Source organism: Streptomyces coelicoflavus (assembly GCF_003112555.1).
Taxonomy (GTDB): domain Bacteria; phylum Actinomycetota; class Actinomycetes; order Streptomycetales; family Streptomycetaceae; genus Streptomyces; species Streptomyces coelicoflavus.
Genome location: NZ_BEWB01000005.1, coordinates 54,393 through 110,494, shown reverse-complemented (window position 1 = coordinate 110,494; position 56,102 = coordinate 54,393). Strand labels below are relative to the sequence as shown.

At 74.2% G+C, this 56,102-nt stretch carries 50 protein-coding genes and 1 pseudogene (2 of these 51 cut by a window edge); 21 read left to right on the top strand and 30 right to left on the bottom strand.

What is annotated here, in order from left to right:
• Together Sco07f_RS12300 and Sco07f_RS12295 are read left to right on the top strand one after the other, a co-directional pair.
• Positions 1-624 carry the 3' portion of a response regulator transcription factor gene (locus Sco07f_RS12300; protein WP_007447146.1) on the top strand. It extends 39 nt beyond the left edge of the window, so the window shows 624 of its 663 coding nt (coding positions 40-663); its start codon lies beyond the left edge, outside the window; it ends in the stop codon at positions 622-624.
• Positions 625-733: 109 nt separating this feature from the next.
• Entirely contained in the window at positions 734-1,888 is a 1,155-nt protein-coding gene (locus tag Sco07f_RS12295; protein WP_007447115.1) for an ROK family transcriptional regulator, read from the top strand.
• Between the two features lie 307 nt (positions 1,889-2,195).
• Here Sco07f_RS12295 and Sco07f_RS12290 read toward each other — a convergent pair whose 3' ends face one another.
• Both Sco07f_RS12290 and Sco07f_RS12285 read right to left on the bottom strand, forming a co-directional pair.
• Positions 2,196-2,957, bottom strand: coding sequence for a GntR family transcriptional regulator (locus tag Sco07f_RS12290; RefSeq protein ID WP_007447101.1), 762 nt, complete (start codon positions 2,955-2,957; stop codon positions 2,196-2,198).
• Positions 2,958-3,145: 188 nt separating this feature from the next.
• Positions 3,146-4,033 carry an RNA polymerase sigma-70 factor gene (locus Sco07f_RS12285; RefSeq protein WP_108987866.1) on the bottom strand — a complete coding sequence of 296 codons (888 nt, stop codon included), beginning with the start codon at positions 4,031-4,033 and terminating at the stop codon, positions 3,146-3,148.
• Positions 4,034-4,173: 140 nt separating this feature from the next.
• Here Sco07f_RS12285 and Sco07f_RS12280 point away from each other — a divergent pair, with 140 nt between their 5' ends.
• Positions 4,174-5,052, top strand: coding sequence for an alpha/beta fold hydrolase (locus tag Sco07f_RS12280; RefSeq protein WP_108987865.1), 879 nt, complete (start codon positions 4,174-4,176; stop codon positions 5,050-5,052).
• Here the strand turns inward: Sco07f_RS12280 and Sco07f_RS12275 are convergent.
• A complete protein-coding gene (locus tag Sco07f_RS12275; RefSeq protein ID WP_108987864.1) occupies positions 5,004-5,873 on the bottom strand; it encodes an alpha/beta fold hydrolase in 870 nt (289 codons plus the stop codon). The genes Sco07f_RS12280 and Sco07f_RS12275 overlap by 49 nt on opposite strands.
• Before the next feature lie 322 nt (positions 5,874-6,195).
• Between Sco07f_RS12275 and Sco07f_RS12270 the strand changes: the two genes are divergently transcribed.
• The 6 genes from Sco07f_RS12270 (at position 6,196) to Sco07f_RS12245 (ending at position 12,667) form a co-directional block, all read left to right on the top strand.
• Positions 6,196-6,810: an HD domain-containing protein gene (locus Sco07f_RS12270; RefSeq protein ID WP_108987863.1), complete on the top strand. Its 615-nt coding sequence runs from the start codon at positions 6,196-6,198 to the stop codon at positions 6,808-6,810.
• 49 nt (positions 6,811-6,859) lie between these two features.
• Positions 6,860-8,617 carry an NAD(P)/FAD-dependent oxidoreductase gene (locus Sco07f_RS12265; protein WP_108987862.1) on the top strand — a complete coding sequence of 586 codons (1,758 nt, stop codon included), beginning with the start codon at positions 6,860-6,862 and terminating at the stop codon, positions 8,615-8,617.
• Between the two features lie 150 nt (positions 8,618-8,767).
• Positions 8,768-9,292 (top strand): RNA polymerase sigma factor, encoded by a 525-nt coding sequence (locus Sco07f_RS12260; RefSeq protein ID WP_228126245.1) that lies wholly within the window; start codon positions 8,768-8,770, stop codon positions 9,290-9,292.
• A 53-nt stretch (positions 9,293-9,345) separates the two neighbouring features.
• Positions 9,346-10,023: a hypothetical protein gene (locus Sco07f_RS12255; RefSeq protein WP_108987861.1), complete on the top strand. Its 678-nt coding sequence runs from the start codon at positions 9,346-9,348 to the stop codon at positions 10,021-10,023.
• A gap of 89 nt (positions 10,024-10,112) precedes the next feature.
• Positions 10,113-11,666: an ABC1 kinase family protein gene (locus Sco07f_RS12250; protein ID WP_108987860.1), complete on the top strand. Its 1,554-nt coding sequence runs from the start codon at positions 10,113-10,115 to the stop codon at positions 11,664-11,666.
• Positions 11,667-11,770: 104 nt separating this feature from the next.
• Positions 11,771-12,667 carry an SAM-dependent methyltransferase gene (locus Sco07f_RS12245; RefSeq protein ID WP_108987859.1) on the top strand — a complete coding sequence of 299 codons (897 nt, stop codon included), beginning with the start codon at positions 11,771-11,773 and terminating at the stop codon, positions 12,665-12,667.
• 101 nt (positions 12,668-12,768) lie between these two features.
• Here Sco07f_RS12245 and Sco07f_RS12240 read toward each other — a convergent pair whose 3' ends face one another.
• From Sco07f_RS12240 to Sco07f_RS12200, 9 genes are all read right to left on the bottom strand, one after another.
• Positions 12,769-14,013: a wax ester/triacylglycerol synthase domain-containing protein gene (locus tag Sco07f_RS12240; protein WP_174855345.1), complete on the bottom strand. Its 1,245-nt coding sequence runs from the start codon at positions 14,011-14,013 to the stop codon at positions 12,769-12,771.
• Between the two features lie 56 nt (positions 14,014-14,069).
• Positions 14,070-15,392, bottom strand: coding sequence for an NAD(P)/FAD-dependent oxidoreductase (locus Sco07f_RS12235; protein WP_108987858.1), 1,323 nt, complete (start codon positions 15,390-15,392; stop codon positions 14,070-14,072).
• Positions 15,389-15,991: a flavin reductase family protein gene (locus Sco07f_RS12230; RefSeq protein WP_174855344.1), complete on the bottom strand. Its 603-nt coding sequence runs from the start codon at positions 15,989-15,991 to the stop codon at positions 15,389-15,391. The genes Sco07f_RS12235 and Sco07f_RS12230 overlap by 4 nt, the downstream gene beginning before the upstream one ends.
• Positions 15,963-16,430, bottom strand: a complete 468-nt coding sequence (locus Sco07f_RS12225; protein WP_007447162.1) for an aromatase/cyclase — start codon at positions 16,428-16,430, stop codon at positions 15,963-15,965. The genes Sco07f_RS12230 and Sco07f_RS12225 overlap by 29 nt, the downstream gene beginning before the upstream one ends.
• Before the next feature lie 126 nt (positions 16,431-16,556).
• On the bottom strand, positions 16,557-17,918 hold the full coding sequence (locus Sco07f_RS12220; protein WP_108987857.1) for an aspartate aminotransferase family protein: 1,362 nt from the start codon (positions 17,916-17,918) through the stop codon (positions 16,557-16,559).
• Complete coding sequence (locus Sco07f_RS12215) at positions 17,918-19,042, bottom strand: SDR family oxidoreductase (protein ID WP_007447165.1); 1,125 nt, start codon at positions 19,040-19,042, stop codon at positions 17,918-17,920. Before Sco07f_RS12215 ends, Sco07f_RS12220 begins: the two co-directional genes overlap by 1 nt.
• A gap of 88 nt (positions 19,043-19,130) precedes the next feature.
• Positions 19,131-20,264: an acyl-CoA dehydrogenase family protein gene (locus Sco07f_RS12210; RefSeq protein ID WP_007447166.1), complete on the bottom strand. Its 1,134-nt coding sequence runs from the start codon at positions 20,262-20,264 to the stop codon at positions 19,131-19,133.
• 199 nt (positions 20,265-20,463) lie between these two features.
• Positions 20,464-21,426, bottom strand: coding sequence for a bifunctional lysylphosphatidylglycerol flippase/synthetase MprF (locus Sco07f_RS12205; protein WP_108987856.1), 963 nt, complete (start codon positions 21,424-21,426; stop codon positions 20,464-20,466).
• Positions 21,410-21,934 (bottom strand): hypothetical protein, encoded by a 525-nt coding sequence (locus Sco07f_RS12200; protein WP_007447168.1) that lies wholly within the window; start codon positions 21,932-21,934, stop codon positions 21,410-21,412. The genes Sco07f_RS12205 and Sco07f_RS12200 overlap by 17 nt, the downstream gene beginning before the upstream one ends.
• Positions 21,935-22,081: 147 nt before the next feature.
• Between Sco07f_RS12200 and pdxR the strand changes: the two genes are divergently transcribed.
• The 5 genes from pdxR (at position 22,082) to Sco07f_RS12175 (ending at position 31,252) form a co-directional block, all read left to right on the top strand.
• Positions 22,082-23,500 carry a MocR-like pyridoxine biosynthesis transcription factor PdxR gene (gene pdxR, locus Sco07f_RS12195; RefSeq protein ID WP_108987855.1) on the top strand — a complete coding sequence of 473 codons (1,419 nt, stop codon included), beginning with the start codon at positions 22,082-22,084 and terminating at the stop codon, positions 23,498-23,500.
• Between the two features lie 393 nt (positions 23,501-23,893).
• Positions 23,894-25,480: an alkaline phosphatase D family protein gene (locus Sco07f_RS12190; RefSeq protein WP_108987854.1), complete on the top strand. Its 1,587-nt coding sequence runs from the start codon at positions 23,894-23,896 to the stop codon at positions 25,478-25,480.
• Between the two features lie 153 nt (positions 25,481-25,633).
• Positions 25,634-27,049 (top strand): SWIM zinc finger family protein, encoded by a 1,416-nt coding sequence (locus Sco07f_RS12185; protein ID WP_108987853.1) that lies wholly within the window; start codon positions 25,634-25,636, stop codon positions 27,047-27,049.
• On the top strand, positions 27,046-29,775 hold the full coding sequence (locus tag Sco07f_RS12180) for a DUF7825 domain-containing protein (RefSeq protein WP_108987852.1): 2,730 nt from the start codon (positions 27,046-27,048) through the stop codon (positions 29,773-29,775). Before Sco07f_RS12185 ends, Sco07f_RS12180 begins: the two co-directional genes overlap by 4 nt.
• 115 nt (positions 29,776-29,890) lie before the next feature.
• The gene (locus Sco07f_RS12175) at positions 29,891-31,252 is read left to right on the top strand and encodes a GNAT family N-acetyltransferase (protein ID WP_108987851.1); all 1,362 of its coding nucleotides are present in this window, start codon (positions 29,891-29,893) and stop codon (positions 31,250-31,252) included.
• A gap of 123 nt (positions 31,253-31,375) precedes the next feature.
• Here Sco07f_RS12175 and Sco07f_RS12170 read toward each other — a convergent pair whose 3' ends face one another.
• Positions 31,376-32,599 (bottom strand): trans-sulfuration enzyme family protein, encoded by a 1,224-nt coding sequence (locus tag Sco07f_RS12170; RefSeq protein ID WP_054102708.1) that lies wholly within the window; start codon positions 32,597-32,599, stop codon positions 31,376-31,378.
• Positions 32,600-32,658: 59 nt separating this feature from the next.
• Here Sco07f_RS12170 and Sco07f_RS12165 point away from each other — a divergent pair, with 59 nt between their 5' ends.
• Together Sco07f_RS12165 and Sco07f_RS12160 are read left to right on the top strand one after the other, a co-directional pair.
• The gene (locus Sco07f_RS12165) at positions 32,659-33,174 is read left to right on the top strand and encodes an Lrp/AsnC family transcriptional regulator (RefSeq protein WP_108987850.1); all 516 of its coding nucleotides are present in this window, start codon (positions 32,659-32,661) and stop codon (positions 33,172-33,174) included.
• A gap of 78 nt (positions 33,175-33,252) precedes the next feature.
• Entirely contained in the window at positions 33,253-34,941 is a 1,689-nt protein-coding gene (locus Sco07f_RS12160; RefSeq protein ID WP_108987849.1) for a DUF885 domain-containing protein, read from the top strand.
• Positions 34,942-34,960: 19 nt separating this feature from the next.
• On the opposite strand, the pseudogene Sco07f_RS12155 reads toward Sco07f_RS12160, so the two are convergent.
• From Sco07f_RS12155 to Sco07f_RS12145, 3 genes and pseudogenes are all read right to left on the bottom strand, one after another.
• A pseudogene (locus Sco07f_RS12155) lies at positions 34,961-35,844 on the bottom strand (SDR family oxidoreductase).
• A 54-nt stretch (positions 35,845-35,898) separates the two neighbouring features.
• Positions 35,899-36,417 carry an immunity 21 family protein gene (locus Sco07f_RS12150; protein ID WP_007447218.1) on the bottom strand — a complete coding sequence of 173 codons (519 nt, stop codon included), beginning with the start codon at positions 36,415-36,417 and terminating at the stop codon, positions 35,899-35,901.
• Positions 36,418-36,438: 21 nt separating this feature from the next.
• A complete protein-coding gene (locus tag Sco07f_RS12145) occupies positions 36,439-36,957 on the bottom strand; it encodes a rhodanese-like domain-containing protein (RefSeq protein WP_108987847.1) in 519 nt (172 codons plus the stop codon).
• 121 nt (positions 36,958-37,078) lie between these two features.
• Here Sco07f_RS12145 and Sco07f_RS12140 point away from each other — a divergent pair, with 121 nt between their 5' ends.
• The gene (locus Sco07f_RS12140; protein ID WP_007447234.1) at positions 37,079-37,525 is read left to right on the top strand and encodes an Lrp/AsnC family transcriptional regulator; all 447 of its coding nucleotides are present in this window, start codon (positions 37,079-37,081) and stop codon (positions 37,523-37,525) included.
• Positions 37,526-37,561: 36 nt separating this feature from the next.
• Here the strand turns inward: Sco07f_RS12140 and Sco07f_RS12135 are convergent, their stop codons facing one another.
• The 4 genes from Sco07f_RS12135 to Sco07f_RS12120 form a co-directional block, all read right to left on the bottom strand.
• Positions 37,562-40,561 carry an AAA family ATPase gene (locus tag Sco07f_RS12135; RefSeq protein WP_108987846.1) on the bottom strand — a complete coding sequence of 1,000 codons (3,000 nt, stop codon included), beginning with the start codon at positions 40,559-40,561 and terminating at the stop codon, positions 37,562-37,564.
• Positions 40,558-41,721 carry an exonuclease SbcCD subunit D gene (locus Sco07f_RS12130; RefSeq protein ID WP_108987845.1) on the bottom strand — a complete coding sequence of 388 codons (1,164 nt, stop codon included), beginning with the start codon at positions 41,719-41,721 and terminating at the stop codon, positions 40,558-40,560. The genes Sco07f_RS12135 and Sco07f_RS12130 overlap by 4 nt, the downstream gene beginning before the upstream one ends.
• 105 nt (positions 41,722-41,826) lie before the next feature.
• Complete coding sequence (locus Sco07f_RS12125) at positions 41,827-42,453, bottom strand: YigZ family protein (RefSeq protein WP_007447181.1); 627 nt, start codon at positions 42,451-42,453, stop codon at positions 41,827-41,829.
• Positions 42,454-42,527: 74 nt separating this feature from the next.
• Positions 42,528-43,286: a hypothetical protein gene (locus tag Sco07f_RS12120; protein ID WP_164140156.1), complete on the bottom strand. Its 759-nt coding sequence runs from the start codon at positions 43,284-43,286 to the stop codon at positions 42,528-42,530.
• Between the two features lie 165 nt (positions 43,287-43,451).
• Here Sco07f_RS12120 and Sco07f_RS12115 point away from each other — a divergent pair, with 165 nt between their 5' ends.
• A complete protein-coding gene (locus Sco07f_RS12115) occupies positions 43,452-43,859 on the top strand; it encodes a CoA-binding protein (RefSeq protein ID WP_007447183.1) in 408 nt (135 codons plus the stop codon).
• A gap of 12 nt (positions 43,860-43,871) precedes the next feature.
• Here Sco07f_RS12115 and Sco07f_RS12110 read toward each other — a convergent pair whose 3' ends face one another.
• The 6 genes from Sco07f_RS12110 to Sco07f_RS12085 form a co-directional block, all read right to left on the bottom strand.
• A complete protein-coding gene (locus tag Sco07f_RS12110; RefSeq protein ID WP_244942040.1) occupies positions 43,872-45,428 on the bottom strand; it encodes a vWA domain-containing protein in 1,557 nt (518 codons plus the stop codon).
• Complete coding sequence (locus tag Sco07f_RS12105) at positions 45,425-46,669, bottom strand: AAA family ATPase (RefSeq protein WP_108987843.1); 1,245 nt, start codon at positions 46,667-46,669, stop codon at positions 45,425-45,427. Before Sco07f_RS12105 ends, Sco07f_RS12110 begins: the two co-directional genes overlap by 4 nt.
• Before the next feature lie 94 nt (positions 46,670-46,763).
• Positions 46,764-48,173, bottom strand: coding sequence for a hypothetical protein (locus Sco07f_RS12100; protein WP_108987842.1), 1,410 nt, complete (start codon positions 48,171-48,173; stop codon positions 46,764-46,766).
• Between the two features lie 169 nt (positions 48,174-48,342).
• A complete protein-coding gene (locus Sco07f_RS12095; protein ID WP_007447194.1) occupies positions 48,343-48,900 on the bottom strand; it encodes a YbaK/EbsC family protein in 558 nt (185 codons plus the stop codon).
• 43 nt (positions 48,901-48,943) lie between these two features.
• The gene (locus Sco07f_RS12090) at positions 48,944-49,516 is read right to left on the bottom strand and encodes a helix-turn-helix domain-containing protein (RefSeq protein WP_108987841.1); all 573 of its coding nucleotides are present in this window, start codon (positions 49,514-49,516) and stop codon (positions 48,944-48,946) included.
• Positions 49,517-49,664: 148 nt separating this feature from the next.
• The gene (locus Sco07f_RS12085) at positions 49,665-50,468 is read right to left on the bottom strand and encodes an acyltransferase (protein ID WP_108987840.1); all 804 of its coding nucleotides are present in this window, start codon (positions 50,466-50,468) and stop codon (positions 49,665-49,667) included.
• Positions 50,469-50,575: 107 nt separating this feature from the next.
• Here Sco07f_RS12085 and Sco07f_RS12080 point away from each other — a divergent pair, with 107 nt between their 5' ends.
• Complete coding sequence (locus tag Sco07f_RS12080) at positions 50,576-51,103, top strand: gamma carbonic anhydrase family protein (protein ID WP_007447206.1); 528 nt, start codon at positions 50,576-50,578, stop codon at positions 51,101-51,103.
• 82 nt (positions 51,104-51,185) lie between these two features.
• Here the strand turns inward: Sco07f_RS12080 and Sco07f_RS12075 are convergent, their stop codons facing one another.
• Both Sco07f_RS12075 and Sco07f_RS12070 read right to left on the bottom strand, forming a co-directional pair.
• Positions 51,186-51,821 carry a DedA family protein gene (locus Sco07f_RS12075; protein WP_007447200.1) on the bottom strand — a complete coding sequence of 212 codons (636 nt, stop codon included), beginning with the start codon at positions 51,819-51,821 and terminating at the stop codon, positions 51,186-51,188.
• 81 nt (positions 51,822-51,902) lie between these two features.
• Positions 51,903-52,340, bottom strand: a complete 438-nt coding sequence (locus tag Sco07f_RS12070; protein ID WP_007447202.1) for a DUF4442 domain-containing protein — start codon at positions 52,338-52,340, stop codon at positions 51,903-51,905.
• Positions 52,341-52,424: 84 nt separating this feature from the next.
• On the opposite strand from Sco07f_RS12070, the gene Sco07f_RS12065 reads away from it, so the two are divergent.
• Together Sco07f_RS12065 and Sco07f_RS12060 are read left to right on the top strand one after the other, a co-directional pair.
• Complete coding sequence (locus Sco07f_RS12065) at positions 52,425-53,387, top strand: DUF8017 domain-containing protein (protein WP_108987839.1); 963 nt, start codon at positions 52,425-52,427, stop codon at positions 53,385-53,387.
• Between the two features lie 107 nt (positions 53,388-53,494).
• Entirely contained in the window at positions 53,495-54,523 is a 1,029-nt protein-coding gene (locus tag Sco07f_RS12060; RefSeq protein WP_087792050.1) for a DUF8017 domain-containing protein, read from the top strand.
• A gap of 26 nt (positions 54,524-54,549) precedes the next feature.
• Here Sco07f_RS12060 and Sco07f_RS12055 read toward each other — a convergent pair whose 3' ends face one another.
• Both Sco07f_RS12055 and tuf read right to left on the bottom strand, forming a co-directional pair.
• Positions 54,550-55,395 (bottom strand): spermidine synthase, encoded by an 846-nt coding sequence (locus tag Sco07f_RS12055; protein WP_087792049.1) that lies wholly within the window; start codon positions 55,393-55,395, stop codon positions 54,550-54,552.
• A 55-nt stretch (positions 55,396-55,450) separates the two neighbouring features.
• Positions 55,451-56,102 carry the 3' portion of an elongation factor Tu gene (gene tuf, locus Sco07f_RS12050; RefSeq protein WP_108987838.1) on the bottom strand. The gene runs 527 nt beyond the window's last position, so the window shows 652 of its 1,179 coding nt (coding positions 528-1,179); its start codon lies beyond the right edge, outside the window; it ends in the stop codon at positions 55,451-55,453.

Genomic DNA, 56,102 nt, shown 5'->3' with positions numbered 1-56,102 from the left:
GTACGTGCCGGTCTGCGGGCCGTGCTGGAGGCGCAGCCCGACATCGAGGTGGTCGGGGAGGCGGCCGACGGGGCGGCGGTCATTCCGCTGGTGCGGCAGGTGCGGCCGGACGTGGTCGCCATGGACGTCCGGATGCCGCTCCTCGACGGCATCGAGGCCACGCGCGCGCTGCTGCGCACGGTGGCCGACCCGCCGAGGATCCTGGTGGTGACGACCTTCGAGAACGACGAGTACGTGTACGAGGCGCTGCGCGCCGGCGCGGACGGGTTCCTGCTCAAGCGCGCACGCCCGGCCGAGATCGTGCACGCGGTACGGCTGATCGCCGAGGGCGAGTCCCTGCTGTTCCCCGCCTCGGTGCGGCAGCTGGCCGCCGAGTACGGCGACGGCGGCGGCAACCGGGCGGCCCGCGCCCTGTTGGAGCGGGCCCGGCTGACCGAGCGGGAGGGCGAGGTGCTGCGGCTGATGGCGCGGGGGTTGTCGAACGCGGAGATCGCCGCGCGGCTGGTCGTCGGCACGGAGACGGTGAAGTCGCACGTGAGCGCCGTACTGGCGAAGCTGGGGGCGCGGGACCGCACCCAGGCGGTGATCACGGCGTACGAGTCGGGGTTCGTGGCACCCGGGTGAAGCGACGGCCGCACGCCGGACGGGGGGGCGGGGGCGGGCCGGAGCTCGCCGGGGGTCGGCGGGCCGAGTACCATCCGGCCAACACGCGCACTAGCTGGGAGGACGGACCTTGGCAGGCCTGACCGGCGGGGATCCGTCGCTGCTGCGGAGGATCAACTCCGCCGTGGTGCTGCACGCGTTGCGTGCGACGGACTCCGCGACGCTGACCGAGATCACCCGGGTGACGGGGCTGTCCCGGCCCACCGTCGAAGGCGTCGTGGAGGGGCTGATCGAGGCCGGTCTGGTCGTCGAGGCGGCCGCCGACGGAGCCGCCGCCCGGCGGCAGGGACGGCCCGCGCGGAGGTTCCGGTTCCGTGCGGAGGCCGGGCACCTGCTGGGCCTGGAGATCGGCCCGCACCGCGTCGCCGCGCTCCTGTCCGACCTGGACGGCCGGGTGATCGGTGCCCAGGCCAAGGACGTGGACGAGAACGCGTCGGCCGACGAGCGGCTGGAGCGGCTGCGCACGGCCGTCGCCGAGCTGCTGCGCCGGGCCGGTGTGGCGCGCGGCTCGCTGCGGGCGGTCGGCGCCGCCACGCCCGGCATCGTCGAGGCGGACGGCACGGTCCGGCTGGGCACGGCGCTGCCGGGGTGGACGGGGCTGGGTCTCGGCGAGCGGCTCAGCCGTTCCTTCAAGTGCCCGGTGCTGGTGGAGAACGACGCGAACGCGGCGGCGGTCGCCGAGCACTGGAAGGGCTCCGCCACCGAGTGCGAGGACATCGTGTTCGTGCTGGCCGGGCTCAGTCCCGGGGCCGGGGCGCTGATCGGCGGACGGCTGCACCGTGGGTACGGCGGGGCGGCCGGGGAGATCGGGGCGCTGCATCTGCTGGGCCGGGACGTGACGCCGGAGACGCTCCTGTCGACCACGGACCAGCCGCTGCACCCGCTGGACGAGCAGGCCGTCGCCAAGGTCTTCGCCGAGGCCCGGGGCGGCGACGAGCGGGCTCGCGCGGCCGTCGAGCGTTTCATCCAGCGGCTGGTGCACGACGTGGCGGCGCTGGCGCTGGCGCTCGATCCGGAGATGGTCGTCATCGGCGGCTGGGCGGCCGGCCTCGACGGCGTACTGGACCCGTTGCGGCGGGAGCTGGCCCGCTACTGCCTGCGCCCGCCGCGGGTGGCCCTGTCGCTGCTCGGGGAGGCCGCCGTGGCCACGGGCGCGCTGCGGCTGGCCCTCGACCATGTGGAGGAGCAGTTGTTCGCGGTCGAGGGCGCGACGGCCCGCCGCTGACCCCGGCGCACGTCGCGCCGGCGGCGGTTCCGGCCCGCCGGGGTCCGCCCGGCCGCGTCCCGGCACACACCCGCGCCGGGACGCCGGTGTCCCGGCCGCCGGGTGAGACCCGGCCTGGAGCGTTCCCCGGACCGGTCGGGTTGCGGGTGCAGGTGCAGGTGCGGCAGCAGACCGCCGGGCCCCCGGTGGCGGCGGGGGCGACGCGTGGGGCTGGGACCGACCGGGCAGGCTCGGCGGCGGACGGTGGGTCGGACCGGGTCGGGTCGGGTCGGGTCGGGTCGGGTCGGGTCGGGTCGGGTCGGGTCGGTCAGGATGCCTGGGTCTGGGGGCCGTGGTGGATCTCCACGTCGCCGGAGTCGCCGAATGTCAGCCGGCAGGTGTCCGCGCGGTAGGTGGCGACGGAGAGCGCGGCGGTGCGGCCCTCGGCGAGGTAGCGGGTGGTGACCACGAGGACGGGCGCGCCGGGCAGACGGTCCAGTTCCTTCGCGTCGTCCGCGCCGGCCGAGCCCAGCTCGACGGCGCTCTCCCGCCGCTCCAGTGCCCCGCGCTGAAGTTCGCGCAGCACGGCACGCGCGCGTGCCGTGCCCGAGGGCGCGTCGATGGCGGGGAGGCCGGGCACCGAGGACGCCGGCACGTACAGCAGTTCCGCGGCGACGGGCTGGCCGTGGCTCACCCGGGAGCGGCGGACGGTGTGGACGGGCTCGTCGCGTTCCGTCCCCAGGGCGTCGGCCACGGCCGCGGGAGGTGCGGCGAGGACGCAGTCGGCCGGTTGCCAGGCGTCGTCGGCCGTGCCGGGCCAGGCGTGCTCCCTGGTGTCGACGGCCACGCCGACGCGCGGCGGGGCTACGGTCGTACCGACGCCGCGACGGCGTTGCAGCCGGCCCTCCAGCTCCAGCTGCTCCAGGGCCTGCCGGAGGGTCGCGCGGGCGACGCCGAAGCGGGCGGCCAGGTCGCGTTCGTTGGGCAGGATCTCGCCCACCTCGAACTCCGAGTCCAGGGCCTCGGTGAGCACGGTCCTGAGGTGCCAGTACTTCGGCTCCGGCACCGATTCCAACTGCGTGGTCCCCACCCTGTCCTCCGCAATCGCCGTGGTCCGGCGGCGTTTTGACGCCCTTGTTTATTAAAGGTTGTTGCAGTTCTCTGCGACCATAAAACGCCCCATCCCCTTGGTCAAGACCAATCCCGCGACAGGACGGCCCCGGCCCCCGTCGCGGAACGGGGGCCGGGGCCGTGGGGCGGGCTGAGGAGCGGCGGGCCCTAGGGCGCGTCGGCCAGAGCGGTCAGCTTGTCCGGGTTCCGCACGATGTAGACCGCCTGGATACGCCCGTCGGCGACGTCCACCTGGACGACGGAGTCGGGCTTGCCTCCGGAGCGGACCAGCACGGCCGGGCCGCCGTTGAGTTCCAGGAAGTGGAAGGTGACGTCGGGAATGCCCTGCCGGGCGACGCCGAGCAGGAAGCGCCCGACCTTCTCGGAGCTCTCCAGCACGCGCAGCGGCGCCTTGGAACGGCCTCCGCTGTCGCCCACGAGCCGGACGTCCGGCGCGAGCGTGGCCAGCAGGCCGGCCAGGTCGCCCTCGACCGCGGCGGCGAGGAAGCGCTCGGTGAGGTCGCGGCGCTGCGCCGGGTCGACGTCGTAGCGGGGCCGCCGCTCCTCGACGTGCTTGCGGGCGCGTCCGGCGAGCTGGCGCACCGCGGCCTCGCCGCGCTCCAGCATGGCGGCGATCTCCGCGTAGGGGTAGCCGAACGCCTCCCTGAGGACGAACACCGCCCGCTCCAGTGGGGAGAGCGACTCCAGGACGACGAGGACGGCGAGGGAGACCGAGTCGGCGAGGACGGCCCGCTCGGCGGTGTCCGGCACGGCGTCCCCGAAGTCGGTGACACAGGGCTCGGGCAGCCACGGACCGACATACGTCTCGCCGCGGGCCTTGACCTGGCGCAGCCGGTCGACGGCGAGGCGGGTGGTGACGCGCACCAGGTAGGCCCGGGGCTCGCGCACGGCGGCCCGGTCGGCGCGGGACCAGCGCAGCCACGCCGCCTGGACGACGTCCTCCGCGTCGGCCAGGCGGCCCAGCATGCGATAGGCGACGCCCAGGAGGACGGGCCGGTGCTCTTCGAAGACGTCGGTCGCGGTGTCGGTGGTCACCGCTCCATCCCACCGGACGCGTCCGGTGGTGTCCAGGCGGCGCCGCCCCGGCCCGGCACCGGGGGCTACCCGTCGGTAGCTCCTACTGACAAGCTGTCTACCCGACGTCGCCCCATTACGTGTTCCCGACAAGGAGTCCCATGTCCGCGACACTCACCTTCACGGCCCCCACCGGCCACGGCCCGCAGGACATCGCCCTGGCCTACGACCGGGTGGGCACCGGCGAGCCGTTGCTCCTGCTGCACGGCATCGGTCACCACCGGCAGGCCTGGGACCCGGTGGTCGACATCCTCGCCACCGAGCGCGAGGTGATCGCCGTGGACCTGCCGGGCTTCGGGGAGTCGTCCGCGCTGCCGCACGGGCTGCCGCACGACCTGTCGACGACGAACGCGGTGCTCGGCGCCTTCTGCGCGGCGCTGGGTCTCGACCGTCCGCACGTGGCGGGCAACTCACTGGGCGGCCTGCTGGCGCTGGAGCTGGGCCGGCGGAACCTGGTGCGCTCGGTGACGGCACTGTCCCCCGCCGGCTTCTGGACGCAGGCCGAGCGCCGCTACGCCTTCGGTCTCCTGACGGGCATGCGCCGCACCGCACGCGCCCTGCCGCTCCCCCTGGTCCAGCGGCTGTCCCGCACGGCCGCCGGCCGCACCGCCCTGACCAGCACGATCTACGCCCGCCCCGGCCGGCGCTCCCCCGAGGCCGTGGTCGCCGAGACCCTTGCCCTCGCGCACGCCGAGGGGTTCACCGAGACGCTGCGGGCCGGCCGGAGCGTGCTGTTCACCGATGACGTGCCGGGCATCCCGGTCACCGTGGCGTGGGGCGGCCGGGACCGGCTGCTCCTGCCCCGCCAGGGCATACGCGCCAAGCGCACCGTCCCGCACGCCCGGCTGGTGCGGCTCCCCGGCTGCGGCCACGTCCCCATGAACGACGACCCGGCACTGGTGGCCCGCGTCGTCCTGGACGGCAGCCGCGCTCAGGAGGCGAGCGCGGCGAGGACCTCCTTCAGCACGGTCGCGTTGTAGGGCATGCTCACGTGCGGGGTGTGGTCGTCCGGGTCGATGTCCTGGAGGACGATGTTGTTGACGTAGCGCCCCGCCGTCTGCTCCAGGGCGCACGAGGTGTACGGGGTGACCACGTCGTCGTACCGGGTGGCGATGACGGTGTGGCGGACGCCCTCGGTCGTCTCGCCGAGATCGGCCAGTTCCCGCTGGAAGGGGTGGTCGTGCTGGAGCTGCGGCCAGGCCGGCACGATCTCCCCGACGGCGCCCTGTTCGAGCAGTTCCACGGCGCCCGGGATCTGGCGGGCCAGGTTCATCAGGCCCTGGGCGGTGACGCCGTGGTTGCTGGGTGAGATGCCGACGAAGTTGTGCACCTTGGGCCCGCCGCCCAGCGCGTTGAGGAAGTAGCGGGGCATCATGCCGCCCTGCGAGAAACCGACGAGGTCGACCTTCTGGGCGCCGGTGCGGCGGAGTACCTCGTCGACGAACTCGGCGAGCTGCCGCGCGGAGTGCTTGATGTCGCCGAGTCCGAAGATCACCGGGTTGCCGTGCTGTCCGTAGTCGAGCCGGAAGACCCGGTGCCCGTGTTCGCGCAGCAGGGGCGTCGCGGTGTTCCAGGTGTAGCCGCGATTGCCGAAGGTGCCGTGCACCAGCACCACCGGACGCGGATGTTCCTCGCTCGGCGGCGCGTTCCAGTCGTCCTCTCCCGCCTGTACGTCGACGGTGGCGATGACCTGCGCACCGCCGGCCTCGGCGATCGCGCCAAGGCGGTGCGGGGATTCGACGACGTCCGTGACGACGTCGTCCGAATTGATGCCGGGAAGGCGGGGGTTGAGGAAACTCACGATGTTCTCCCTTGCGTCGGGAAATGCGGCCGAGGTGGAACGGACTTCTCAGTCTCACGTCCATCGAATTCCGCAACGATCCCTCGACCGGGGGAAAGAATTCATTCCATGGAGTAAATAGGGTTCATGTTTTCGAATCGTGCGCATCGAGGGTCCGGAACGTGCGCCGCGGCGTGCGTCGCGCTCACCGCGCGCCGTCGGCCCCTCGTCAACACGCGGACAGGGACGAACCGTTGTGAAGCGGGGGTCGGGGTGTGGCCCGAGCGTAAAGACAGGTGAGACGGACACCGCCAATGAGGTCGCAGGGCAAGGGGGTTGGGTCATGGCCGCAGGTCCCGATGTTCCACAGGTGCCGGAGGTGCCGGACGCGTGGCAGCCCCTGCTCGGGCGGCCGGCCCTGGCGGAACTGCTCGGACATCCGCTCGCGGGCGCCGCTCTGACGGAGATGCGCCGGCTGCTGCCTCCGCACGTCGCCCTGCACTCCCTGCGGACGTTCCTGCTGGCCGACGCCTTGGCGCGCACCAACGGGACGGCCTACGACCGGGTGGGGCTGCTGGCCGCCGCGGCGTTCCACGATGCCGGGCTGGTGGGGCGCTCACGGCTGGGCCGCGGTGGCTTCCCGTGCCGCTCCGCCCAGTTGCTCGACGCGTTCCTGGCCGGGCACGAAGTCGGCATGGGGCGTCGCACGGCTCTGACGCGTGCGGTGCGCGACCACATGCGGCCGTTTCCCGCGCGCGACGCCGGGCCCGAGGCGCGGCTGCTGCACTTCGGTGCGTGGCTGGACGTCACGGGGCGCGGGGAGCGTCATGTCCCGGGGGACCGCCGGCGGTTGGCCGCTCTGGCGCCCACTCCCTGGTTCGCCGTGTCCTTCTCCGCCCGGGTGGTGGCCTGCGGGCTGCGCCGGGTGCTGCCGGGGCCTCCCGTCACCCGTCGGTGACCGGGCGGGCCGGCAACTCGTCCTTCCCGTTGCGAAAGGAACCGCCAACATGCAAGAAGACCAGCGTGTTTTCGATGTCGCCATCGTCGGAGGCGGCATCGGCGGGACGATTCTGGGGACCGTCCTCGCCCGCCACGGCGTGCGCGTGCTGCTGCTGGAGGGCAGCGGTCATCCCCGGTTCGCCATCGGAGAGTCCACCGTCCCCGAGACCACGTTCGGCCTGAGGGTCCTGGCCCGCCGCTACGACGTGCCCGAGCTCGAGCACCTGGCGACCAACGCGGCACTGCGCCGCCACGTGTCGTCCAGCTGCGGGGTCAAGCGGAACTTCAGTTTCGTCTACCACCGGGAGGGCGAGCCGACCCGGCCCGACGAGTGCACGCAGTACCCCACCTGGGGCCCGCCGCTCGGTCCCGACTCGCACTACTTCCGGCAGGACGTGGACGCGTACATGTTCCACGTCGCCGTGTCCTACGGCGTCACCGCGTACACCCACACCATGGTCGACGACGTGAAGTTCGAGGAGGACGGGGCCACCCTCGTCACCCGGGACCGCGGCAGCTTCCGGGCGTCGTACGTGGTCGACGCCGGCGGGATGCGGGCCATGCTGCCCGAGCGGCTCGGGCTGCGGCAGGAGCCGCCGTACCGGACCCGCTCGCGCACCATCTTCACGCACATGGTGGACGTGCGCCCCTTCGACGCCGTGTCGCCGCCGCGCGAACAGCACCGCATGCCCAGCCCGTTCAGCCAGGGCACGCTCCACCACATGTTCCAGGGCGGCTGGCTCTGGGTGATCCCCTTCGACAACCAGTCGACCAGCACGAACGAGTTGTGCAGCGTCGGCCTCAACCTCGACCTCGACCGGTACCCCCGCCCGGACGACGTGTCGGCGGAGGACGAGTTCTGGCAGCACCTGCGCCGGTTCCCCAGCGTGGCGCGGCAGTTCGAGCGGGCGCGGGCGGTCCGGCCGTACGTGTCCACCGACCGCACCCAGTTCGCCTCGCAGAAGGTCGTCGGCGACCGGTGGTGCCTGCTGCCGCACGCCAGTGACTTCATCGACCCGCTCTTCTCCAGCGGGCTGGCGGTCACGGTGATGGCGCTCAACGCCCTGGGCCACCGGCTCATCGACGCCGTGCGCCAGGACGACTTCGACACCGCCCGGTTCGCGTACCTGGACCACTGGACCAAGCGCATGTTCCGGTTCTACGACGACCTGGTGTCGTGCAGCTACGTCGCGTTCGACGACTTCGACCTGTGGAACGCGTGGAACCGGGTGTGGACCCTCACCACGCTCTACGGCACCAACGCGCAGAACCAGGCCGCCGTGGCCTACGAGAAAACGCACGACCCGGCCTGCTTCGACGTCCTGGAGATGCCGCCGTACCGGGGGCTCCAGGGTATGGACAATCCCTGGGTGGAGCGGATGTTCGACCAGTCGCGCGACGCGGTACTCGCCTACCGGGCCGGTGAGTCGACGAAGGAGCAGACGATCGCCCGGATCTACGAGGTGCTGGGCGAGAGCGGCCTCGTCCCGTCCGTCTGGGGGACCCTGGACCCCGAGAACCGCTGCCCGGCCGGGGTGTTCACGCTCTGGCCGCTGATGAAGATCCTGCTGTGGGGCAAGTACCGCTCCCCCCGGCACGTGCGGGGTACCTACTTCACCGGCGGCGCGCGGCTGGTGGGCAAGGAGGCGGTCCAGGCGTACACCGGCGAACTGCGCGCCGGCAGCTCGCTGGTCCACCAGACCGTACGGGACATGTGGGTCAACTGGAACCGCGACTGGGCACGTCGGCCCGCCCCTCGGAAATGAGCGCGAAAAAACATTTCCGCCGACTCGCGGAACCATACATTCCGGTTTGCCCCAGGAGAGGCTCGGGTAGGAAAACCACATGGCCGACAAATAGAAAGTCGGCCGCGGTTCCCCCTGCCCAATCCGAGAGACAACGGGCTGCAATCCACCATGGTGCGACATTCCACCTGCCAATCGCCCGCTGAATGCTCCTGGGAAGACATCTTCCAGCACCAGGACCGCCTCATGCGATTGGTTCGACGAAGACTGCCGAGTTTTCAGGACGCCGAGGACTGCGTCCAGGAAACCATGGCCCGCGCAGCCGCTCACGCCGCGTTGGACAGGAATCGGCTCGGTTCCTTTCTGACGTCCGTGGCGCTCCGCCTCTGCATCGACTTCTACCGGGACATGGAGCGCCGCAGCAGGCTTCTGCAGCGCGCAGCGTTCGTGGACACCTTCGGCACCACCGAGGACGACGTCTGCGACCAGGACTTCGGCCGTTGGCTGCTGAGCCAGGTGCAACACCTGCGCGGACGGGAACAGGAGGTCATACTCGCCCGGGCCAAAGGAATTTCCACCGCGGAATTCGCTCGCATGCACAACATTTCCGTCAAGGCGGCCGAAGCCGCTTTCACCAGGGGACGCGCCCGCTTGAAAAGCGCGTGCGCGAAATCCCTGGAAGGCTGCCCCGGGTAACAGCCGGCACCCTCACCTCTCCCCTCACAGAGAAACGGAAAGGGACCACACTCATGGGCAACAGCAAGAACATCCAGGACATCATCAAAGACCTGATCGGCGATATGACCGACAGCTGGAAGGAAGCCTTCGACGACCTCCTGAACCGAGACGACACGGACTCGTCGAGCGGCTCCGGCAGCGCCGTCAACACGCTGGCCGGGCTTCCCCCGAACGCCCTCGCCGCGCTGGCCGGGGCCGTCAACCCGGCCACCGCGCTCGCGGGTGTCGCCAACCCGCTGGCCGCCCTCGGCGGAGTCGGCGGGATCGGTGCCGCCAACCCGCTCGCCGGCCTCACCGGTGCCGTGGGCGCCGCCAACCCGCTCGCGGCCGCACTGGGCGGGGCGGGCAACCCCCTGGCCGCGATGGGCGGCGCCGCCAATCCGCTCGCCGCGGTCGGCGGCGCGGCCGGTGCGCTCGGCGGGCTCGGTCAGCTGGCCGGAGGCCTCGGACACGCGGCGAGCGGGGCGGGCGACCTGATGTCGCTCCCGACCCAGCTGACCCAGCTGACCCAGGTGCTCCCCAAGCTCCTCGACGCGGTCCAAGGCCTCCAGAACGCGGCCAACCTGCCGGCCCAGGCCGGACAGCAGGGCCTCGCCGCGCTGCAGGGCCTCGCCGGGCCGCTCCAGGGCCTGGCGGGGCAGCAGGGGGGCGACAAGCCCCACGGCGGTCAGTCCTCGTCCTCGAGCTGACCGGTCGTACCACCACCGCGCCGGCCGGCTCCGCGCGCCGCGCCGGCCGACGTTCGTACGCGCGTCGCACCTGAGGAGGATCACACACGATGACGTCTGTCGTCGGCGACCGGCTACGTCTCGTGGTCAAGGTCCTTGGCAGCCTCGTGGCCGACGAGGTGGGTCTGGCGGCCCGGCTGCGGGGGCGTACGAAGCGGGACGCGCGGTCCCCGGCGGAGGGCACCGACGCCTCCGCCGGGTCCGACCAGCGCCGCGCCAAGGCGGTGCGGCACGCACTGGAGAGCCTCGGGCCCTTCTACGTGAAGCTCGGTCAGATCCTCTCCACCAGGCCGGACATGGTCCCCGAGTCCATCCGGGACGAACTCCAGAACCTGCACGACGAAGTCGACGTCCAGCCGTTCTCGGAGTTCGAGCCGGTGCTGGCCCGGGACCTCGGGCCGGACTGGAAGCTGCGCTTCGACGACGTCGAGACCTCGGCCCCGCTGGGGGCGGCGTCCCTCGCCCAGGTCTACCGGGTGACGCTGCCCGGCGGGCGCGCCGCCGTGGTCAAGATCCAACGGCCCGGCATCCGCGAGGGCGTGCTCGCGGACATGGCCCTGATGCGCCGGGCGTCGCGGATCGTGGCCCGGGTCGCTCCGCGGTTCAACGAGGTCATCGACATCGAGGCGATGCTCGGCTCGGTCTTCGACGCCATGGAGCCGGAGCTGGACTTCACCGGCGAGGCGCGCAACATGGACGAGGCACGCGAGCACATCCGGCCGTTCCGTTCCCTGGAGGTGCCCCGGGTCCTGCACGCCAGTCCCCGGGTCCTCGTCCAGTCGCTGGCGGACGGGAAATCGGTGCGGCACGTCGACCGCGCCCACTTCACGGACGCCGAACGCGTGGAGATCGGCAAGGACCTGCTGCGCTTCATGTACCACGGGTACTTCGTCCACCGCTTCTTCCACGCCGACCCGCACGCGGGCAACGTCTTCGCCGCGCCCGGGGGTCCGGCGACCCTGATCGACTGGGGCATGGTCGGCCGGCTGGACCGGCGGACCAGCCTGCAACTGCTGCCGCTGTTCATGACCCTGGCGCAGAACGACGGCGCGGGCCTGGCCCAGCACTGGGCCGGGATGGGGCGGATGACGCCGTGGGCCAACATGCCCGCGTTCGCCGCCGACATGGCGGCCTTCGTGCCGAAGGTCTCCCATCTGGCCCTGGAGGACATGAACTTCGGCGTCTCGCTCACCACGGTGCTGGCCAAGGCGACCAAGCGGGGCATCGGTTCGCCGCCTGCGGTGTCGCTGCTCGGCAAGTCGTTCGCGAACCTGGACGGCTCGGTGCGCTGTCTGGCACCCGAGATCACCCTGCCGGAGGTGTTCCAGGGGGAGGTGCCGAAGATCCTGTTCGCCCTCGGCCGCGAGTTCCTCGGCCGCAACCAGTTCGCCCGGAACTCCATGGAACTGCTGCTGGCCGCCGTCACGAGCCCCGACCAGGTCCGGGGCGTCATGTCCGACGTGGCCAACCGGCAGTTCGCGCTGAACATCCACGAGCCGCGCACCCCCGCCGCGATGGGCGGCCAGCGGCCCACCCGCCCCTCCAGGGGCATGCTCGCGCTGGGTGCCGCCGCCTTCCTGCTGGGCCGCCGCCGCTCGGGCTGACCCGGCCCCCGCACGGCCCTCGCACGGCCCTCGCACGGCCGCCGCGCGCCGGCCGGCCCCGCCTTCTGACATCCCGTCACGATCCGCCGTTCCCAGGAGGTCCCATGCCGGAATCCACCCGCCCCCAGTCGGCCACCGCGCGGCGGTCATCGTCCGTACCGGCCGCCCGAGCACCGGAGGGCCTCTCGCACGCGGCGCTCTGGACCGCCGCGGCGCACGCGGCGGAGGCGCTGCGGCCCACGCCGTACGTCCTCGACCCGTGGGCCGCCGACTTCCTGCACGCGGCCCGGTTCCAGGGGGGTCCGCCCGGTGACGGGCCGATGCAGCGCCTGCTGCCCGACTGGCAGGTGGTGCGTTCCCGCTTCTTCGACGACTACCTGCTGTCCGCGGCCCGTTCGGGCTGCCGGCAGGTGGTCGTCCTCGGGGCCGGCCTGGACACCCGCGCGTTCCGGCTCCAGTGGCCCACCGGGGTGCACCTCTTCGAGGTCGAGGTCCCCTCCGTCCTGGCCTTCAAGGAACCCGTGCTGGACGGCAGCCCGGTCACCTGCGGTCGCCGCACCACCGTCGGCGCCGGCGTCACCGGGGCGTGGGGCGAGGCGCTCGTCGCGGCGGGCTTCGACCCCGGCAGGCCCACCGCCTGGCTCTGCGAGGCCCCGCTGTACTTCCTCCGCCCCGGCCAGGTGGCGGCCGTCGTCACCACGATGACGGAACTGTCCGCCGACGGCAGCACCTTCGGCGCCGAGTGCGTGAACTCCCGGGCGGTGGACTCGCCCCTCGTGGCACCCTTCCTCAACGCCCTCGCCACGATCGGGGCGGCCTGGAACTGGCAACTCGCCGAGCCCGAGGAGTGGTGGGCCGAGTACGGCTGGGAGGCCCGGGTCGCCGACCTCTTCACCCTGCCGTACGCGATGGAACGGCTGGCCCTGTACCTGCCGCTGGTCGGCGAGGCGGCCGCCAAGTGCGCCTTCCTCACGACCGGAACGCTGCGCGGCACGCGCTGAGCCCGCGTGCCGCGGACGAAGCCCCGTGACACGGACGATGCCCCGTGACAAGGACGAAGCCCCGGGCGGCGGCCCGGGGCTTCGCGCCGTACTCCGAGGCGTCAGCGGCGTTCCAGCTCCAGCAGCGCCTCCAGCCACAGGTCGGGGAGTTCGTCGGCGGTGCGCAGCGCCACGTCGTGCACGACGGTCAGGCAGGCGGTGTCGTGCTGGCTGGTCAGCGTCACCACGCTGCGGATGCCGGAGGCGACGCTCGTGTAGACGGCCGCCCGCCGGGCCGCGAGCCCCTGGTGGACTAGCGCCGTACCGAAGTTCACGCTGCTCACCGGCCCTGCGACGAGCCTGCCGTGCACCAGCCGGACGCCGACCCGGGCACCGACGGACCGCGGGGTGGCCGCCAGCAGCACGCGCATGGAGTCGCGCCGCCGGCCCGTCCGCAGCCCGTTCATCGCGGCCACGACCCGGGCCAGGGCCCGCCGCGGGGACTCCTCGTCGCACGGCAGCAGGATCCGGGCGGTGATCATGCGGTTGCCCGGTGCCCGCTCCTCGCCCCGGGCGCGGACGGACATCGGGATCGCCACGGGCAGCGGCGGATGGACCGTGCCGGTCTCCTTCAGGTGCCAGGTGTGGACGGCGTGGGACAGGGCGGCGAGGTAGACGTCGGTCACGGTGGCCCCGTACCCGCGTCCGACGGCGCGGAGCCGGGCGAGCGGGGTCTCCGCGTGGCACACGTCGACGCGTCCGGTGCACACGCCGTCGAAGGCCGGTTTCGCCGTGGCCGCGCCGAAGGCCCCCGCCAGGTCCCCCAGCGTTCCCGCGAGGCCGGCGGCGGTGGGCAGGCGGCGGGGCTGCGGAACCGGCCCGCCCTCCGGGTCGTCGCCGAGCAGGGCGCGGGCGGTGTAGGCGGCGCCCACACCGTCCTGGAACGCGTGGTCGGTGCGGTAGCAGAGCGTGTGGCGGCGCGCCGGACCGTGTACCAGCCACACGTCCCAGGGCGGGCGGCCGTCGGCGTTCATGGGACGGGACAGCATCAGCCGCCCGGTCGCCGATCCGTCGGTGTCCTCGGGCAGCCACGCCTCGTGCACGTGCCGGTCCGCCGTGATCCGGTCCACCCGCCGGAACCTGCGGCGCTCCCGCGCGATGCGGTAGTGCAACGCCGGGATGCCGTGGGCGCGTTCGGCCACCCGCGCCCGGAGCGAGTCCAGGGTGGGCGCCGCGCCGTCGAACGCGAACGCGAACACGACGGGGAGCGGCCGGCCCCGCGCGGCCAGGTGAAAGGCGACATCGACGGTGCCCATGGTCACGGACGGCGGCAGGCGGCCGTCCCTGCCCAGGCTGAGTCGCAGCATGTGAACCTCCCGGTCGGTCTCAGGAACTGGAATGGGACACCACCGCACGACGGCCGTCAGCAGACACGCCGCACGGCCCACCCGTGTGCGTCCACACAGGCGCGGAGCAGGGGGCGCACGGGGCCGCTCAGGGGCAGACGGGGGGCGCGCGAGCGGTGCCAGGGCAGCGGGTCGCCGGGGTCCGGCTCGCCGAGCAGGGCGCCCGCCACGTACGCGCCGTGCGCCACGGAGAGGGCGAGGCCGTGGCCGCCGCAGCCGCCGATGTACCAGACGTCGGAGTACCCCGGTACCGGCCCGACCACCGGAAGGTCGTCGGCGGTCATGCCGATCCGGCCGGACCAGCGGTGGGTGACCCGGACCCGGGCCAGGTCGGGGTGCAGGGCCCGCAGCCAGCGCTCCAGCCGGGCCCAGGCGCGCTCGCGCACCGCCTGGAGCCGGGGCGCGGCGAGCCCGGCCGGAACCGCGGCGGTGCCGCCGCCCGCGACCAGGCCCCCGTCCGGGAGCAGACGGAAGTACGGCGCCAGCGGCACGGCGTCGACCACGGCGGGTCCGGCGCGTCCGCCCAGCAGCCCGTACGCGGCGGGACTCAGCGGCTCGGTGGCGACGGCGTACACCTCCAGCGGCAGGATCGTGCCGACCGGCAGGTCCAGCGCCTGCGCGGCGGAGTTGACGGCCAGCACCGCCTGCCCGGCGTACAGGCGGCCGTGCGGCAGGACGAGCTCCGGGCCGACCAGGTCGCCGGGGCGCAGGGCGAGCAGCGGGCTGCGGCCGTAGAAGCGCACGCCCTTGTCGGCGCAGGCGCGCGCGAGGGCGCAGGTGAGGGCGGCCGGGTCGAGGGTGGCGGCCGGGCGGTGCAGGAGCGCGGCGCGGTAGGACACCGCGACGCGTTCGCGGATGCCGGCCGGGGAGAGGACGGGGACGTCCAGGCCCAGTTCGCGGCCGGCGCGGGCCTGGCGGGCGAGTGCCACCAGGCCCGCGGGAGAGCGGGTGGCCATGAGCTGCTCGCCGGGCCGCAGTCCGCAGGGCACGTCGAGCCGGGAGCACAGGTCGAGCACGTCCCGTACCGCCTGCTGACTGGCCCGGTGCATCCGGCGTGCCGTCCGGGCGCCGAAGCGGCGCACCGCGCGGTCGAGGGCGGGGCCTGCACGGGGGCCGAGGAGACCGGTGCCCCGGCCGCTGGCCCCGGCGGCCGGGTGCTGTGCGTCGATCACGGCGATGTCGAGTCCCGGGGCGCGTTCCGCGAGGTGGTAGGCGCAGGACAGCCCGGCCAGACCGGCCCCGACGACGGCCACGTCCGCGGTGACCACGCCGTGCAGTTGGGGCTGCGGCGGCAGTTCCGCCCGGTCCCAGCACGGCGTTCCGGCCGGCTGCCCACTCATCCGGCGGCGTCCGGCACCGGCTCGGTCAGCGCGCCGAACCTGCGGTCGTGCCACAGCAGGGGGCGGCCGGCGCCCACGTGCACGGCGGCCACCCGGCCGACGACCAGGTGGTGGTCGCCGTAGCGGCGGACGTCTTCGGTGAGGCACACCGACCAGGCGAGCGACCCGGCCAGCACGGGGACGCCCAGCACCTGCCGGGTGTCCGTCCCCGCGAACCGCTCGGCCGCGGTGGTCGTGGGGGACGCGAACCGGCCGGCCAGGTCCTGCTGTTCCTCGCGCAGCAGGTGCACGGCGAAGGTGCGCCGGGAGCGGACGGCGGCGAGGGTGCGCGAGCCGTCCCGCAGACAGGCCAGGAGCAGCGGCGGCCGGGCGGAGAGCGAGGTGACGGCGGAGACGGTCATGCCGAGCGGGCCGTCCTCGCCGCGGGCGGTCACGACGGTCACCCCGGCGGCCAGCTTGGCGTAGAGGCCGAGGCAGCGGGCGGCACCCGGCCCGGGTTCCTCGTACAGGGGCTCCCCGTGCGGGGGTCCGCAGACCGGGGGCGGGGTCTCGGCGGTCGCCGCCGCCCGGTCAGCCACGAGCCGCAGTCGCGCGTTCATCGATCACCTCCGCGTCCGCCAGGCCCCGCAGCACACGGGCGATGTTGGTGCGCACCGTCGACTCGGCCACCGGGTCGAGGATCTCGGCCAGTGAGGGGATGCCGAGGTCGAAGGCGGCGGTGAAGACGACGAGCGTGCCGCCGTCCCGCGGCTCGCACCGCCAGCTGCCCTCGAAGGTCTGGAAGTCGCCGCTGAGCTGCTCGAAGGCGAGGGAATGGGTCTCGGGCGAGTAGGTGTCGCGCTCCCGCCAGCGCATCAGGCCGCCCCGGAACTCCACGGTCCAGTCCGAGACGGTGGAGCCGTCGGGCAGCGGCGGCTCGACGCGCACCTCGCGGAAGACGTCGCTGTACTGGGGGTAGCGGCCGAAGTCGCTGATGCGGCGGTAGACGTCGGCGGGTGCGAGGCCCTCGGCGAGGGCGTGCAGGACCACGTGGCGCATGGGGCGTTCGGTTCCTTCCGGATGGTGGGCAGACGCGGGTGCCGGGGTGTTGGGCAGACGCGGGTGCCGGGATTTGGCACGCGCGGGTGCCGGGGTGTTGGCAAACGCGGGTGCCGGGCAGGACGTTCAGCGCGTCGGCCGGTCGGACATGCGGTCGGCCGTGCTGCGCAGGGCCTCGGCGAGGGTGGTGAGGAACAGGTCCAGCTCCGCGTCCGCGACGACGGCCGGCGGGGTCAGCCGCAGCACCCGGGTGGAGTTGAGGGAGTGGTTGACGAGGACACCGCGGGCGATCAGTTCAAGGAGGAGTTCGCCGACCGCCTGTTCCTCGGCGAACTCGATGCCGATCAGCAGTCCCCGGCCGCGCACCTCGCGGACCGGACCGCCCTCGTACGGAGCGCACACCTCCCGTACGGCGGCGAGGAGGCGCAGGCCGAGCGCGGCGGACCTGGCCACGGTGTTCTCGGCCTCCATCGCCCGTACGGTGGCCAGCGCGGCGGCGCAGGCGATCGGGGACGCACCGAAGGTGGAGGTGTGCAGGTAGGGGTCGCGGCTGAACGGACCGTAGGCCTCCGCGGTGGCGGCCATGGCGGCGATCGGTACGACACCGCCGCTGAGCCCCTTGCCGGCCAGCAGCACGTCCGGGCACACCCCTTCGACGTCGACGCCCCACCAGGTGCCGAGGCGTCCCATGCCGGTCTGGATCTCGTCGACCACCAGCAGGGCGCCGTAGGCACTGCACAGGGCGCGCACCTGCCTCAGGTAGCCGCGGCGGGGGATGCGGACACCGCCCTCGCCCTGGACGGGTTCGACGATGACGCAGGCACGGTCGCGCCGGGCCGCGAGCGCCTGTTCGAGGTCGGCCGGGTCGTCGTAGTCGACCTGGGTGACGTCGGGGAGCAACGGCTGGAAGGGCGTCTGGTAGGTGGCGTTGGCGGTGACGCTCAGGGCGCCGAGCGTCTTGCCGTGGAAACCGCGCCGGGTGGTGATCACCGAGGTGCGGCCGTGGGCGCGGGCGAGTTTCAGAGCGGCCTCGGTGGCCTCGGCGCCGGAGTTGACGAAGTGCACGTAGTCGACGCCGGGCGGGGTGTGGGCGGCGAGGGCCTGGGCGGCGCGGGCGGCGACGGGTTCGAGGAAGACGCGGCTGGCCAGCGGGTGGGTGTCGATCTGCCGGTGCACGGCTTCGACGACGGCCGGGTGGCGGTGGCCGAGGATGAAGACGCCGTAGCCGCCGAAGTCCAGGAAGCGCCGGCCGTCGTCGGCGTGGATCCAGGGGCCCTCGGAGCGGACCTCGGCCATGCCGCCCATGACCCGGCCCATGACGGCGCGGCCGGAGCCGATGTGCTTCAGGTAGAGGTCGACGACATCGGCCCGGTCGGCGGCCGCGCTGGGCTCGGCGGGCTCGGAGGCTTGGGCGTCCGGCGCGGCTCGGGCGGTTCGGGCGGTTCGGGCGGTTCGGCCGGCTTCCGCAGAAGGGGGCGACACGGTCATCACGCCACCTCCGTGCCGACCGCGGCGGCGGGCTCACGGTGCCGCCCGGACAGACCGGCGCGGTCCGCCGCCCAGCTCTCCAGGTTGCGTACGAGTGCGGCGCGGATGTCCGCATGGGTCACACGGGTGCCGCAGTCGGGGGTGCCGAGGGAGGTGTCGAACGGCAGCTCGCGCTGGAAGACCAGCAGCAGTTCGGCGTAGTGCCGGAACCGCTGCCGCACCGAGGCGGGCAGTGAGGTGCCCTCCAGCATGGGCAGCAGCAGCCGGTGGACGGCCTCGACGGGGATGAGCCGGGGCCGCGGTGGCCGGGGCAGGCCGTGGTGGACGGCGAACTCGGCGCAGGTGTCGGCGATCTCGCTCAGTGCGGGGGCCTGGCTGCCCGCGGTGAGCCAGTACTCGCCGCTGCCGACGCCACCGCGGATCAGGGTGCCGACGGCCCGGGTGACGTAGTCCTGCGGAATCATGTCGACCCGCGCCTCGGGGGCGCCGGGCAGCACCGGTACCTGGCCGAGGACCATCGCGCCGATCGTCTTGGTGAGGCCCTGCTGTCCGGCGATGCGGCCGGTGGCGGAGTGGCCCATGACGACGGAGGGCCGCACGATGGCGCCGGGCAGCCCGGCCTCGCGTGTCAGTTGCTCGGCCCTGCTCTTGGAGTCGAGGTAGGCGGCGGCGCCGGGGAAGCGCTCCCGGTCCTCGTCACTCGGCGTGTTGGCGACGAACGCGGTGCTGACCAGGTAGAAGGGCGCGTCCGCACGGGCGGCCAGGTCGAGCATCGTCTCCGCGCCGACGGTGTTGGTGCGCACGATCTCCTCGGGCGGGGTGCGCCAGTTGGTCTGGGCGGCGGAGTGCAGCACCACGTCGACGCGCAGGGCCAGTTCGTACCACTCGCCGGCGCCCAGTCCGAGGCGCGGGGCGAGAAGGTCGCCCTCGACCTCGCGCACCCGCGGATCGTGCAGGGGCCTGCTGCGGCGCAGACAGAGCAGGTCGTAGTCGGGTGCCAGTTCGTCGATCAGGGCCCGCCCGAGGACTCCGGAACCGCCGGTCAGCAGCAGGGTGGGACGTTCGCGCACGGTGGCGCGGGACGGTGCGGGAAGGACGGTGGGACGAGTGGCGTTGAACGGCATGGTGGGCTCCCCTCGACGGGTTTCGACTGCCGTGGAACGTGGGGGCGGTGGGACGGCGGCCGGTACTGGGCTCCCCGGGTCCCGTAGGTCACGCGATGGCGAGCGGACCGTCGGCCAGGTAGGCCGAGAGCGGTCCCGTCATGCGCGAGCGCGACGGCGGGTGCAGGGCCAGCCCGTTGGCGCAGGCGGCCAGGTGTCCCACCTCGTCCGAGGTCATGAAGTTCAGTCCGCCGAGCAGTTCGACCGCGCGGGGGACGATGCGGGCGAGGGCGTCCTGGACGCCGTAGCGCACGCACAGCGACTGGGCGAGGGCCGACTCGTCCACTTCCCCGGCGTCGACGCGGCGGGCGACGCTCTCGGCGGTGGCCATCGCGGCCTCGGTCTCGACGAAGAGGCGCACCCGCTCGTGCTCGGGGACCCGCTCATTCAGCAGCACCCGTTCCACCAGGGCGGACGCGGCCCCGAGGTAGCTGCCCGTCATCAGCACCTGGAACCAGACCAGGCCGGCGGTCTGGAGCTCGTCGAGACGGTCCCCCGAGGTCGTCGCGGTGCGCAGGACGAGTTCCGGCGGGACGAGGACGTCGGTGAGCGTGACCTGTTCGCTCTCGGCTCCGGCCAGGAAGGTGCTGGACCAGAAGCCGCTGACGCTCAGGCCCTCGCTGTCGGCGGGCACGAGGGCGACGGCGAGTTCGTCGCCCTGCCCGTCCTCGCGCGGGATCACCACGCCCGCGGTGAGCACGTCCATCGAGTGGGCGAGGCTGCACGGCCGTTTGACGCCGTTGACGCGGATGCCGTCGGCGGTCACGGCGGCGCTCATCGACGGGTCCAGGATGCCGGCGCCGGGGCGCCCCTCGGCGAAGCCGGAGGCGATGACCCGGTTGCTCGACGCGACGCCCTCGATGAGCATCCACTCCAGGCCGTCACCGAGGCCGCCGAGGCCGACCAGGGTGGCCATGGAGAAGTGGTGCATGGTGGTGGCCACGGCCAGGGACGGCGAGCGGCTGCCGATGGCCCGCTGCACCCGCAGCGCGTCCAGCGCGGTGGCGCCGCGCCCCTGGTGGGACTCGGGGACGAGGAGTCCGGGGCCACCGCTGTCCCGGAAGAGCCGGATGCCCGGGCTGCCCGGCCGTTCCAGTTCCATCAGGGGGATCTCGCGCAGGGCGGGGTCCAGGTCGGGCAGCAGCTTGGCGAGGGTGGTGCGTTCGCGCTCGAGGAATCTCATGGGCGTGCGGTCCTCCTGGACGGATGGGGGCGGGGCGGGACTGCGGTACGGACGGGACGGGCGTCCAACCGCGCGACGGCCTGGACGGACGGGCGAGCAGCCGCGCTACGGACAGGACGGACGCGCGTGCAACCGCGCGACGGACGGGACGGAGGCGGAGGCAAAGGCCCAGGCACACCGGCCGGGGCGGCGGCGGCCCTCAGACGGCGTTGGTGGCGCGCAGGAGCTGCCAGACGGCCCCGGGCCGGGGCCGGCCGCGGAAGGCGATGTACTCCGGGAGCACGGCGTGCGGGGCCCACTTCTGCTTGTACTCGAGCTGGGAGGCCGCGGGGTAGATCGCCTCGCCGTGCTCGGCCAGCAGGCGGGCGAACCGGCTGAACAGGCCGCTGGCCCCGGGCAGTTCGTGGCTCGGGTCGAGCCCGGTGAACGGCGTGAACCCGAAGTGGAGCCAGCCGGCTCCGTCGGCGGTCAGCCGCTCCATGACGGTGGCGTTGAGCGCCTCCATCACGCCGGGCGGGGCGTCGGGGCTGCGACGGCTGAGGTCGTGCAGCATCCCGGGGCGGCTGCCGTACACCGGCGAGTAGTTGACGTAGCCGACCGTCTCGCCGCCGATCCGGCCGACGAACAGGCGCCGGTGCCGCTGAAGGCTGCCGGTCCGCTGGCCGACCAGGAACCGCAGCTCCTTGACGTGCCGCCCCTTCTCCCGCAGCCAGCGCTGGTCGAGACGGTCGAGCTCGGCGCAGTCGTCGCCGTCCCGGACCTCGGCGATCTCCAGGCCGGCCCGCCGGGCGCGCGAGATCTTGTTCCGCAGGCGCACGAACCGTGAGCCGCGCAGCGTGAAACGGCCCAGGTCCACGGCGTACGAGGCGCCGATCTGGTTGACCGTGAAGCCGCGCGCCGCGTACAGCTCGGCGTCCGCCCGTTGCAGCTGTACGGCGACCAGGCGGCGTCCGGTGTGGGCGGCGAAGGCCTCCAGGAGTCGCGTGCGGTGCTCGGGCGCCGTGAAGGGACCGCCGAATTGCAGGACGTAGCGCCCGGAGGTGCGGTAGGCGCAGGCACCGTCGAACCGGTCGTCCTGGAAGTACGAGTTCCCGCTGTTGAGGGCGAGAAAGGAACTGGGGTTGTCGCTGTACGCGGCGAGCGTGTCAAGTACGGACGGCATCGGTGTCCTCCAGGGAATTCCGCGCCGCACCGATCGCGTCGGGCACACGGGAGCCTCGAGAGTCCGTTTCCGGTTGGTATTTCTGCTCGAACAGCCGGAACGCCGGGTTGGTTTCCGGTTCGAAGGCGACACCGAAGGGTTTCAGGGAGTTCCCGAAGAGCGCCCGGTCGCCCATCAGGTGGATCGGAAGGGCCAGCAGCGCCCATTCCGGCCGGACGAACAGGGCCCACGCCCCGGCCAGGACGCCTGCGGTGACCAGGCTGTGCATCGTGTTGTAGGCCACGTAGTAGCCACGCGGAACCGGTCGGTCCGGGTGGCGCCGGAAGGCGATCGCGCCGGGAACGTATCCGATGGCGTCGATCACGGCGAACAGCAGCACGAAAACGCCCCAGCGGATTTCCGTACGGTGCTGGACCGCGAGCACGAGCGATACGGCGAGAAAGCCCAGCCATTCGAGTCGGGAGAGAGCGAAGGTGACCTTCGTCTCGAAACGGTTCTTGGCGTCCACGGGCGCTCCTGAATTGCGCTGACGATTCCGGGGCCGGCATCGGCCTGCCCCCTCGCTGTGGTCTGTCACTCGGTTTACGCACCGACGGCTCCAACCCCTCGTAAAGTGGGGGCGATTGGGACGGATGATCCTCGGGGGGCTGTTTTCATGACGTCAGCGTGGGAGTTGCTGCTGCCCGCCGCGTCGGCGCCGGCACGCGCGCGTGGCCGCGCACTTCAGGAGGCGCTGCGGGGCGCGGTCCGCTCGGGCCGGCTCGCCGCGGGCACCCGCCTGCCCTCGAGCCGGGACCTCGCGGCCGACCTCGGCGTGTCGCGGGGGCTGGTCACGGAGGCGTACGAGCAGCTGACGGCCGAGGGCTATCTGCGCAGCGGACGGGGTGCGGGCACCTGGGTGGGCGACGCCGTACGGGCGGCCCGGCCCCGCGCGCGGGATCTCGCCCCGCGCTCCCGCGGCGACCTGGCGGACTTCGTGCCGGGGACACCGGACCTGTCGCTGTTCCCCCGTTCGGCGTGGGCCGCGGCGCAGCGGAGCGTGCTGACGGACCTGCCGCACGAGAGCCTCGGCTATCCCGACCCGCGGGGGCTGCCCCGGCTGCGGTCCGCCCTGGCCGAGCTGCTCGCGCGGCGCCGGGGCGTGGTGGCGGACCCCGAGCGGATCGTGGTGGTCTCCGGGGTCGCGCAGGCGACCGCGCTGCTGGCGAGCGTGCTCCACGCGCGCGGGACGCGCACCGCGGGCGTCGAGGACCCCGGCAGCCCCCAGCACTGCGCGCTGTACGCCTCGGCGGGCGTCGGCACCATCCCGCTGCCCCTGGACGGCGAGGGACTCGCCCTGGGCCCGCTGCACGCCTCGGGCGTACGCGTCGTGGTGACGACCCCGGCCCACCAGTTCCCCACCGGGATCGCCTACTCGGCCCGGCGCCGTGCCGAACTGCTCGCCTGGGCACGGTCCGTGGACGGCCTCGTCCTGGAGGACGACTACGACGGCGACTTCCGTTACGACCGTGCCCCCGTGGGCGCGCTCCAGGGGCTCGATCCGGAACGCGTCGCCTATACGGGCTCGGTCAGCAAGTCCCTCGCCCCGGGGCTGCGGCTGGGCTGGCTGCTGGTGCCGGACTGGCTGGCGGACGACGTCGTCGAGCGCAAGCGCACCACCGACCTCGGGCATCCGGCCCTCGACCAGGCGCTCTTCGCCCGCTTCGTCGAGCACGGCGACTACGACCGCCAGCTCCGCGTCTGCCAGCGTGCCTACCGGGAGCGCCGCGATGCCCTGGTCTCGGCACTGGCCGAGCACTTCCCGGGCGCACGGGTCACCGGCATCGCCGCCGGCCTGCACGCCATCGCCACGCTGCCCGAGCGGTGCGGGCCCGAGGAGCGCTTCCTCGCGCGCGTGGGGGAGGCGGGTGTCGCGGTGCGCTCACTGTCGGCGTACGGGCACGGCGGGGCGGCGGGTGACGAGGTGGCAGGTGCCCCGCGGACCCCGGAGCAGGTACGGCTGGTGCTGGGGTACGCGCATCTGGCGCCGGGGCGGATCCGGGCCGGGGTGGCGAGGATGGCGGCGGCCGTGTGAACCCGGCGGCCCTGCTCGCGCCGACTACGGCGGCCCGGCTCGTGGTGATCGGGCCGATCCGATCCGCGGTGGATACGGCGGACCGGCCCGCGGTGGATACGCCGACCCGGCTCGCGGCCGATACGGCGACCCGGCCCGCTCGGATACGGCGACCAGGCCCGCGGATACGGCGACCAGGCCCGTGCGGGTGCGGCGACCTGGCCCGCGCGGGTGCGTCGACCCGGCCCGTGCGGGTGCGTCGACCCGGCCCGCGCGGGGTGCGGACCGCTCACCCGTCCCGGTTGTTCACCCGCATTTTCCCCGGGCGCCGCGCCGTGCCAGTAGGTCTGGCTGCGCACAGTGGCCCGAACACCACCCGAGAACGGGCCGGATCCCGTCCCTGGAGGCACCTCCATGTCACCACGTCCGTTGCCCGGCCGCCGCAGCGTGCTGCGCGGTTCACTCGCCGCGTCGGCGGCCCTGACCCTGCCCACCGCCCTCGCGGCGGCGCCGGCGTTCGCCCGTTCGGGGCGGCCGGGGGCGGGCTGGGGCGTACAGACGGGAGACGTGACCTCCCACTCCGGTCTGGTGTGGGTGCGGTCCGACCGTCCGGCCCGGATGATCGTCGAGACGTCCGCGACCGAGTCGTTCCGCCGCCCGCACCGGTGGCACGGCCCGCTGCTCGGGCGCGACACCGACTTCACCGGCACCACACGGCTGCGCGGCCTGCCGCCGGGCGAGCAGATCCACTACCGGGTCCTCCTCGCCGACCCGGACGACCCGCGCCGCACCGGTGAGCCGGTCTCCGGCACCTTCCGCACCGTGCCGGTCCGCCGGTGTGACGGCGTGCGCTTCGTGTGGTCCGGCGACCTCGCCGGCCAGGGCTGGGGCATCAACCCGGACCTCGGCGGCTACCGCATCTACGACGCCATGGGCGCCCTGGACCCCGACTTCTTCCTGTGCAGCGGCGACAACATCTACGCCGACGGCCCCATCCCGGAGACGGCCGCCCTGCCCGACGGCGGCACCTGGCGGAACGTCACGACCGAGGAGAAGTCCAAGGTCGCCGAGACCCTCGCGGAGTTCCGCGGCAACTTCCGCTACAACCTGCTCGACGAGAACCTGCGGCGCTTCAACGCCCAGGTCCCGTCGATCGTCCAGTGGGACGACCACGAGGTGCGCAACAACTGGTACCCGGGGCAGGTGATCGCCGAGACGGACGACCGGTACCGCGAGAAGAGCGTCGACGTGCTGGCCGCCCGCGCCCGGCGCGCGTTCGGCGAGTACTTCCCGCTCTCCACCCTGCGCCCAGGCGCGCGCGAGGGGCGGGTGCACCGGGTACTGCGCCAGGGCCCGTTGCTGGACGTGTTCGTGCTGGACATGCGGACGTACCGCAACGCCAACTCCCCCGGCGGCCGGCGCGTGGACCCCCAGGGCATCCTGGGCCGCGAGCAGTTGGACTGGCTCAAGCGGGAGCTGGCCCGGTCGCGTGCGGTGTGGAAGGTGATCGCGGCGGACATGCCGATCGGTCTGGTCGTGCCGGACGCCACCGAGGGCGAGGCGAACATCGAGGGGATCGCGCAGGGCGATCCCGGCGCACCCCTGGGGCGCGAGCTCCAGATCGCGGAGCTGCTGCGCTTCGTCAAGCACCGGCGGATCACGGGCACGGTGTGGCTGACGGCCGACGTGCACCACACCTCGGCCCAGCACTACCAGCCGTCGCGGGCGGCGTTCGGCGACTTCGAGCCGTTCTGGGAGTTCGTGTCCGGGCCGCTCAACGCGGGCGCGTTCCCCGCCAGTGCACTGGACGGCACCTTCGGTCCCGAACGCGTCTTCGTGAAGGCGCCGACCGCCTCGAACGTCTCGCCGGCGGGCGGCTACCAGTTCTTCGGCGAGGTCGACATCGACGGCGGGAGCGCCGAGATGACGGTGCGGCTGCGCGAGCAGGACGGCACGGTGCTGTTCACGAAGGTGCTGCGGCCGGGCCGGGTCGGCCAGTAGTCCCGTAGCCTGTCGCGGGTGAGCCGCGCACCGGCGTCATCCCCCGGTGCGCGGCCCCGTGCGCGCTGTCGGCGCGTGCGTCGAACTACCGTCCCCGAGCGTCCGTTTGCGCTGGTCACAGCGATTGTCAGTGGGCGCCTCTACGGTTTTTCCATGACGCGATCTTTGCAGGCCGTGACCTATCGACGACCCTCCGTGCTGGAGTCCGCGGCGGGCGGGCGACGCCTGGGACTGGAGACCTCCCGGGGCGCGACGCCCGCCGGTGCCGTGGACCATCCGGAGTTCTTCGCGGGGTTCCTGACGTCGCCCCAGAAGGCGTCCGCGGCGCTGCTCGCGGTGGCCGACGTGGCCGCCGCGCGGTACTACCAGCCGCAGCTGCGCGCCTCGCTCGACCCGGTGGTGACGGGCAGCGGCGACCGACTGCGGTTCGAATCCTTCTCCGGCTGCGGCGGGGTGTACGCCCGCCTGGACGTGCTGGAGGCCGGCCTCGACGGCGGGGAGGTCGGACACGGCACGACGAACGTCGACGTCAACGACCCGTTGCGCGAGGCCCTGTCCCGGATCGGCGCCGACGACCCGCTGCATCTGCGCGTCGGCCCCGAGGAGCTGGCCGTGACCACGCTGGACGGTCCGGTCGTGGAGAAGAAGGTGCCGCTGCCCGACCGGTGGCTGCGCGGCTTCGCCGAGGCCCAGGTCATAGCGGCCGGCTTCGACCTGCGGGCCGAACTGGACGCGGCCGAGGCGGTGCGCTTCCTGCGGGCCCTGCCCCGCGGTGGCAGGAGCGGAGCGGGCGGCCCCCGGTGGGTGGTGCCGTCGGGTCGTACGCTGCGGCCGACGACGCGTGCGGTGCCCGGCGCGGTGTGCCTGCCCGGCCCGGAGCGGCTGGTCGCGCTGCGGCGCGTTCTGCGGCACGCCACGGCCCTGCGGGTCTACGGGCCGGCGGTCGCCCCGGGGAGTGCCGCCACCGCCTCCGCCACCGCCTCCGCCTGGGAGGTACTCCTGCCCGGCATGCGCCTGACCCTCACCCTGTCCCCCGACGCCGCACGCGGGTTCTCCGGAGAGGGCGGTGTGCTCAACGCGCTCGCCACCGACGAGGCCGCCGGGGACGCCGAGCTGGTCTCGGTGCTCCTCGCCTGGGAGCCGCGGATCGACATCGCCGACCTGGCCGCCGCCTCGGGGCTGACCGCGGAGCGGGTGCGTGCGGCACTGGTCCGCCTCGGCACGTCGGGACGCGTCGGGTACGACACCGCGGAGGCGGCCTACTTCCACCGGGAGCTGCCGTACGACGCGGAGCGCGTGGAGCGCCACAATCCCCGGCTGCGTTCGGCCCGTGCCCTGGTGGCCGCGGGCGCGGTCGCCCTGGACGGCCCGGTCGGGACGGTCACGGCCGAGGACGGTCACGTGCACCGGGTGCGCGAGGAGGCGGGGGTCCTCACGTGCAGCTGCCTGTGGTGGGCCAAGTACCGGGGCGGGCGCGGGCCGTGCAAGCACGCACTGGCGGTACGGATGGTACGGAGGGGCGCCGCGGACGCGCGGGGGACGGTTCGGATCGACGGGGGTGCGCGATGACGACGGTTACGGAGACGCCTGCGACCGGGACCAAGACCGGGACCGGGACGGCGGAAGCGACCGGGCTGCTGATGGGGGCGGTGCGAGCGGGGCGGACGGCCGAGGTCGTGTCACTGCTCGACGGCATGACGGACGGGGAACGGCGCGCCTGCTTCCCCGGGTTGAAGGCCGTCCGCCAGGAGCTGCGGGCGGCCCGCTGGTCCGCGGAGTCCCGCCTGGCCCACCCGGCACTGCACGCGGCCGGGGCCGCCTGCCAGACCGGCGCGGCGGCCGTGGCGAGCTGGCTCGCGGCCGTCGACATGCGCTGGTCGCAGGCGTCACCGGCGGTCCTGCTGCATGTGCTGGGCGACCGGGACCCCGGGTGGCTCGCAGACGTGGTGCACCGGCTCGCCCGGCGCCCGGCCGGCTCCAACGTGTCGTACGAGTTGATGGCCGGCCTCGTGCGGCTGTCCGGTTGCCCGGTGCCCACGACGGAGGCGTATGTCCAGGGCTGGCTGGACCACGTCGGCGGCGCCTGGCAGCGCGGCGGCACGGTCTGCGACCGTCTGCGCCGGGACCCGCACGTGTCGGAGCTGGTCGCCGCCCTCTTCCGCACCGAAGGCGTCGGGGCGCGGCTGGGCTGGCTGTCCGGCGACGGACCCGACGGCTGGACCGGCGCGCTGGCCCGGCTGACCTCCGAGGGCACACTCGACCGGCGGACGATGGTCGACGCGTGTGTGGCCCGGCTGCTGCGCGGTGGCACGCCGGCCGAGTTGCGGGTGTTCCTGCGCCTGCTGCACGACCTGGCGCTCACCCGTGAGGAGGAGCGGCTGCGGACGGCCGACTGGACGGCGCTCGCCTCGGACGCGGTGCCGGCGGTGGCCTCCCACGCCCAGTCGGTGCTGGGTGCCCTGGCCCTGGCGGGAGAGCTGGCGCCGCGGCGGTTGGCGGAGGTGACCGACGCGGTGCTGTTCCGCAGCGAGAGGAAGCTCGTGCGGGCACAGCTCGTGCTGCTGGGCAAAGTACTCACGCGGGATCCCGCCGCGGCCGACGCGTTGCTGCCGGCCGCCGCCCAGGCGTTCGGGCACGAGGACTCCGACGTGCAGGAGCGGGCGCTGAAGCTGGTCGAGCGGCACCTCCGCAAGGTCACCGACGAGGTGGTCCGGGAGGAACTCGCCGGTGCGGCGGAGCAGTTGGTCCCGGCTCTGCGCGCACGGGCGGTCCGCACCCTGGGGGCGACACCGCCGGACTCCCGGGCGTTCGCCCACGAGGAGGTGCTGCCTGCCGTGCCGGAGCGGGCGCGTCTGGCTCCCGCTCCGGATTCGGCACTCGAAGTCGCCGAGGAGATCAGCGCGCTGCTGGCCTCGGGGGGTGACGTGTCCGCCTTCGAGCGCGCCCTGGACGGGCTGGTCCGGCACGCCCACCGGGACCGGGAGGCGTTGCTGGAAGCCCTCGAACCGGTGGTCGCCCGGCGCTGGTGGGCCGAGCGCGAGCTGCGGCCGGGCCACCCGTCGGACCAGTTCTTCGCTCGCCACCCCGAACTCTTCGACGGCTCACGGGCGTTGGACCTCCTGCTCGCGACCCTGCACGGGAAGGTGAGCACGGACACCCTGCACCGGATGGTCCAGGACGGGGTGCCGGATTCGGGCTGTGTGCACAACTCGCTGGCCCGCCCCTTCGAGGCCCGCATGTGGGAGGTGGCGCACCGGCTGCGCACCGATCCCCCGCCGTTCCTGCTGGCCACCCCCACCTGGGGCACCGGCCTGCTCGAACCCGGCGACCTGGTGGACCGCCTGGACGCCTACCGGCGTGCGGGCACCCGGGTGGCGCCGGTCGACTTCGGCCAGGCACTCCTGCGCGTGCGCCGGGACGCCCGGACGGCGGCGGTGACGTCGGTGCGGCGCGCGGCAGCGCTCGGGACCGAGCAGGGTGACCGGCTGGCCCGCCTGCTGACCGGCGAGTGGACCGCCCCTTCCGCCACCCGGCGGCCGACGGCGACCCGCATCCTGATGGAACTCGGGGAGGTGCCCGAACTTCGGGCGGAGGAGTTCCCCGCCGCTCTCCGGCTGCTGGGGCGTCCGGCGAGTCCCTTCTCGGACCGGTGGTACTGCGGCCACTGGAGGGGCGAGATACGGCAGCACTGGTTCGCCCTCCTGCCCGAGCGGCCGGAGTTGGTGGCCGCCCGGCTGGTGCGGGACGTGTCCGAGGCGGCCGTGGACGACCAGCGGGGCGCCGCCGCCGCGGTGCTGCCCCACCTCGCCGACGCGGACGGCGAAGCGGGCGAGGCGGTGCACCTGTGCCTGGCCTACGGGCTGGGTGCGCGGCACGCCGAGGACCGGCTGGCCGCCGTGGACGCCCTGCTGGTGCTGGCGGCACGCGGCCGGCTGGACCCGGAGCGGCTCGGCGCGGATCTCGGGCAGTTGGTGCGGCGCGGAGAGGTGAAGCCGGTGCGGCTCGCCGACGCGGTGCGCACCGCCTCGGCGACGGGGGCGAACGCCACGGTGTGGGCGGTCCTCCGCGAGGTGCTGCCCGTACTGCTCGCCGACCTCTCCGCCGGCGCGGCGACGTCCTCGGCCCGTGGGCTCGGTGAGCTGCTGGCGGTGGCGGCCGAGTGCGCCGAGCGGACGGGCGCCCGGGGCGGGCTGCCGCACCTGCCGGGGGTGGCGGACCGGCGCGGCACGTCCCGGCTCGTGACGCAGGCGCGACGGCTGCGGGACGCGCTGGCGGAGGAACCGGCCGCCACCTGACTCCAGACCTGGCCAAAGAGGGACGAATGCGACGGAAGCCTTCTTTACCCATCGGTCACAGTGCGTTCGTGATCACGCAACACCGTTCCTTCACAGTGGGTGCATGAGTCGAGACATGTCTGATGTGACGCAAGCCGTGGCCCATCTCGTCGAGCACGGTCCCGTGGTGCCCGTCATGGTGCTGGCCTCGCTGGCCGCGCTGATCGCCACGGCGGGCTTCCACACCCGGTGGTCACGCCGCCACGGGCAGGCGCCGCCGGCGGAGGATACCGGCGCCCGGCCGCCGACCGCCGAGCGGCCGGCCGGGACTGCGGCAAGTGGGGCTGGACCGGCCGGGGCCGGGGCAGGAGCGACCGGACCGGCCGGGACCGGGCCGGGTGGTGAGAGCGCCCTGTGGCGGATGCGGACGACGGTGCGGGACGCGCCGGGATCGCTGGCCGTGCTGTGCGCGGCCCTGGCCGACCGGCGGATCGACATCCTGAGCCTGCAGACACACCCGCTGGCCGACGGCACGGTGGACGAGTTCCTGCTCCGTGCCCCGGGTGAGCTGAGCGGTACCGAGCTGGCCGACGTGGTGACGGCGGCGGGCGGTGCCCGGACCTGGACCGAGCGGGCGGACGCCCACGACCTGGTGGACGCGCCGACCCGGGTGCTGGGCCTGGCCACCCGTACGGCCCTGGACGCCGCGGAGCTGCCGTTGGCACTGCGGCAGTTGCTGGGCAGGTGCACCATCAGGTCCCTGCCCGCGGGGGCGGGGGCGGAAGCCGCCGGCACCGTACCGCCGGAGGGCACGCTCGAGGACACGGTGTTGCGGCTGCGTGCCCCGGAGGGCGGGGTGATCAGCGTGGAGCGGCCCCAGTTGCCGTTCACCCCGGCGGAGTTCGCCCGGGCGCGGGCCCTGGTCGAGCTGGACGCCCGGCTCGGTCCGCGGGTCCCGCGCGGCGGGGACGTGCTGACGCTGCCCGAGGGGAGCGACATCACGGTCCGCCGGGCCGACACGCGGGACGTGGAGGCGGCGAAGGCGATGCACGAGCGCTGCTCGGCGCGGACGCTCGGGATGCGCTACCACGGCCCGGTCGGGGACGCCGGCCGGTATCTCAACCACCTGCTCAGCCCGCGCTTCGGCCGCACCCTCGCCGTGCAGACCGCCTCGGGGCGCGTCGTCGGGCTCGGTCATCTGCTGTGGGACGGCGACGAGACGGAGGTCGCGCTGCTCGTCGAGGACGCGTGGCAGCGGCGCGGCATCGGCGGCGAACTCCTCGGCCGGCTCGTGTCGATGGCGGCGGAGACGGGGTGCGAGAGCGTGTACGCGGTCACGCAGGCGTCCAACACCGGCATGGTCGCCGCGATGCGCGGCCTGGGCCTCCCCCTCGACTACCAGATCGAGGAGGGGACCCTGGTCGTCACGGCCCGTCTGGATCCGTCGGCCCGGTCCGCGGCACGCCTGCCTCAGGGAGAGCCGATAGGCCAGGAATGACCGGCGGGCTCGGCAGGACCGGCAGGACCGGCAGGCTCGCCGGAGCCGGCAGGACTGCCGCGACTGCCAGGACTGCCAGGCCCGGCCGGCAGGCGCAACGGCCGGCGCGGGCGTGACGGCCGGTCACTCGGCCGGTGACAGCGCCTCCCGCAGCGGGATCGCCCCGGCCGTCCGCTCCCCCAGCGCCCGGTCCAGGTCGGCCCACAGGTCGTCGACGTCCTCGAGGCCGACCGACAGCCGCAGCAGCCGGTCGCCGACCCCGGCGCCCCGCCGGTCGTCCGCGTCCACGATGCGGTGGCTGATGGACGCCGGGTGCTGGATGAGCGTGTCGACGCTGCCGAGGCTCACGGCCGGGGTGATCAGCCGGACGCCGGCGATGACCTCGTGCGGGTCGCCGTGGACCTCGAAGGAGACCATCGCGCCGCCGATGCGCGGATAGTGGACGCGGGCCACGCGCGGGTCGGCGGCCAGTCGCCCGGCCAGCTCGGCGGCGTTGGCGGACGCGGCGCGTACCCGGACGGGCAGGGTGGACAGTCCCCGCAGCAGCAGATAGCCGGCCAGTGGGTGCAGCACGCCGCCGGTGGCGAAGCGGACCTGCCGCAGCCGCCCCGCGAACTCCTCGTCGCACGCGACCACTCCGGCCAGCACGTCCCCGTGCCCGCCGAGGTACTTGGTGGCGCTGTGCAGCACCAGCCGCGCACCGTGTTCGGCGGGCCGCTGGAGCACGGGCGTGGCGAAGGTGTTGTCCACGAGCAGCGGCACCGATCCGCAGGCGTGGGCGACGGCCCGCAGGTCGACCTCGGCCAGGGTCGGGTTGGCCGGGGACTCCACGAGCACCAGGCCGGTGTCCGGTCGCAGCGCGTCCGCGACGCCGGCCGGGTCGGTCCAGGTGACCTCGGACCCGAGCAGCCCGGCGGTCAGCAGATGGTCGCTGCATCCGTACAGGGGCCGTACGGCGACGACGTGCCGCAGCCCCATCGAGCCGCGGACCAGCAGGACCGCGCTCAGTGCCGCCATGCCGCTGGCGAAGGCGACGGCGGCCTCGGTCCCCTCGAGGCGGGCCAGCGCCGTCTCGAAGCGGGCGACGGTCGGGTTGCCCAGGCGGCCGTAGACCGGCGGTCCGTCCGGCTCGGCGCCGGTGGTGGCGAACGCGTCGATGCGGGCGGCCTCGCCGCGGCTGTCGTACGACGGGTAGGTCGTGGACAGGTCGATGGGCGGGGCGTGCAGTCCCTGGCCGGCGAGGTCGTCGCGGCCGGCGTGCACGGCTTCGGTGGCCAGTGCCCTGCCCGTGGGTGCGGTGGTGCGTACGTCGTCGAACGGTGACGTGTGCGTGCGCGCTGAGTCCATGCCCGAAGAGTGAACACCGACCGGGCCTGCGGGGCGGTTCTCCGTGCTACGTTCGGCTCATGGCCGATTCCGTCGCACTGGATCCGGTGGATCTTCATCTGCTGCGGTTGCTGCAGAACGACGCCCGGACCACCTACCGCGATCTCGCCGCCCAGGTCGGCGTCGCCCCCTCGACGTGTCTGGACCGGGTGACCCGGCTGCGGCGGGCCGGGGTGATCCTCGGCCATCGGCTCGAACTGGACCCGGCGAGGATGGGGCGAGGTCTCCAGGCGCTGCTGCTGGTGCAGGTGCGCCCGCACCGGCGGGAGCTGGTCGGCCCGTTCGTGGAGCGGATCCGGGCGCTGCCCGAGTCGCGCACCGTCTTCCACCTCACCGGTCCGGACGACTACCTCGTGCATGTCGCGGTCGCGGACATGACGGATCTGCAGCGGCTGGTCCTGGACGGGTTCACGTCGCGGCGGGAGGTGGCCCGGGTCGAGACCCGGTTGATCTTCCAGCAGTGGGAGTGCGGCCCCCTGCTGCCGCCTGCCGAGCCCGCGCCCGTCCCGGGGGCGGCTCCCGGCACCACGCCCTGAGCGAAATCCGGCCGCCCGGGCCGTCGGGCCGGGCCCGACGGGCTGACGCGGCACCGGTATCCGTATGAGGATGTCCGCATGTCAGAGACCAACAGCCCGCTGCCCCGCGAGGTCGCCGACGCCTACGTCGACGAACTCATCGCCCTCGACCCGGTCACCGGTACCTATCTCGGTGTCGCGGAGAGTTCCAGCCGTCTGCCCGACTTCTCACCCGCCGGGCAGGAGGCCCTCGCGGAACTGGCCCGCACCACCCTTGCCCGGCTGGACGAGGCGGAGCGCCGGCCGGGCGGGGACAGCGACGTGGAGCGGCGTTGCGCGCGGCTGCTGCGCGAGCGCCTCACGGCCGAACTCGCGGTCCACGAGGCCGACGAGGGCCTGCGCTCGGTCGGCAACATGGGCACCGCCGCCCATTCGGTGCGCGAGGTCTTCACCCTCACCCCGACCGGGACCGACGAGGACTGGGCCCGGGTCGCCGAGCGGCTGCGCGCGGTGCCGGCGGCGTTCGCGGGCTACCGCGCGTCCCTGGCCCTGGGCCTGGAGCGCGAGTTGTACGCGGCGCCGCGTCCGACCGCCACCTTCGTCGAGCAGCTCGGCGAGTGGGCGGACACGGGCGAGGGGCGCGGCTGGTTCGAGGACTTCGCCGCCGACGGCCCCGAGGCGCTGCGGGCCGAGCTGGACGAGGCCGCGCGGGGTGCGACCGCCGCCGTGGCGGAGCTGCGGGACTGGATGCGCGACGTGTACGCCCCGGCGATCGAGGGCGCCCCGAACACGGTGGGCCGCGAGCGCTACGCCCGCTGGTCGCGCTACTACAACGGCACGGACCTGGACCTGGACGAGGCGTACGCCTACGGCTGGGCCGAGTACCACCGTCTGCTGGCGGAGATGAAGGCGGAGGCCGAGAAGATCCTGCCGGGCGCCGAGACGCCGTGGGTGGCGCTGGCGCACCTGGACGAGCACGGCAGGCACATCGAGGGCGTCGACGAGGTCCGGGACTGGTTGCAGGGCCTGATGGACCAGGCGATCGAGCAGCTGGACGGCACCCACTTCGAACTCGCCGAGCGGGTACGGAAGGTGGAGTCGCACATCGCCCCGCCCGGCAGCGCGGCCGCGCCGTACTACACGTCCCCGTCGGAGGACTTCTCCCGCCCCGGCCGCACCTGGCTGCCGACGATGGGCCAGACCCGCTTCCCCGTGTACGACCTGGTGTCGACCTGGTACCACGAGGGCGTCCCGGGCCACCACCTCCAGCTCGCCCAGTGGACGCACGTCGCGGACGACCTGTCCCGCTACCAGGCGTCCGTGGGCATGGTCAGCGCCAACGCCGAGGGCTGGGCGCTGTACGCGGAGCGGCTGATGGACGAGCTGGGCTTCCTCACGGACGCCGAGCAGCGGCTCGGTTATCTGGACGCGCAGATGATGCGGGCGGCCCGGGTCATCGTGGACATCGGCATGCACCTGGAGCTGGAGATCCCGGCGGACTCCCCCTTCCACCCGGGTGAGCGCTGGACGCCGAAGCTGGCGCAGGAGTTCTTCGGTGCGCACAGCAGCCGCCCGGCGGACTTCGTGGAGAGCGAGCTGACCCGGTACCTGACGATCCCGGGCCAGGCGATCGGCTACAAGCTCGGTGAGCGGGCGTGGCTGCTCGGCCGGGAGAAGGCCCGCGAGCGGCACGGCGACGCCTTCGACCCGAAGGCGTGGCACATGGCGGCCCTCTCCCAGGGCTCGCTGGGTCTGGACGACCTGGTGGACGAGCTGTCGCGGCTGTGACGTCCGCCCGCCTCGGGGCTCACCGTCGGAAGCCGCCCTCCGAGTCGATCACCTGACCGGTGACCCTTCCCCAGCTCTCAACTACGTTCGAGCCGGGGAGACCCCTATCGCCTCGTCCGTGGCGAGCCACGCGACGAGGCGGGCCGGGTCGTCGGGCATGCCCCACCGCCCGGCGGGGAAGAGCGCGGCGACGGCGTCGTAGTCCTCGCCGGTCAGGTAGTCGGTGTCGACCGGGCCGGGGTTGACCGCGTTCACGGTGACGGCGTGCTCGGCGAGGGCCGTCGACAGGGAGCGCGTGACAGAGGCGAGGGCACCCTTCTGGAGCGCAAAGGCGATCTCGCCGGGCATGCCGCCCGCGATGTCCTGGCCGGAGGTCATCATCACGACGCGTCCGCCGGGTGTGCGGGGCGGCAGCGCGGCACGGCGACGGGCGTAGGCCTGGATCAGCAGCAGCACCGAGCGGGTGTCGACCTGCCAGTGCGCGTCGAGCATGGCGGCGTCGATGGTGTCGAGGGTGCCGTCGGAGCCGCTGAGGGCGTGGTTGGCGACGAGGATGTCCAGCCGTCCGCCGAGCACTTCGGCGGCGGTGGCGACGAGTTCGCCGGGTGCGTCGGGGCGGGTGAGGTCGCCGGGGCCCGCGTGCACGACGGCGTCCGGGTCGCCGAGCGCGGCACGTACGGAGTCGGCCACGTCCTCGGGGCGGTCGGCGCCCCAGGGCATGGCGGCGTCGTGCGGCACGTGGTGGTGCAGGTAGACGCTCGCCCCGTACGCGGCGAGCCGCCGGGCCACGGCGTGGCCGATGCCGCCGCGCCGGCTGGCTCCGGTGACGAGGGCGGTCCGGCCGCGCAGGGGCAGGGGATCGCGGCGCAGTTCTTCGGGTCCGGGATGGGGAAGTCGGGGCATGGGCACCCATCATGGGCGGCCCCCGACCACCGCGCACGTCAATATCGTGGCCGGCTACCGGTCGGCGAGCCGCCGCAGGTGTACGAGGCTCAGCCAGGTCTCCGGTCCGGGGCGCACGTCCGCCGCGCGCACCGCGTACCGGCCGGGGTCCAGCGTGACCCGCACTCGGCCGGCGCGGTCCGATGCGGCGCCCGGCCAGGCGGCGTCGAAGAGGACCACGGGGCCGGGGACGTGCCAGGACACCTCGGGCTCCCACTCGGCCGTGTCGAGGGCGGCGGGGACACCTGCCAGCACTTCCTGCTCGGAGTCCGCGGCGCACCAGCGGACGAAGGTGGCGTGGTCGGGGAGGTAGGCGGTGGCGGCGGGTTCGTCGCCGAGCACCAGTGCGGTGGAGTCGCCGACGGGAAGGAGTCCGACGTAGCCGTCGACCTCGCAGGCCCGGTCGTAGTCGGAGTCCGTCTCCTCGCCGTCGGCGCCGGTCCAGAACGGCAGGACCGTCTCCGGGACCGCGATCAGCGGCCCTCCGCCCGACTCGACCCACTCCACCGCGCCCGGCTCCGCGTATCGCACCATGCGGCAGAACCTACACGCCGCTCAGCAGCCGCAGTCGGCCGCGTCCACCGGAACGGTCAGGGGGTCGGCGGCGGGCCGCTCGGTGCCCTGCCGGGTCCCGAACTCGAAGCCCTCGCGCACCCAGTACTCGAAGCCGCCGAGCATCTCCTTGACCCGGTACCCGAGTTCGGCGAGGGCGAGGGAGGCACGCGTCGCGCCGTTGCAGGCGGGGCCCCAGCAGTACGTCACCACCGGCACGGCGGGGTCGAGGAGTTCTCCGGCCTGCTCGGCGACGAGCGCGGTGGGCAGGTGGACGGCACCGGGGACGTGGCCCTGGTCCCAGGACTCGGTGGACCGGCAGTCGACGAGCACGAACCCCGGGTCGCCCCCGGCCGCGAGCGCGGCGGCGACGTCGGAGACGTCGGTGTGGAAGGCGAGGCTCGCCCGGAAGTACGCGGCGGCCTCGGCGGGCGCGGCGGGGGGTGTGCGCAGAACGGGATTGACGTGCCCGACGGCGGTGGCGGTTGTGGCGGTGGCGGTGACGGTGGTGGTGACGCTCATGGTGGGGCCTCTCCTCGGTGGATCCTCCGACCCGAAATCTATGCACCACCCCGCACCGCCTGAAGGGCGTTTCCCCGGCGTACGCCTTGTTCCACCAGGGAATCCGTGCTACTTCTGCCGGATGACCGAGTATTCCCCGGACGGCACCGACTGGCGCATCCTCGAGGCGCTCCAGCGGGACGGGCGGGCCAGCTTCGCCGAACTGGCCCGTGCCGTCTCGATGTCCGCGAGCGCGGTGACCGAGCGCGTGCGGCGCCTGGAGGAGGCCGGGATCATCCAGGGGTACGCGGCGGTCGTCGACCCCGAGCGGCTGGGGCTGCCGATCCTGGCGTTCGTGCGGCTGCGCTATCCGGTCGCCAACTACAAGCCGTTCCACGACCTGGTCGCGGTCACTCCGGAGATCCTGGAGGCGCACCACGTCACGGGCGACGACTGCTTCGTCATCAAGGTCGCGGCCCGTTCGATGCGGCACCTGGAGGAGGTGTCCGGCCGGATCAGCGCCCTGGGTTCGGTCACCACGAGCGTCGTCTACTCCTCACCGCTCCCCCGCCGCCCCCTGGGCCGCTGACCCACGCGCGCAGGCGGGAGCGGGCGTGCTCGGCCCTCAGCCGGCGCCCCGCTGCCGCAGTACCGACCCCGACCGCCCCTTCACGACCTCGAGTTGGGCGTGTATGCGGCGCCGCAGGTCGGCGACGTGGCTGACGATGCCGACGCTGCGGTCCCGCTCGCGCAGCGCGTCGAGGACGTCGAGGACCTCGTCGAGGGTCTGGTCGTCGAGGCTGCCGAAGCCCTCGTCGATGAAGAGGGTGTCCAGGCGGACGCCGCCCGCCTCGTCGGTGACGACGTCGGCGAGGCCGAGCGCGAGGGCGAGCGAGGCGAAGAACGTCTCGCCGCCGGACAGCGTGGCGGTGTCACGCTCCCGGCCGGTCCAGGCGTCGACGACGTGCAGGCCGAGGCCACTGCGGCCGCGCCCGGTGCGGTCGTCGGAGTGGACGAGGGTGTAGCGGCCGGAGGACATGCGCAGCAGCCGGGCGGTGGCCGCGGCGGCGACCTGCTCGAGCCGGGCGGCCAGGACGTACGACTCCAGGCGCATCCGGCGTTCGTTGTCCGCCGAGGTGCCCGCGGTGAGCGAGGCGAGGCGGGCGACCCGGGTGTGCTCCTCGCGCAGCGGGGCGAGCCCCCGTACGGAGGTGGTGGCCCGCGCGGACAGCCGGTCCAGCTCGGCGCAGCACCGGGCGGCGGCGTCCCGGGACGAGGACGCCTCGCGCAGGCGGCGGCCCGCGTCGACGGCTGCCCGTTCCGCCGCGGCGAGGTCGGCGGGCGGCCGCCGGGCGGCGTCGGCGGTGTCGGCCTCGGCGAGGACCGCGCGGACGGCGGTGTCCTCCGACTGCCAGGCGTCGAGCCGCCGTTGCAACTCGCGGTGGGCGGTGTCGTCGAGCAGGGCGGCGGCCGCGTCTCCCGGGGTGTCGAAACCGGCCCGGAAGGCGGCGTCGGCGAGCCTGGCGTCGGCGTCCTTGAGCCGCTGGGCGGTGTCCGCCGCGACGCGGGCTGTGTCGGCCGCATCCGTGAGCAGCGCGGCCTGTCGCTCCAGCTGGGCCGCCCGCGCCGCCACGCTCTCGGCGGCACCGCGGGCCCGCGCCAGCTCCTCCTCCAGGACGGCCTGTTCCCGCTCCAGCCGCTCGCGCCCCGCGACCCGGGAGGCGGACCGGACCGCGGCCTGCTGCTGAGCGGCGACGCGTTCCTCGCGCTCGCGCTCGGCGCCCCGCAGTTCCTCCTGTGCGGCGTGCAGCCCGGAGGCGGCCGCCCGGGCCCGCGTGTACTCCCGCTCGATCTCCCCGGCCTCCTCGGCCAGCCTGGCCGTGGGCGCGTCGCCGGCCTCCGCCGCGGCGGCGGCGAGCGCCTCCCGTACGGTGCCCAGCTGCCGTTCGGCATCCGCTCGCCGTTCGTCGGCCGCCTGGTAGGCGGCGAGGGCGCGCTCCTCCGCCTCGCGGTCGACGTGGCCGGCGCTCTTGCGTGCGGGGGCGGGGTGCTCGGTGGCGCCGCACACCCCGCAGGGCGCGCCGTCGGTGAGGTTGGCGGCGAGTTCGGCGGCGATGCCGTGCAGGCGCTGTTCCTTGAGGTCGAGCCAGTGGGCGCGGGCCTCGACGGCGTGTTCGGCCGAGGCGAGCGCCTGCCGCCGTGCCTTCTCCGTGTCGTCGGTGAGCCGGTCCCGTTGCCGGGCGGCGTCGAGCCGCCGCCGTGCCGGGTCGCGCTGTACGGCCAGCTGTTCGGCGCGGGTCGCGGCCTCCTGCGCGGAGTCGACGCGGCCCTGGAGCCCGGCGCGGGTGGTCTCCCAGTCGGCGAGCCAGGTCTCCGCCTCCTGCCGGACGTCGTCGTCGGCGCGTTCCTGGCGGTCGAGGCCGGCCCGCTCCTCGACCAGTTCGGTGAGGCGTCGTTCGGCGCGCCGGGCCGACTCGAGGCCACCCAGTTCTTCCGCGGCCCGGCGTGCGGCGGCGGCGAGCCCGGTCGCACCCGCGCCGGCGAGCGCCTGCGGCAGCAGGGCACGCGCGCGTGCTTCCGCGGCGGTCGCCCTCAGGTGTTCCGTGTCGGCGGCCTCCCGCAGTTCCAGCGCGGGTGCCACCGCCCCGGCCTTGCGGCCGCGCTCCATGCGCTCCTGCGCGGCGCGGTGGGCGTCGGCCCGCTCCGCCAGCCGGGCGGCACGCGCCCGTGCCTCGGCGAACCGGCGTTGCAGCCGGTCGAGTTCGCGGGTGTCGGCCAGGTCCCGTTCGGCTGCGGCCTGCGCGGACTCGGTGGCCGTCAGCCGGCAGTCGGCGACCGCCAGCAGCTCCCGGGCGGTGCCCCGGGCGACGGCGGCGGCGCGGAGGACCGCCTCGGCGAGGCCCGGCTCGCCCGGCGCCAGCTCGGGCAGTTCCATGGCGCTGCCCGCGGCCTGCTGCATCCGGTGCGCGTCGGCCAGCAGCGCGGCGTCCCCTTCGCGGACCCGGGCCTCGGTCGCCCGGCGCCGTTCCGCGAGGTGCTTCTCGACCTCGGCGAACCGCCGGGTGTCGAAGAGCCGCCCGAGCAGCTTGCCGCGTGCCTCCGCGTCGGCGCGCAGGAAACGCGCGAAGTCGCCCTGCGGCAGCAGCACGACCTGGCAGAACTGCTCGCGGCTCATGCCGAGCAGCTGCGTGACCTCCTCGCCGATCTCCTGGTGGGACCGGCTGAGGTCCCGCCACGTTCCGGCCGTGGCGTCGTACTCGCGGAGCCAGGTCTGCGCCTTGTCGACGGTCGTGCCCCTGCCGCGGAGCTTGGGGCGTTCCCAGGGCGGCTGCCGGGTGATCTCGAGCCGGCGTCCCGCGACGGTCAGTTCGAGGCGCACCTCGGTACGGGTGCCGGCGGCCGCGTGGTCGCTGCGCAGCGTCATGCCCTGGCCGCTGCCGCCCTGCCTGGCTCCCGGCACCGAGCCGTACAGCGCGTAGCAGACGGCGTCGAGGACGGAGGTCTTGCCGGCGCCGGTGGGGCCGTGCAGCAGGAACAGCCCGGCGGCCGACAGGTCGTCGAAGTCGACGCTCTGCGAGGCACCGAAGGGCCCGAAAGCGGTGATGTCCAGCCGGTGCAGCCTCACCGGGCCACCTCCCGCACGCTCTCGTCCGCGCGCACGGCGTCGAAGGCGTCCCGCAGCACGCCCTGTTCGTGGCCGTCGGGCCCGGCGCCGCGCACATGGGTCACGAAGTCCTCCGCGATCTGCTGGTCGCTGCGGTCGGCGAGGCGCCGGGCGTAGGACACGCCGGGCTCGTCGGGGGCCCGCTCGGGGTCGAAGACGAGGCTGAGCGTGTGCGGGAACCGCTCCGTGAGCCGGGCCATGGGCTCGTCGGGGCGGACCGGGTCGGTGAGGGTCGCCTCGACCCACGCGTCCTCGTGCGGGCTCAGCTCCGGGTCGGCGAGCAGGTCCTCCAGCGTGCCGCGCAGCCGGGCCAGTGCGCGCGGCACCGGACAGTCGATCCGCTCGGCGGTGACCGACCCCTCGGCGCCCAGATCGACGAGCCACATGCTCTTGCGGTGCCGGTGCTCCGAGAAGGAGTACGGCAGCGGGGAGCCGGAGTAGCGGACGCGCTCGGTGAGGGTCTGGCAGCCGTGCAGGTGCCCCAGCGCCACGTAGTCCACGCCGTCGAACACACCGGAGGGCACGGCGGCGACCCCGCCGACGGTGATGTCCCGCTCGCTGTCGCTCTGCTCGCCGCCGGTGACGAAGGCGTGCGCGAGGACGACGGAACGGGTGCCTCGCGCACGCGTGGCGAGGTCGGCGCGCACCCGGTCCATGGCGGCGGCGAGCACGGCCTCGTGCCCCGCCTTCTCAACCCCGAACTCGGCCTTCACGAGCGCCGGTTCGAGGTACGGCAGCCCGTAGAAGGCCACGTCCCCGTGGGCGTCGGCCAGTACCACGGGGGTGCCGCAGCCCGCCGGGTCGGTGCGCAGGTGGATGCCGGCCCGGTCGATGAGCCCGGCACCGACCCCGAGCCGGCGGGCCGAGTCGTGGTTGCCGGAGATCATCACCGTCGGCACACCGAGGCCGGCGAGGCGGTGCAGGGCGTCGTCGAACAGCTCGACGGCGGCGAGCGGCGGCACCGCCCGGTCGTACACGTCCCCCGACACGACCACGGCGTCGACGGCGTGCTCGCGCACGGTCTCGACGAGGTGGCCGACGAACCCGGCCTGGGCGCCGAGCATGTTCACCCGGTGGAACGCCCGGCCGAGGTGCCAGTCGGAAGTGTGCAGCAGTCGCATGATCCCCGAGACTAACGGGAGGGTCCGACAGCCCGGGCGGTAACTCCCGTTTCGCCCCGACCACGGCGCCGCCAAAGACCGTTACATCCCTGTTGTCCGCCTTGTCTAGGCGTCCCCGTACGCCTCTCCGCCCAGCTCGAGGCCGGCCGCTCCCGCGGTGGCGTCCGCGAGCCAGGAGCGGAAGCTGTCCACGTCGGCCTCCGGCAGGCCGACCTCGATGGTGACGGCCTCCCCGTACCGCACGTCGCGCACCGCGCGGCCCGCGGTGCGCAGGTCGTTCTGGAGCTTGCCGGCCCGCTGGTGGTCGACGGTCACCGTGGCCAGGCGGAACCGGCGGCGGGTGAGGGTGCCGAGGTCGTCCAGGGCTTCGCCGACCGCGCCGCCGTAGGCGCGGATGAGTCCGCCCGCGCCGAGCTTGACGCCGCCGTAGTAGCGGGTGACGACGGCGACGACGTACCGCATGTCGCGGCGCAGCAGCATCTGGAGCATCGGGACGCCCGCGGTGCCGCCCGGTTCGCCGTCGTCGCTCGCCTTCTGGACCCCGGCGTCGGCGCCGATGACGTACGCCCAGCAGTTGTGGGTGGCGTCCGCGTGCTCCTTGCGCACGCCGGCGACGAACGCCTGGGCGTCCTGTTCGGTGGCGGCCGGGGCGAGGGCGCAGAGGAAGCGCGAGCGGTTGATCTCGGTTTCGTGCACGCCCGCGCGGGCGACCGTTCGGTACTCGTCCTGCATCCGGCCAGCCTATGCGCTCGGCGTGCCGCGTCCTCCGGCCCGGTCGTTCCGGGCGGGGGCGGGCCCGCGGCCGGTCAGTACACGGTGCCGACGTCCCGGGTGAGATGGAGGCCGAGGAACCGGTCGGCGTACGCGCAGATCTCGAACCGGGCTCCGTCCGCGAGGTCCGGGTCGGTCTCCACCCGGCGCAGGACGCGCAGCACCCCGGGGGCGTCCAGGTCGTCCTCCCAGGCGGCCCGCAGCCGGTCGCGCACCTCGCCGGGGACCGGACGGGAGGGGTGCCGGGCCCAGTCGGCGACCGCCCGGCGCCACCGGGCGAGGGTGTCCCGGGCCTCGTCCAGCGTGGCCGTGTCGAGCTCCACGCGCGCGTGGTGGTGCCGTTCCAGCAGGGCGAGGCGCACGGCGTCGGGGTCTGCGAGGTCGGCGAGGTCCAGGTCGGCCGGGTGCACGGGGGCGACGGCGACGGCCGCCACGTCCGGAACCGCTCCCCCGCTCCCGTCCCCGTCCCCGCTCCCACTCCCGCCCAAGCTCTCGCCCACGACGCGGACGCCCTGTCCGGTGCCCGCTCCGTGGCCCGCTCCGTCCTCGAAGGGCCGGATGCCGAGGGCGGCGGCGTCCTTGCGCAGCCGTTCCCCCGCTTCCGCGCCCGTGAGCACGGCCCACACCGGGGTGCCGTCGAGTTCCAGGACGCGCACCAGCAGGTCCGCGACGAGCATGACGCGCAGGGCGGTGGCGTCCCGCCCCGGCGGGTGCGCCTCGACTCGCGTCGGGGCCCGCCGGGCGGGGGCGGCGGGGGCGGATTCTCCGGTCCGGGCGTCGATGATGCGCAGCACGGGGCGAGCGTAGGCGGCGTGACTCGACGGCGCACCGGGGCGCGCTCGGGGCACCGCTCCCGCCGCCCCGGGAATCCCGGCACGCCGCCGTCCGTTGTCCCGAGCGGGTGGCGCGATCCGCGGGCCGCCCCGAGAGCACGAGCCGAGAGCACGAGGAGGCCGCCGGTGTACGGCGACGAGGAGACCGTCCGCAAGATCCTCACCGAGTCGGGCGACACCTGGGCCGTGGTGGGCCTGTCGAACAACCGGCAGCGCGCCGCCTACGGCGTCGCCGAGGTGCTGCAGCGCTTCGGCAAGCGCGTCGTGCCGGTGCATCCCAAGGCCGAGACGGTGCACGGCGAGCAGGGGTACGCCTCCCTCGCGGAGGTCCCGTTCGACGTGGACGTCGTCGACGTCTTCGTCAACAGCGACCTGGCCGGCCCGGTCGCCGACGAGGCGGTCGCCAAAGGCGCCGAGGCGGTCTGGTTCCAGCTCGGCGTGGTCGACGACGCGGCGTACGAACGGACCCGGGCCGCGGGCCTGGAGATGGTGATGGACCGCTGCCCGGCGATCGAGATCCCGCGGCTCGGCTGACCGCGCCGGGGCTCAGCCGCCGGTGCCCGCAGCGGACTCGATGACCACCACACGGGCCCAGTCGGGCGGTGTGTCGGGAACGTAGTCGGGGTCGTCCTCGTCGTAGGAGCGGCTCCGCTCCCGGGGGAACAGGCCCACCACCGTCCGGCACGCGGGCCGGGTGGCCGGCCAGGGGGTCTGCCCGTCGGTCAGCACCACCACGGCGTCCGGCGCGGGACGCGAACGGAGCGCCTTCGCGAAGCCGGCGCGCAGGTCCGTTCCGCCGCCGCCCACCAGCGGGATGCCCTCGTCCCGGCACAGGGAGTGCGCGACCCGGGCCGACGCGTCGCACGGCACCACGCTGACCAGGTCGCGTCGGCCGCCGACGGCGCGGGCGATCGCGGCGACCTCCAGGAGCGCGCTGCCCAGTTCGGCGTCGCTGACCGATCCGGAGGTGTCGACGACCACGGCGACCCGGGGCGGTCTGCGCCGCAGACTGGGCAGCACCACGCCGGGGGTTCCGGCCGAGCGGCGCGACGGCCTGCCGTACATGTAGTCCTCGCCCGCACCGCCCGCGGAGGTCGCCGAGCGGACCGCCGCCCCCAGCAACTCGCGCCAGGGCTGCGGCGGATGGAACACCTGCTCCGCCCAGCGCCGCCAGCCCTTCGGCGCGTTTCCGGGGCGGGCGTTGATGCCCCGCGCCACCCGGAAGCGCACCGCGTCGCGTTCCTGTTCGCTGAGTCCGTCCGCGCCGTCGGGACCCAGGTCCCACTCCCGGTCGAGACCGTCGGCACCGCTGCCGCAGTCCAGCCAGGCCAGGCTCTCGGTGAGCCGCCCGAGCCGGAACTGGCGCAGGTAGTCCTCCATGAGCTGCCCGTCGGGCAGTCGCAGGAACTCCGGGTCCACCGCGCCTTCGGGGCGGACCAGCCCGTCGCCGAACGCGTCGTCGTTGATCTCGCAGTCCGCGGCGATGTTCATCCGCAGCCGTTCCGCTGGGCCGGTCAGTCCGCGCTCGCGGGCCACCCGGTCGCTGCGCCCGTGGTGGTCGCGCAGCAGGTGCGAGACCTCGTGCACCCAGACGCCGGCCAGCTCCTCCACGGACGTACGGTCCACGAAACCGGGCGAGACGTAGCACCGCCAGTGCCGGTCGACGGCCATCGTCGGCACCCCACGCGACGGGACGACATGCAGGGCGAACAGCGCCGTCGCCAGGTAGGGCCGGGCCCGGGCGGCCTGCAACCGGGCGGCGAAGAGCTTGTCGAGGTCGATCCTCACCCGGCCCGGCCCGGCCGTCTCCGCGCCGGACGTCTCCGCGCCGGACGCCACCCCGCCCGGAGCGGTCCCCCTCGGCGCCGGCAGGACCGGCGCCGAGGGACCGGACCGGGTCACCGCGGACCGAACGGCGCTCGCCCCGCCACCGTCCGCCGTGTCCCCGTCCGCCGTACCCCCGTCCGGCCTGCCCCCGCACTGCCTGTCCCCGTCCCGTGCGCCGACGCCCGCTCCGGGCGAGGTGGACGCACCGCCGTCCCCTCCGGTCGGGCACCCCGGCGCCTTCGGCTTCATCGGCTTCATCGGCTTCTTCGGCTTCATCGGCCCGCCTTCGCGGTGCCCGCGATGCGTGCCGCCGCTCGGTCGGCCGCTCGGTCCGCGCGGCGGGACAGGGACATGGCCCCGGCCAGCCGGTCGATCGAGGCGGGCACGTCCCAGCCCTGCTGCCGCAGCGTGGCGAGTGTCGTCGCCGGGACGACCACGACGTCCGGGGCGCCGCTCTCCATCGCCCGGGCCAGCAGCGTCCACGCCGCGTCCCACCGGGACTTGTCCGGCCGCTTGCGTACGGCGGCCACCACGCCGTCCAGCACGGCCTGGCGCAGATCTCCCCGTTCGGGCAGCACCGCGCCCGTCGGGTCGGCGAGCAGCGTCTCGGGGTCCGGGAGGTCCATCCGGTCCAGGCCCGCCATCAGTTCGAGCCCGGGGCCGTCCCCGACGGTCCCCCGCACCAGCAGGGAGAGCACCTCCCTGGACGAGCCGGCCGCGGTCGCGAAGGCGATCAGGCACAGGGTCATCTCCCAGCTCCGCGGAGACGGCCAGGCGCCGCCCCGGCGTGTCTCGCCGCCGGGCAGCCGGTGTACGAGCCCGGGCCGGGCGGTGAGGAACTCGCACACCGCCCGGCGCGCGTACCGCACCGCCTCCCCCAGCGCTGCCGGGTCGAGGCTCGGCAGTGTCGCCCGGGGCCAGGTTCCGCCGAGGCCCCGTACGACGACGTCCTGGTCGTGGGTCCACTGGAGATGGACGAACCGGTTGGCCAGGGGCGGGCTCAGCTCCCAGCCGTCGGCCGCCGAGGACCGCGGGTTGGCGGCGGCCACGATCCTGACGCCGGGCGGCAGACGCAGCGCGCCGATCCGCCGTTCGAGGACGAGACGCAGGAGTGCCGCCTGCACCGCGGGCGGGGCGGTGGACAGTTCGTCGAGGAACAGCAGCCCCCGGCCCGCCCGCACCAGGCGCACGGCCCAGTCCGGCGGGGCCATCGGAACGCCCTGTTCGGCCGGGTCGTCGCCGACGACGGGCAGCCCGGAGAAGTCGGACGGCTCGTGCACGCTGGCGATCACCGTGGTCAGCGGGAGGTCCAGGGCGGTGGCGAGCTGGGTGAGGGCCGCGGTCTTGCCGATGCCGGGCTCTCCCCACAGCAGCACGGGGAGGTCGGCGGCCACGGCCAGGGTGAGGGCCTCCAGCTGGGTGTCGGGCCGCGGTTCGGTGGTCGTGTCGCGCAGCAGGGTCAGCAGTTCACCGGCCACGTCGAGCTGGGAGGGCATGGCGGGGTCAGTTGTCATCATTTGTCATCACCTGAGGGTCGGTTGTGGGCGGGATGCCGCGTGGGGTGGGGAGTTCGGCCCCGGGGCCTCGGTGGGGGCCGCAAGTCCCCCGGGGTCAGTCGAAGGTCGCGTGGCGCGGGCGTGAGCGGCCCTGGCGTGGCCGGTGCCGGTCCGGGACGCGTCCCGCCGGGGGCTCGTCGAGGCCCGCGCGGAACATGCCGTGGGCGATCCGCCGTCGCGCGGCGGCCTCCAGGTCGTCCCGCAGGGCGCCGTCCCGCAGGCGTGCGGCGGGGCCCAGCAGGCTCTCGACGACGGCGAGGGCACCGGCGGTGTCCCCGTGGTTGAGGCGTTCGCGGATGTCGGGGAGGCACTCCGGACGCCGGTGTGCCTCGTCGATGGCCTGGAAGCAGGGCAGCGGCGTGCCGGTCAGCGCCGCGAGCAGTTCCTCGCGGCGGGTCTCGGCCGGATCGTGGTCCAGTGCCGCGAGGGCTCCGTCGACGAGGCCGATCCGGTGCCGGGCTCCGCGGCAGTCGACGATCCGCGGGCCCGCCGCCGGGTCCCAGGCCCGCGGCGGGGCGGCCGGCACAGGGCGCCGGCCCGGAGCCAGTGCCGTGGCGACCAGTGGATGCAGCCGGTCCGCCCCGATCGCTCCGGCGCGGACCAGTTCCAGGTCGGGCAGCATCCAGGTGGCCGCGTCGGGGAGCATCGGCAGCCCGGACGAGGGGCCGCCCGGGGGCAGTGCGGCGATTCGCGGCAGCGCCGACGGGTCCCCCTCGCCCGGGTCCGTCTCCAAAGCGATCCGCTGTCCGGCTCCGACCCGTACGACGACCGTCGTGGAACCGGTGTCCTCGGCCCGGAGCAGGATCCGCGCCTCGGCCGCCCACCGGCCGACGGCGCAGCGCCGCCCCGGCGGCACCGTCCCCGGCGGTCCCGGGACGCCGGACGGGGCGTCGGCGGGCGGTGGCAGGTCGGCGCCCGAGCGGACGCGCAGTTCACCGGTTCTGCGCGCGTCCCACAGGTGACGGTGCAGGTCGAGCCGGAAGCGCCGGCTGGGCCGGGGGTGCGGGTGCCGTGCGGTGCCGGTGTCCGGGCCCGAGCCGTCCCACAGGGCGAGGCTGATGCGCTGACCGCCGTCCGCCCAGGCGGGCGGGGTGCGGACGACGAGGTGCACCGGGCGTACGCCGTCGCGGTCCTCGGTGTCGTACCGGGCCAGGGTGAGGGTGAGGCCCGGGCGGAGCAGGCCGTCCGGGGCGATCCTCGGCATGTGCCAGCGCAGCAGGTCGGGAGCGAGGTGCCGCAGGTCGGTCCGGAGCCGGGAGGCGAGCGCGTGGCCGTGGGCGCGGGCCGCGGAACGCAGGTCGAGGTCGACGTCGACGGCCGCGGCGGCGCACGCGCCCGCCCAGTCCCCGGCACGGCGGCGGGTGGTCGCGGTCTCGATCATGGAGGGCGGCACGGCGAACTCGCGCACGCGCTGCCAGGAGGAAAGGCGGGAGTCGGAGTACCCGTTCACGAGGTGAGTGGCCATCAGCACTCACCTTGCGTGGACGGGTCCCCCAATCTGCCGAGTGGAGGAGTAGTCATCGCGGGGAGCATAGCTTCGCCGACCGGGGCCCGCCAGGAGTTTTCCCGTGGCGAGTGCCGCCGCGACCGTTCCCGTGGACCGGGGCGCCGTCGACATGATGTCGCGCGGCGGCTCAGGCGACGCCGAGTCCTTCCAGCACCTCGGCGCCGGGCAGCTCCGCGAACGCCTTGCCCGGCACGAGCAGCTTGCCGCGCCGGCGTCCGCTGCCGACGAGGACGTACGGCAGGTCGACGACGGCCGAGTCCACCAGCACGGGCCAGTCGCCGGGCAGGCCGACCGGCGTGATGCCGCCGTACTCCATGCCGGTCTCGCCGGTGGCGGTGTCCATCGGGGCGAAGGAAGCCTTGCGCGCCCCGAGGTGCCGGCGCACGACGCCGTTGACGTCGACCCGGGTGGTGGAGAGCGCCACGCAGGCGGCCAGTGTCGTGCCGCCGCCGCGCTTGCCGGTGACCACCACGCAGTTGGCGGACCGTTCGAGCAGCTCACGGCCGTAGTGCTCGACGAAGGTGGCGGTGTCGGCCCATTCCGGTTCGGTGTCGACGTAGAGGAGCTGGTCGGCGGGGACGCTGCCGCTCCACAGGCGTACGGCGTCGGCGACCGGGCGGGTCAGTTCGCCGAGGCAGTCCGGGGCGGGCGTGGCCCTGTCGAAGTTCCCGATGGGTGCGTGCATGGCGGCACGCTAACAAGGGCCGGCGTCCTGGAGAACGGCCGTCTCAGCGGACGGGCGGAACCGACACCGCCATGATCATCTCCATCGGCGCGTCGCCCTCGTTGCCGTAGGTGTGCGGGGTGTCGGACTCGAAGGAGGCGCTCGCGCCCGCCGGGACGCGATGGGCCGCCCCGTCGACGGTGAGGGTCAGCTCCCCGGCCGTCACGTGCACCAGCTCGACCGTGCCGGCCGGGTGCGGGTCGGAGGGGCTGCTCTCGCCCGGCATCAGCCGCCACTCCCACATCTCCAGCGGCCCGGGCGCCTCCGCTCCGGCGAGGAGCCGGCTGAAGCTGCCGGTGTCCGTGTGCCAGAGGCGTACGGCCTGTTCGGCGGGGACGACGCGGACCGTGGGGCCCTGCTCGTAGTCGAGCAGGGTGGTGATGCTGACACCGAGCGCGTCGCCGATCTTCACGACGGTGCCGAGGCTGGGATTGGTGCGGGCCTGTTCGATCTGGATGAGCATGCCGCGGCTGACACCGGCACGCGCCGCCAGCGCCTCCAGGGTGAAGCCGCGCTCGGTGCGCCAGCGCTTGACGTTGCGCGCGAGGGACTGGGTCAGCAGGTCGAGGTCCGCCACGTTCCGTCCAGTAACTTGTGCGTCATCCGGCTTGTGCATGATGCTGCATGACGGGGTGCACTGCACTGGACCACGGTCCCCCGCACCCGAAGGCCCACCGAACTGTACTGCGGGGCGCGGCGACGGTGCCGTTCGCCCCGGCTTCCGCTCAGCCCTCCGCGGCCGGTTCGGCCAGCCTGCCCGCCGGGTCCGCCGGGGCGTCCAGCTCGGCGAGCCGGGCCACCGCCTCGTCGTCCAGCTTGGACAGCTCCCGCAACTGCCCCGGCGTGATCCCGTCCGGAATCGGCACCGGAGCCGGGGTCCTGAGCGGCGGCTGCCAGCCCTCGGCGGGGGTCCAGCGCCGTACGACGCGGGCGGGGGCGCCCGCCACCACGGCGTGGTCGGGGACGGTGCCCCGGACCACGGCACCGGCGGCCACGACCACGTTCCGGCCGATCCGGGCACCCGGCAGGATCACCGCGCCGGTGCCGATCCAGCAGCCGGGGCCGATCTCCACCGGGTCCATCCGGGGCCACTGCTTGCCGATGGGCTGGTGCGGGTCGTCGTAGGAGTGGTTGGTGGAGGTGACGTAGACGTACGGGCCGAAGTAGCAGTCGCTGCCGATGGTGACGGCGGTGTCCGCGATGACGTGGCTGCCCCGGCCGAGGACGACTCCGTCGCCGATGCGCAGGATCGGCTCCGGACCCAGGTCGAGGTCGGGCATGAGCCCGGCGGTCAGCGTGACCTGCTCGCCGACGATGCAGTGGGCGCCGACGTGGATCCAGGGCTCGCCGAAGACCGTGCCGAGCGGGAAGGCGAGCCGGGTGCCCGTGCCCAGTGCGCCGAAGCGGAAGCGCCCGGGGTGCGCGGCGGTGACGGAACCGGTGCGCTGCACCCAGGCCCAGCCCGCGTGGACGGCCCGCTGCGCGAGGCGGCTCCGCCAGGACGAGAACGTGTTCTTGCGGTGGGGCACCCGCTCACGGTAGTCCGCGGGCGGCGCGGCCAGGGCCGTACCGCGCTGTGATCTTCACCCCACCGGGTGGCGTACGGTGCCGTACGACACCCGAGCAGGAGGCGAAGATGACGCAGAAGGCGCTGATCACGGGCATCGGCGGCAAGGACCCGAAGGTGGACGCAGAGGCCTTCGTGGCGCCGACGTCCACGGTCATCGGAGATGTGACGCTGCACGCCGGGGCGAGCGTCTGGTACGGCGCGGTGCTGCGCGGCGACGTCGAGCGGATCTCCGTCGGCGCGGACAGCAACGTCCAGGACAACTGCACCCTCCATGCCGACCCCGGTTTCCCGGTCACCGTCGGCGAGCGCGTCTCCATCGGGCACAACGCCGTGGTGCACGGTGCCACCGTCGAGGACGACTGCCTGATCGGCATGGGCGCCACGGTCCTCAACGGCGCGGTGATCGGCGCCGGTTCACTGGTCGCGGCCCAGGCCCTGGTCCCGCAGGGGATGCGGGTGCCGCCGGGGTCGCTGGTGGCGGGGGTGCCGGCGAAGGTGAAGCGGGAGCTGACGGAGGAGGAGCGTCAGGGGGTCACGCTGAACGGCACGATGTACGCGGCGCTGGCCGGGCAGCACGCTCAGCTCCGCGGGTGAACAGGGGGACTGCGGACCGAATGTCGGCCGCGGGCCCGGTTGTGGCCGGTCGCGCAGTTCCCCGCGCCCCTTTGGGGGCGCCTCACTCCCCGGCGACGACCGGCTCGGGCTCCGGCTGGGCCCTGCCCGCCCTCCGCTTGACGATCAGCATGGACGCGACGCCGATCAGGACGGCCACCACCAGGCCCAGCCAGGAGAAGCGCTTGAGCCAGTCCTCGGCGACGACGCCGACGTAGTAGATGACGGCGGTGGTGCCGCCCGCCCAGACGATGCCGCCGAGGACGTTGGCGATCAGGAACTTCCAGTACGGCATCCGCAGCACTCCGGCCAGCGGGCCCGCGAAGATGCGCAGCAGGGCGACGAAGCGGCCGAAGAAGACGGCCCACATGCCCCACTTCTGGAAGGACCGCTCGGCGGTGGCGACGTGTCCCTCGCTGAAGTGCTTGGGGAACTTCCCGCCCAGCCAGGCCAGCAGCGGCCGGCCGCCCTTGCGGCCGATGGCGTACCCGATGGAGTCGCCGATCACCGCACCCGCGCTGGCGCAGGCACCGAGCACCAGCGGGTCGATTCCGCCGTGCTGCGACGACAGCAGGGCCGCCGACACCAGGATGATCTCGCCGGGCAACGGGATGCCCAGGCTCTCCAGACCGATGACGAGTCCGACGACGGCGTAGACGGCCGCCGCGGGCACCGTGTCGAGCCACTCCTGGACGTGCAACGCCCCACCCTCCGCTTCGGATGCGTGTTCCCGGTGCGCCTCGTACGAGGCGCACCGGGAAGCGTACCGGGTCGGCGGGGGTCAGCTGTTGGGGCGCAGGGTCCATATGACGGTCATCTCACCGGTGACGGCCCCGTCCTCGCGCCGGATGGCGACGCTCACCGGGAACTCGGGGCGGTCGCCGGCGTCCAGTTCGGCGACGACGTCCGCGGCGGGACGGCCGAGGGTCGCGGTGGCGGTGACCGGACCGAGGGCGATCTTCTTGAAGGCGATCTCCGCGGTGACCGGCAGCGGCACCGCCCGGGAGAGCTGGTCGCCGAAGGCGGCGAGGACGATCGCGCCGCTGGCCGACTCGCCCAGCGTGAACATGGCTCCGGCGTGCGGTCCGCCGACGTGGTTGCGGTACTCGCTCTGGTCCGGGAGGGCCAGAACGGCCTTCTCGGCGGTGGTTTCCAGGTACTCGAGGTTCAGGGTCCGGACCATCGGCACCGTGGCGGCGAGCAACTCGCCGATCGACATCTGATCTGCGCTCATGACGTCAGGTTACCCGCGAGTAGCTTCCAGGACCAGGCACCCGTGAAGATCGCCGTATGCTGAGCGCCCATGTGGCCAGGAGAGCAGTCACCCACCGGCGGACCCGACCCGCGGCAGCAGCAGCCCAACCCGTACCAGCAGCCCGGCTACCACCAGCCGCCGCCCGCGGGACAACATCCGCCCGCCCCCTGGAACGCCCCCACGGTCGCGTCCGGGGGACCGTCCGGCGAGGGGCCGGGCGGCGGCCGGGCGAAGGTGGTGGCGGTCGTCGCCGCCGCGGCCGTCGTGGTCGCCGCCGCCGTGACCGGGGTCGTACTCCTCGGCGGCGGTGCGGACGACGAGGCCCGGCCCGGTCCGACCGCGTCCTCCCCGGCCGCCTCCTCCCCGTCGGCGTCCGCCGCCGACGACCCGCGCGGCAGTGACGACGACCCGACGCCCACCGTCGAGGGCTGGACGGTCGTGGCCAATCCCGACCAGGGCCTCGCCTTCGACGTGCCGGGCTCCTGGGCACCGCAGTCGCGCAGCTGGGTCACCTACGTCACCGAGGACGACGACCCGGAGGAGAAGCCCCTGGTCGCCATGAAGGCGCCCGCCGTCCTGAAGGAGAAGTGGTGCGGGTCGGACGGCGACCGGGACGGCTCCGTCGACTACACGCCCCTGGCCGGCGCGGGCACCCGGGGCAACAACGGCGCGCGGAGCACCGAGGAGATCGCCCGGAACGACTCCGCGGACTGGGTCTACGGGGCCTTCGCCCAGCCGGACCGGGACAAGGTCGCCACGGAACCGGTGACGCGCTTCACCACCGCCTCCGGCATCGAGGGCAGCCTCGCCACCTCCCGGTCGTCCGGGGTGGCGAAGCAGGGCAAGTGCGACGTGAACGGCAAGGCGACGACCTTCGCCTTCGAGTCCGCCGACGGCGACCTGGTCTCGTGGTCGTTCTACGGCGCCGCGGACGTCGCCGACGAGGTGCCCGACTCCACCGTCCGCGAGATCCTGGCCACCCTCAGGGAGTACACCCCGTCGGACTCCTAGGCGGCCGGAGTCCCGGGCGGCAGGACTGCCGGCTGCCGGACTTCGGTACGTCCCTGACAAGGGCCGGTGACCGAATCGTGTCCTGGGCGGCATTAGGGTGACTGCTCATGTGGCCAGGACAGCAGCCGCCCGGGGGCGAGCAGAACCCGCAGAACCAGAACAATCCGTACCAGCAGCCGGGGTACCAGCAGCCGAATCCGTATCAGCAGCCCGGCTACCAGCAGCAGCCGGGCGCGTACGGCCAGCAGCAGTGGAGCACGCCGCAGCCGGCCACCGTCGCGCAGCCGGCGACGGGCGGCGGTGGCGGGGGCGGCAACCGGACGAAGCTGGTCGCGATCGTCGCGTCCCTCGCCGTGGTGGTGGCCGCCGGTGTCACCGGGTTCCTGGTGCTCGGCGGTGACAAGGACGACCAGGCGGACGACGGCAAGGGCGAGAAGGTGTCGGCGAGCCCGACCGTGGAGAAGTCCGAGTCCCCCACCGCCGACCCGAGCGCGTCGGGCTCCGACGAGAACCCGCGCGGGGGCGAGGGGGCCAAGGCCACCATCGACGGCTGGAAGGTCGTCGCCAACCCGCGCTTCGGCACCATGTTCGACGTGCCGGCGGACTGGGAGATCGAGAGCACCGACACCAGCGTCGGCTTCGAGTGGGAAGAGGACGGCAAGACCGACCGCACCAGCGTCACCGCACCGGCCTACCTGAAGTCCGAGTGGTGCACGACCGACGAGAACAAGGACGGCCGCAAGGAGAGCACCGCGCTCGCCACCGCCGGCACCCGTGGTGAGAGCGGCGCCAAGAACACCGACCAGGCGGCCGAGACACGGGTGCCGTGGTGGATCTACGGCGGTTACACGCAGCCCGACAAGAAGAGCGTGAAGTACGGCAAGCCGAAGGCCTACACGACCACGTCCGGCATCAAGGGCAGCGTCATCACCGCGCACTCGGAGGGCACGCCCCAGAAGGGCAAGTGCGACAGCGAGGGCAAGGCGACCACCTTCGCGTTCAAGAACGGCGCGGGCGACTTCGTCACCTGGAACCTGTACGGCGCCAAGGGCGTCAAGGAGGAGGTCCCGGACGCGACGGTCCAGAAGATCCTCAGCACCGTGCGCCTCACGGAGGAACCGCCGACCGAGTCGTAGGCACGGCGGGCCGGACGGGGCGCCGCTCAGCCGATGCCGAACGCTCCGGCGGGCGGCTCGGGCGACGGTACGGCGTCCTCGTCGCGCACCGGCCGGGCGTCGCCGGTGAAGTCCCGCAGGGCGGGCCCGTGCGCGACCCTGGCCGGGAAGGCGTCGGCGGCGGTGCGCCGGGCCAGGGCCGCGGTGTCCAGCGGCCGGTGCGCCGCGACGAGCACCGCGTTGCCGAAGCGGCGCCCGCGCAGCACCCCCGGTTCCGCGATCAGCGCCAGCTCCTCGAAGAACGCGGCGAATCCGGCCAGTTGGCCGCGCAGGAAGCCGAACGGCGCCCCGTCGGCCAGGTTGGCCACGTAGACGCCGTCGGCGCGCAGCACCCGGTCCGCCTCGCGCACGTAGCCGACGGAGGTCAGGTGTGCGGGCACCCGTGAGCCCCCGAAGACGTCGGCGACCAGTACGTCGGCCGAGTCCGCGGGGGCGGTTTCCAGCCAGGTGCGGGCGTCGGCACCGTGGGCGGTGATGCCCGCGCCCGGCGGCAGCGGGAGGTGCTCGGCGACCAGCTCGAGCAGGCCCCGGTCGGCCTCCACCACGTCCTGCCGCGAGCCGGGCCGGGTCGCGGCCACGTACCGGGGCAGGGTGAACGCGCCGCCGCCCAGGTGCAGCACGTCCAGCGCACGCCCCGGCTCGGCCACCGTGTCCAGGACGTGGCCGAGCCGGCGCGTGTACTCGAACTCCAGGTGCGCCGGCTCGTCCAGGTCGACGTACGACTGCGGCGCCCCGTCGACGGTGAGCAGCCAGGCCCGCTCCCGGTCGACGTCGGGCATGAGCTTGGCGGTGCCGTGGTCGGTGACGCGGCTGACGGGTACGGCTTCGTTCACCCGTCCATTGTGCCGGTGCCCGGTGGGGCGCTCACTTCCCGGCACCGCACGGCACTCACTCCACCGCGGTCACGGTCCCCGCGCCCACGGTGCGGCCGCCCTCGCGGATCGCGAAGCCGAGCCCCGTCTCCAGCGGTACCTCCCGCCCCAGTTCGACCGTCATCGTGACGGTGTCCCCGGGCCGGGCGACGGCCACCTCGCCGAGGTCCACGTCGCCGACCACGTCCGCGGTGCGGATGTAGAACTGCGGCCGGTATCCGGTGGTGAGCGGGGTCGAGCGCCCGCCCTCACGCGTGGACAGCACGTACACCTGGGCCCGGAAGCGCCGCGCCGGCACGACGCTCCCGGGGGCGGCGACCACGTGCCCGCGGCGCACCGTGTCGCGGGCGACCCCGCGCAGCAGCAGCGCCACGTTGTCCCCGGCCTGCGCCTCCTCCATCGGCCTGCCGAAGGTCTCCAGGCCGGTGACGACCGTCTCCACGGACGCCCCGAGCACCTCGATCCGGTCGCCGACGCGCACGGTGCCGCGCTCGACGGCGCCGGTGACGACGGTGCCGCGGCCGGTGATGGTGAGCACGTTCTCCACCGGCAGCAGGAACGGCGCGTCCAGGTACCGCTCCGGCATGGGCACGTAGGTGTCCACGGCGTCGAGCAGCGCCTCGACGGAGGCCGTCCACCGCGGGTCGCCCTCCAGGGCCTTCAGCCCG

Excerpts from the sequence above, each read along its gene's own strand:
- Sco07f_RS12280 (WP_108987865.1), top strand. The coding sequence starts at position 4,174 with ATGTCCGCGACACTCACCTTCACGGCCCCCACCGGCCACGGCCCGCAG.
- Sco07f_RS12270 (WP_108987863.1), top strand. The coding sequence starts at position 6,196 with ATGGCCGCAGGTCCCGATGTTCCACAGGTGCCGGAGGTGCCGGACGCG.
- Sco07f_RS12265 (WP_108987862.1), top strand. The coding sequence starts at position 6,860 with ATGCAAGAAGACCAGCGTGTTTTCGATGTCGCCATCGTCGGAGGCGGC.
- Sco07f_RS12260 (WP_228126245.1), top strand. The coding sequence starts at position 8,768 with ATGGTGCGACATTCCACCTGCCAATCGCCCGCTGAATGCTCCTGGGAA.
- Sco07f_RS12255 (WP_108987861.1), top strand. The coding sequence starts at position 9,346 with ATGGGCAACAGCAAGAACATCCAGGACATCATCAAAGACCTGATCGGC.
- Sco07f_RS12250 (WP_108987860.1), top strand. The coding sequence starts at position 10,113 with ATGACGTCTGTCGTCGGCGACCGGCTACGTCTCGTGGTCAAGGTCCTT.
- Sco07f_RS12245 (WP_108987859.1), top strand. The coding sequence starts at position 11,771 with ATGCCGGAATCCACCCGCCCCCAGTCGGCCACCGCGCGGCGGTCATCG.
- Sco07f_RS12240 (WP_174855345.1), bottom strand. The coding sequence starts at position 14,013 with ATGCTGCGACTCAGCCTGGGCAGGGACGGCCGCCTGCCGCCGTCCGTG.
- Sco07f_RS12235 (WP_108987858.1), bottom strand. The coding sequence starts at position 15,392 with ATGAGTGGGCAGCCGGCCGGAACGCCGTGCTGGGACCGGGCGGAACTG.
- Sco07f_RS12230 (WP_174855344.1), bottom strand. The coding sequence starts at position 15,991 with ATGAACGCGCGACTGCGGCTCGTGGCTGACCGGGCGGCGGCGACCGCC.
- Sco07f_RS12225 (WP_007447162.1), bottom strand. The coding sequence starts at position 16,430 with ATGCGCCACGTGGTCCTGCACGCCCTCGCCGAGGGCCTCGCACCCGCC.
- Sco07f_RS12220 (WP_108987857.1), bottom strand. The coding sequence starts at position 17,918 with ATGACCGTGTCGCCCCCTTCTGCGGAAGCCGGCCGAACCGCCCGAACC.
- Sco07f_RS12215 (WP_007447165.1), bottom strand. The coding sequence starts at position 19,042 with ATGCCGTTCAACGCCACTCGTCCCACCGTCCTTCCCGCACCGTCCCGC.
- Sco07f_RS12210 (WP_007447166.1), bottom strand. The coding sequence starts at position 20,264 with ATGAGATTCCTCGAGCGCGAACGCACCACCCTCGCCAAGCTGCTGCCC.
- Sco07f_RS12205 (WP_108987856.1), bottom strand. The coding sequence starts at position 21,426 with ATGCCGTCCGTACTTGACACGCTCGCCGCGTACAGCGACAACCCCAGT.
- pdxR (WP_108987855.1), top strand. The coding sequence starts at position 22,082 with ATGACGTCAGCGTGGGAGTTGCTGCTGCCCGCCGCGTCGGCGCCGGCA.
- Sco07f_RS12190 (WP_108987854.1), top strand. The coding sequence starts at position 23,894 with ATGTCACCACGTCCGTTGCCCGGCCGCCGCAGCGTGCTGCGCGGTTCA.
- Sco07f_RS12185 (WP_108987853.1), top strand. The coding sequence starts at position 25,634 with ATGACGCGATCTTTGCAGGCCGTGACCTATCGACGACCCTCCGTGCTG.
- Sco07f_RS12180 (WP_108987852.1), top strand. The coding sequence starts at position 27,046 with ATGACGACGGTTACGGAGACGCCTGCGACCGGGACCAAGACCGGGACC.
- Sco07f_RS12175 (WP_108987851.1), top strand. The coding sequence starts at position 29,891 with ATGTCTGATGTGACGCAAGCCGTGGCCCATCTCGTCGAGCACGGTCCC.
- Sco07f_RS12170 (WP_054102708.1), bottom strand. The coding sequence starts at position 32,599 with ATGGACTCAGCGCGCACGCACACGTCACCGTTCGACGACGTACGCACC.
- Sco07f_RS12165 (WP_108987850.1), top strand. The coding sequence starts at position 32,659 with ATGGCCGATTCCGTCGCACTGGATCCGGTGGATCTTCATCTGCTGCGG.
- Sco07f_RS12160 (WP_108987849.1), top strand. The coding sequence starts at position 33,253 with ATGTCAGAGACCAACAGCCCGCTGCCCCGCGAGGTCGCCGACGCCTAC.
- Sco07f_RS12150 (WP_007447218.1), bottom strand. The coding sequence starts at position 36,417 with ATGGTGCGATACGCGGAGCCGGGCGCGGTGGAGTGGGTCGAGTCGGGC.
- Sco07f_RS12145 (WP_108987847.1), bottom strand. The coding sequence starts at position 36,957 with ATGAGCGTCACCACCACCGTCACCGCCACCGCCACAACCGCCACCGCC.
- Sco07f_RS12140 (WP_007447234.1), top strand. The coding sequence starts at position 37,079 with ATGACCGAGTATTCCCCGGACGGCACCGACTGGCGCATCCTCGAGGCG.
- Sco07f_RS12130 (WP_108987845.1), bottom strand. The coding sequence starts at position 41,721 with ATGCGACTGCTGCACACTTCCGACTGGCACCTCGGCCGGGCGTTCCAC.
- Sco07f_RS12125 (WP_007447181.1), bottom strand. The coding sequence starts at position 42,453 with ATGCAGGACGAGTACCGAACGGTCGCCCGCGCGGGCGTGCACGAAACC.
- Sco07f_RS12110 (WP_244942040.1), bottom strand. The coding sequence starts at position 45,428 with ATGAAGCCGAAGAAGCCGATGAAGCCGATGAAGCCGAAGGCGCCGGGG.
- Sco07f_RS12105 (WP_108987843.1), bottom strand. The coding sequence starts at position 46,669 with ATGATGACAACTGACCCCGCCATGCCCTCCCAGCTCGACGTGGCCGGT.
- Sco07f_RS12100 (WP_108987842.1), bottom strand. The coding sequence starts at position 48,173 with ATGGCCACTCACCTCGTGAACGGGTACTCCGACTCCCGCCTTTCCTCC.
- Sco07f_RS12095 (WP_007447194.1), bottom strand. The coding sequence starts at position 48,900 with ATGCACGCACCCATCGGGAACTTCGACAGGGCCACGCCCGCCCCGGAC.
- Sco07f_RS12080 (WP_007447206.1), top strand. The coding sequence starts at position 50,576 with ATGACGCAGAAGGCGCTGATCACGGGCATCGGCGGCAAGGACCCGAAG.
- Sco07f_RS12070 (WP_007447202.1), bottom strand. The coding sequence starts at position 52,340 with ATGTCGATCGGCGAGTTGCTCGCCGCCACGGTGCCGATGGTCCGGACC.
- Sco07f_RS12065 (WP_108987839.1), top strand. The coding sequence starts at position 52,425 with ATGTGGCCAGGAGAGCAGTCACCCACCGGCGGACCCGACCCGCGGCAG.
- Sco07f_RS12060 (WP_087792050.1), top strand. The coding sequence starts at position 53,495 with ATGTGGCCAGGACAGCAGCCGCCCGGGGGCGAGCAGAACCCGCAGAAC.